At 38.9% G+C, this 57,671-nt stretch carries 60 protein-coding genes and 2 tRNA genes (2 of these 62 running past the window's edge); 58 read left to right on the forward strand and 4 right to left on the reverse strand.

The window, feature by feature from the left end:
* From IGL15_RS04430 to IGL15_RS04550, 25 genes are all read left to right on the forward strand, one after another.
* Positions 1–679 carry the 3' portion of an alpha/beta hydrolase gene (locus tag IGL15_RS04430; RefSeq protein WP_002289477.1) on the forward strand. 290 nt of this gene lie to the left of the window's left edge, so 679 of the gene's 969 nt are visible here — the last part of the coding sequence; its start codon lies beyond the left edge, outside the window; it ends in the stop codon at positions 677–679.
* A gap of 112 nt (positions 680–791) precedes the next feature.
* Positions 792–1,070, forward strand: a complete 279-nt coding sequence (locus IGL15_RS04435) for a GNAT family N-acetyltransferase (RefSeq protein ID WP_002296443.1) — start codon at positions 792–794, stop codon at positions 1,068–1,070.
* A 117-nt stretch (positions 1,071–1,187) separates the two neighbouring features.
* Positions 1,188–1,424, forward strand: a complete 237-nt coding sequence (gene secG / locus IGL15_RS04440) for a preprotein translocase subunit SecG (RefSeq protein ID WP_002289017.1) — start codon at positions 1,188–1,190, stop codon at positions 1,422–1,424.
* A gap of 102 nt (positions 1,425–1,526) precedes the next feature.
* Positions 1,527–2,282, forward strand: coding sequence for an alpha/beta hydrolase (locus IGL15_RS04445; protein WP_002304573.1), 756 nt, complete (start codon positions 1,527–1,529; stop codon positions 2,280–2,282).
* A gap of 2 nt (positions 2,283–2,284) precedes the next feature.
* Positions 2,285–4,642: a ribonuclease R gene (gene rnr, locus IGL15_RS04450; RefSeq protein WP_104765423.1), complete on the forward strand. Its 2,358-nt coding sequence runs from the start codon at positions 2,285–2,287 to the stop codon at positions 4,640–4,642.
* Between the two features lie 21 nt (positions 4,643–4,663).
* Positions 4,664–5,128: an SsrA-binding protein SmpB gene (gene smpB / locus IGL15_RS04455; protein WP_002289013.1), complete on the forward strand. Its 465-nt coding sequence runs from the start codon at positions 4,664–4,666 to the stop codon at positions 5,126–5,128.
* Positions 5,129–5,429: 301 nt separating this feature from the next.
* Entirely contained in the window at positions 5,430–6,149 is a 720-nt protein-coding gene (gene atpB / locus IGL15_RS04460) for a F0F1 ATP synthase subunit A (protein WP_002289012.1), read from the forward strand.
* Positions 6,150–6,201: 52 nt separating this feature from the next.
* On the forward strand, positions 6,202–6,417 hold the full coding sequence (gene atpE / locus IGL15_RS04465) for an ATP synthase F0 subunit C (RefSeq protein ID WP_002289011.1): 216 nt from the start codon (positions 6,202–6,204) through the stop codon (positions 6,415–6,417).
* A 90-nt stretch (positions 6,418–6,507) separates the two neighbouring features.
* Positions 6,508–7,032, forward strand: coding sequence for a F0F1 ATP synthase subunit B (gene atpF, locus IGL15_RS04470; protein ID WP_002289010.1), 525 nt, complete (start codon positions 6,508–6,510; stop codon positions 7,030–7,032).
* Positions 7,019–7,561 (forward strand): F0F1 ATP synthase subunit delta, encoded by a 543-nt coding sequence (locus IGL15_RS04475; protein ID WP_002289009.1) that lies wholly within the window; start codon positions 7,019–7,021, stop codon positions 7,559–7,561. Before atpF ends, IGL15_RS04475 begins: the two co-directional genes overlap by 14 nt.
* A gap of 22 nt (positions 7,562–7,583) precedes the next feature.
* The gene (gene atpA / locus IGL15_RS04480) at positions 7,584–9,140 is read left to right on the forward strand and encodes a F0F1 ATP synthase subunit alpha (protein WP_002289008.1); all 1,557 of its coding nucleotides are present in this window, start codon (positions 7,584–7,586) and stop codon (positions 9,138–9,140) included.
* Between the two features lie 13 nt (positions 9,141–9,153).
* On the forward strand, positions 9,154–10,056 hold the full coding sequence (locus IGL15_RS04485) for a F0F1 ATP synthase subunit gamma (protein ID WP_002292792.1): 903 nt from the start codon (positions 9,154–9,156) through the stop codon (positions 10,054–10,056).
* Positions 10,057–10,078: 22 nt separating this feature from the next.
* Positions 10,079–11,485: a F0F1 ATP synthase subunit beta gene (atpD, locus tag IGL15_RS04490; protein ID WP_002289006.1), complete on the forward strand. Its 1,407-nt coding sequence runs from the start codon at positions 10,079–10,081 to the stop codon at positions 11,483–11,485.
* 13 nt (positions 11,486–11,498) lie between these two features.
* Entirely contained in the window at positions 11,499–11,921 is a 423-nt protein-coding gene (locus tag IGL15_RS04495; RefSeq protein ID WP_002289005.1) for a F0F1 ATP synthase subunit epsilon, read from the forward strand.
* A 468-nt stretch (positions 11,922–12,389) separates the two neighbouring features.
* Entirely contained in the window at positions 12,390–12,620 is a 231-nt protein-coding gene (locus IGL15_RS04500) for a DUF1146 family protein (RefSeq protein ID WP_002289004.1), read from the forward strand.
* A 96-nt stretch (positions 12,621–12,716) separates the two neighbouring features.
* Complete coding sequence (murA, locus tag IGL15_RS04505) at positions 12,717–14,018, forward strand: UDP-N-acetylglucosamine 1-carboxyvinyltransferase (protein ID WP_002289003.1); 1,302 nt, start codon at positions 12,717–12,719, stop codon at positions 14,016–14,018.
* Between the two features lie 12 nt (positions 14,019–14,030).
* Positions 14,031–14,207: a DNA-directed RNA polymerase subunit beta gene (locus tag IGL15_RS04510; RefSeq protein ID WP_002292789.1), complete on the forward strand. Its 177-nt coding sequence runs from the start codon at positions 14,031–14,033 to the stop codon at positions 14,205–14,207.
* 134 nt (positions 14,208–14,341) lie between these two features.
* A complete protein-coding gene (gene yidD, locus IGL15_RS04515; RefSeq protein ID WP_002289000.1) occupies positions 14,342–14,638 on the forward strand; it encodes a membrane protein insertion efficiency factor YidD in 297 nt (98 codons plus the stop codon).
* Between the two features lie 63 nt (positions 14,639–14,701).
* Complete coding sequence (locus tag IGL15_RS04520; protein ID WP_104765252.1) at positions 14,702–15,169, forward strand: GNAT family N-acetyltransferase; 468 nt, start codon at positions 14,702–14,704, stop codon at positions 15,167–15,169.
* 84 nt (positions 15,170–15,253) lie between these two features.
* On the forward strand, positions 15,254–16,138 hold the full coding sequence (locus tag IGL15_RS04525) for an ROK family protein (protein WP_002296582.1): 885 nt from the start codon (positions 15,254–15,256) through the stop codon (positions 16,136–16,138).
* A 113-nt stretch (positions 16,139–16,251) separates the two neighbouring features.
* Entirely contained in the window at positions 16,252–16,488 is a 237-nt protein-coding gene (locus IGL15_RS04530; RefSeq protein ID WP_002316425.1) for a DUF2969 domain-containing protein, read from the forward strand.
* Positions 16,489–16,575: 87 nt separating this feature from the next.
* A tRNA-Tyr gene (locus tag IGL15_RS04535) sits at positions 16,576–16,656 on the forward strand.
* Positions 16,657–16,662: 6 nt separating this feature from the next.
* Positions 16,663–16,734, forward strand: a tRNA-Gln gene (locus IGL15_RS04540).
* A gap of 124 nt (positions 16,735–16,858) precedes the next feature.
* On the forward strand, positions 16,859–17,029 hold the full coding sequence (locus IGL15_RS04545) for a hypothetical protein (protein WP_002294990.1): 171 nt from the start codon (positions 16,859–16,861) through the stop codon (positions 17,027–17,029).
* A 219-nt stretch (positions 17,030–17,248) separates the two neighbouring features.
* A complete protein-coding gene (locus IGL15_RS04550; protein ID WP_002292782.1) occupies positions 17,249–17,956 on the forward strand; it encodes a GntR family transcriptional regulator in 708 nt (235 codons plus the stop codon).
* 58 nt (positions 17,957–18,014) lie between these two features.
* Here the strand turns inward: IGL15_RS04550 and IGL15_RS04555 are convergent, their stop codons facing one another.
* Positions 18,015–18,659, reverse strand: coding sequence for a YigZ family protein (locus tag IGL15_RS04555; RefSeq protein WP_010728215.1), 645 nt, complete (start codon positions 18,657–18,659; stop codon positions 18,015–18,017).
* A 126-nt stretch (positions 18,660–18,785) separates the two neighbouring features.
* Between IGL15_RS04555 and IGL15_RS04560 the strand changes: the two genes are divergently transcribed.
* From IGL15_RS04560 to IGL15_RS04690, 27 genes are all read left to right on the forward strand, one after another.
* Complete coding sequence (locus IGL15_RS04560; RefSeq protein WP_104765251.1) at positions 18,786–19,073, forward strand: DUF7662 domain-containing protein; 288 nt, start codon at positions 18,786–18,788, stop codon at positions 19,071–19,073.
* Positions 19,074–19,180: 107 nt separating this feature from the next.
* On the forward strand, positions 19,181–19,501 hold the full coding sequence (locus IGL15_RS04565; RefSeq protein WP_002292778.1) for a PTS sugar transporter subunit IIB: 321 nt from the start codon (positions 19,181–19,183) through the stop codon (positions 19,499–19,501).
* Between the two features lie 80 nt (positions 19,502–19,581).
* Positions 19,582–20,895, forward strand: coding sequence for a DEAD/DEAH box helicase family protein (locus tag IGL15_RS04570; RefSeq protein WP_002337437.1), 1,314 nt, complete (start codon positions 19,582–19,584; stop codon positions 20,893–20,895).
* A complete protein-coding gene (locus tag IGL15_RS04575) occupies positions 20,892–21,611 on the forward strand; it encodes a ComF family protein (protein ID WP_002299428.1) in 720 nt (239 codons plus the stop codon). The genes IGL15_RS04570 and IGL15_RS04575 overlap by 4 nt, the downstream gene beginning before the upstream one ends.
* Positions 21,612–21,738: 127 nt before the next feature.
* Complete coding sequence (gene hpf / locus IGL15_RS04580) at positions 21,739–22,290, forward strand: ribosome hibernation-promoting factor, HPF/YfiA family (protein WP_002294985.1); 552 nt, start codon at positions 21,739–21,741, stop codon at positions 22,288–22,290.
* Positions 22,291–22,512: 222 nt separating this feature from the next.
* Positions 22,513–25,047, forward strand: coding sequence for a preprotein translocase subunit SecA (gene secA / locus IGL15_RS04585; RefSeq protein ID WP_002289770.1), 2,535 nt, complete (start codon positions 22,513–22,515; stop codon positions 25,045–25,047).
* 125 nt (positions 25,048–25,172) lie between these two features.
* A protein-coding gene (prfB, locus tag IGL15_RS04590) for a peptide chain release factor 2 (RefSeq protein WP_096948712.1) occupies positions 25,173–26,274 on the forward strand; the annotation gives its coding sequence in 2 pieces (ribosomal slippage) (positions 25,173–25,244 and positions 25,246–26,274; 1,101 coding nt in all).
* 104 nt (positions 26,275–26,378) lie between these two features.
* Entirely contained in the window at positions 26,379–27,065 is a 687-nt protein-coding gene (ftsE, locus tag IGL15_RS04595; RefSeq protein ID WP_002292768.1) for a cell division ATP-binding protein FtsE, read from the forward strand.
* Positions 27,058–27,942, forward strand: a complete 885-nt coding sequence (gene ftsX, locus IGL15_RS04600; protein ID WP_002294981.1) for a permease-like cell division protein FtsX — start codon at positions 27,058–27,060, stop codon at positions 27,940–27,942. Before ftsE ends, ftsX begins: the two co-directional genes overlap by 8 nt.
* 151 nt (positions 27,943–28,093) lie before the next feature.
* Positions 28,094–29,542 carry a cardiolipin synthase gene (gene cls / locus IGL15_RS04605; protein WP_104765250.1) on the forward strand — a complete coding sequence of 483 codons (1,449 nt, stop codon included), beginning with the start codon at positions 28,094–28,096 and terminating at the stop codon, positions 29,540–29,542.
* 336 nt (positions 29,543–29,878) lie between these two features.
* Positions 29,879–30,736 (forward strand): phosphate ABC transporter substrate-binding protein PstS, encoded by an 858-nt coding sequence (locus IGL15_RS04610; RefSeq protein ID WP_002292763.1) that lies wholly within the window; start codon positions 29,879–29,881, stop codon positions 30,734–30,736.
* A gap of 114 nt (positions 30,737–30,850) precedes the next feature.
* On the forward strand, positions 30,851–31,771 hold the full coding sequence (pstC, locus tag IGL15_RS04615; RefSeq protein WP_104765249.1) for a phosphate ABC transporter permease subunit PstC: 921 nt from the start codon (positions 30,851–30,853) through the stop codon (positions 31,769–31,771).
* Complete coding sequence (gene pstA, locus IGL15_RS04620) at positions 31,771–32,655, forward strand: phosphate ABC transporter permease PstA (RefSeq protein ID WP_002296590.1); 885 nt, start codon at positions 31,771–31,773, stop codon at positions 32,653–32,655. Before pstC ends, pstA begins: the two co-directional genes overlap by 1 nt.
* 14 nt (positions 32,656–32,669) lie before the next feature.
* Complete coding sequence (gene pstB, locus IGL15_RS04625) at positions 32,670–33,476, forward strand: phosphate ABC transporter ATP-binding protein PstB (RefSeq protein ID WP_002289486.1); 807 nt, start codon at positions 32,670–32,672, stop codon at positions 33,474–33,476.
* Between the two features lie 15 nt (positions 33,477–33,491).
* Positions 33,492–34,250: a phosphate ABC transporter ATP-binding protein PstB gene (gene pstB, locus IGL15_RS04630; protein ID WP_086318944.1), complete on the forward strand. Its 759-nt coding sequence runs from the start codon at positions 33,492–33,494 to the stop codon at positions 34,248–34,250.
* A gap of 12 nt (positions 34,251–34,262) precedes the next feature.
* Positions 34,263–34,940, forward strand: coding sequence for a phosphate signaling complex protein PhoU (gene phoU / locus IGL15_RS04635; RefSeq protein ID WP_002289490.1), 678 nt, complete (start codon positions 34,263–34,265; stop codon positions 34,938–34,940).
* A 236-nt stretch (positions 34,941–35,176) separates the two neighbouring features.
* Complete coding sequence (locus tag IGL15_RS04640; protein ID WP_002317876.1) at positions 35,177–36,208, forward strand: YibE/F family protein; 1,032 nt, start codon at positions 35,177–35,179, stop codon at positions 36,206–36,208.
* Positions 36,205–36,972 carry a YibE/F family protein gene (locus IGL15_RS04645; RefSeq protein ID WP_002294975.1) on the forward strand — a complete coding sequence of 256 codons (768 nt, stop codon included), beginning with the start codon at positions 36,205–36,207 and terminating at the stop codon, positions 36,970–36,972. The genes IGL15_RS04640 and IGL15_RS04645 overlap by 4 nt, the downstream gene beginning before the upstream one ends.
* Before the next feature lie 99 nt (positions 36,973–37,071).
* A complete protein-coding gene (liaX, locus tag IGL15_RS04650; RefSeq protein WP_002289495.1) occupies positions 37,072–38,640 on the forward strand; it encodes a daptomycin-sensing surface protein LiaX in 1,569 nt (522 codons plus the stop codon).
* A 296-nt stretch (positions 38,641–38,936) separates the two neighbouring features.
* Positions 38,937–39,257: a PspC domain-containing protein gene (locus IGL15_RS04655; protein ID WP_002294972.1), complete on the forward strand. Its 321-nt coding sequence runs from the start codon at positions 38,937–38,939 to the stop codon at positions 39,255–39,257.
* The gene (locus IGL15_RS04660) at positions 39,257–39,607 is read left to right on the forward strand and encodes a phage holin family protein (protein ID WP_002289566.1); all 351 of its coding nucleotides are present in this window, start codon (positions 39,257–39,259) and stop codon (positions 39,605–39,607) included. Before IGL15_RS04655 ends, IGL15_RS04660 begins: the two co-directional genes overlap by 1 nt.
* 166 nt (positions 39,608–39,773) lie before the next feature.
* On the forward strand, positions 39,774–40,712 hold the full coding sequence (hprK, locus tag IGL15_RS04665; protein WP_002289568.1) for an HPr(Ser) kinase/phosphatase: 939 nt from the start codon (positions 39,774–39,776) through the stop codon (positions 40,710–40,712).
* Between the two features lie 14 nt (positions 40,713–40,726).
* On the forward strand, positions 40,727–41,557 hold the full coding sequence (lgt, locus tag IGL15_RS04670; protein WP_002289570.1) for a prolipoprotein diacylglyceryl transferase: 831 nt from the start codon (positions 40,727–40,729) through the stop codon (positions 41,555–41,557).
* A 43-nt stretch (positions 41,558–41,600) separates the two neighbouring features.
* Positions 41,601–42,626 carry an NAD(P)H-dependent glycerol-3-phosphate dehydrogenase gene (locus IGL15_RS04675; RefSeq protein ID WP_104765248.1) on the forward strand — a complete coding sequence of 342 codons (1,026 nt, stop codon included), beginning with the start codon at positions 41,601–41,603 and terminating at the stop codon, positions 42,624–42,626.
* A gap of 14 nt (positions 42,627–42,640) precedes the next feature.
* Positions 42,641–43,579 carry a UTP--glucose-1-phosphate uridylyltransferase GalU gene (gene galU / locus IGL15_RS04680; protein WP_002289574.1) on the forward strand — a complete coding sequence of 313 codons (939 nt, stop codon included), beginning with the start codon at positions 42,641–42,643 and terminating at the stop codon, positions 43,577–43,579.
* A 124-nt stretch (positions 43,580–43,703) separates the two neighbouring features.
* A complete protein-coding gene (locus IGL15_RS04685; RefSeq protein ID WP_002289575.1) occupies positions 43,704–44,144 on the forward strand; it encodes a DUF948 domain-containing protein in 441 nt (146 codons plus the stop codon).
* 2 nt (positions 44,145–44,146) lie between these two features.
* Positions 44,147–44,749 carry a YtxH domain-containing protein gene (locus IGL15_RS04690; RefSeq protein WP_002294968.1) on the forward strand — a complete coding sequence of 201 codons (603 nt, stop codon included), beginning with the start codon at positions 44,147–44,149 and terminating at the stop codon, positions 44,747–44,749.
* Positions 44,750–44,807: 58 nt separating this feature from the next.
* On the opposite strand, the gene IGL15_RS04695 is transcribed toward IGL15_RS04690, so the two are convergent.
* A complete protein-coding gene (locus IGL15_RS04695) occupies positions 44,808–45,914 on the reverse strand; it encodes an aminopeptidase P family protein (RefSeq protein WP_104765247.1) in 1,107 nt (368 codons plus the stop codon).
* Between the two features lie 209 nt (positions 45,915–46,123).
* Between IGL15_RS04695 and ccpA the strand changes: the two genes are divergently transcribed.
* Entirely contained in the window at positions 46,124–47,125 is a 1,002-nt protein-coding gene (gene ccpA / locus IGL15_RS04700; RefSeq protein ID WP_002299439.1) for a catabolite control protein A, read from the forward strand.
* A gap of 336 nt (positions 47,126–47,461) precedes the next feature.
* Here ccpA and IGL15_RS04705 read toward each other — a convergent pair whose 3' ends face one another.
* Positions 47,462–49,807: a transglycosylase domain-containing protein gene (locus IGL15_RS04705; RefSeq protein ID WP_002296135.1), complete on the reverse strand. Its 2,346-nt coding sequence runs from the start codon at positions 49,805–49,807 to the stop codon at positions 47,462–47,464.
* Between the two features lie 278 nt (positions 49,808–50,085).
* On the opposite strand from IGL15_RS04705, the gene IGL15_RS04710 reads away from it, so the two are divergent.
* The gene (locus IGL15_RS04710) at positions 50,086–50,988 is read left to right on the forward strand and encodes a deoxyribonuclease IV (protein ID WP_002300683.1); all 903 of its coding nucleotides are present in this window, start codon (positions 50,086–50,088) and stop codon (positions 50,986–50,988) included.
* Positions 50,989–51,200: 212 nt separating this feature from the next.
* Entirely contained in the window at positions 51,201–52,976 is a 1,776-nt protein-coding gene (locus IGL15_RS04715; protein ID WP_104765246.1) for a glucosyltransferase, read from the forward strand.
* Positions 52,977–53,041: 65 nt separating this feature from the next.
* Here the strand turns inward: IGL15_RS04715 and IGL15_RS04720 are convergent, their stop codons facing one another.
* Positions 53,042–54,628, reverse strand: a complete 1,587-nt coding sequence (locus IGL15_RS04720) for an Nramp family divalent metal transporter (RefSeq protein ID WP_002338976.1) — start codon at positions 54,626–54,628, stop codon at positions 53,042–53,044.
* Between the two features lie 250 nt (positions 54,629–54,878).
* Here IGL15_RS04720 and IGL15_RS04725 point away from each other — a divergent pair, with 250 nt between their 5' ends.
* The 3 genes from IGL15_RS04725 to IGL15_RS04735 form a co-directional block, all read left to right on the forward strand.
* Entirely contained in the window at positions 54,879–55,103 is a 225-nt protein-coding gene (locus IGL15_RS04725; protein ID WP_104765245.1) for a YneF family protein, read from the forward strand.
* Between the two features lie 141 nt (positions 55,104–55,244).
* Positions 55,245–56,996, forward strand: coding sequence for an ABC transporter ATP-binding protein (locus IGL15_RS04730; protein ID WP_104765244.1), 1,752 nt, complete (start codon positions 55,245–55,247; stop codon positions 56,994–56,996).
* Positions 56,996–57,671, forward strand: partial view of an ABC transporter ATP-binding protein gene (locus IGL15_RS04735; protein WP_002377427.1) — the start only. It continues 1,109 nt past the right edge of the window; only the first 676 of its 1,785 coding nucleotides appear in the window; the start codon lies at positions 56,996–56,998; its stop codon lies beyond the right edge, outside the window. The genes IGL15_RS04730 and IGL15_RS04735 overlap by 1 nt, the downstream gene beginning before the upstream one ends.

The raw sequence follows: 57,671 nt of genomic DNA on the forward strand, positions 1-57,671 counted from the left end.
GCAGAATAAATGGGTCATTTGCGTACATGATTACCGAAGCACAGGGAAAAGAGACATGTCTCATATAGGTAAAAGATATGCAGAGAAAGGATTCAACGTTCTTGTACCTGATTTACGTGCGCACGGAGAAAGTGAAGGAGAAATCATCGGAATGGGATGGCTAGATCGGCTAGATTTAATTGCCTGGATCCAACTCATCTTAGATGAACAGCCGAATGCGTCCATTATTTTACACGGCGGATCAATGGGAGCTTCTACGATCATGATGGCAAGTGGTGAAAAACTTCCATCAGCGGTCAAAGGATTTATTTTAGACAGCGGATATGTTTCTGTTTATGCAGAATTCCGATATATGTTAAGTAAAATTACTGTCTTTCCTAAAAAAATGGTCATGAGATATGCGAATCATTATGCCCAGAAATACGCCGGTTACTCCTTAAAGCAAGCATCAGCTACGAGACAGCTTGGCAGCAATCATCTGCCTTTATTAGTCATCCATGGTGAAAGAGATCATTTTGTCCCTACAGAAGCAGCGTACACGATTCAAAATGCTACGGCAGGGGATAAAGCACTGCTGCTTGTTCCAGAAGCAGAACACTTGGAAGCATCGATGAAAGATCCGAAAACCTATTGGACAGTGATTTTTTCATTTATTGAACAAAGAATAACGATGAATTAATTTTCTCTTCTTTTTTGTAAGTAATTCGAGGATAAATAATTGTTTATAGATCAGGAGACTGCTAAAATAAGGTAGGAATAAAAAAATATCAGTTATTTGAGGAGTGCGGCATATGGAAATCAAAGAAGAAAAAAATCGTCTTGCTTTATTCAATGATGAACAACAAGAGATCGGAGAAATGACATGGTCAGATGCGGGCCCAGACATCATGATCATTGACCATACATTTGTAGATCCAGCATATCGTGGTCAAAAGTTAGCTGAAAAGCTAGTGTATACTGGAGTAGAATTAGCAAGACGAGACGGGAAAAAGATCATTCCTTTATGCCCTTATGCAAAAAAAGAGTTTGAAAAGAAACCAGAATATCAAGACGTCTTACGTCAGTCATAAGAATAACAGCTGAAAGTTTTGAACTTTCAGCTGTTATTCCATTTATATAGAGTTGTCACGGACTTTTATCTATGATAAAGTTAAAGAGACGATATCTTTTGGGAAGGAGGCTGCGATATGTATAATTTAATTTTGGGAATCGTGATCGTTTTATCGATTGTTATGGTCATTGCGATTATGATGCAGCCAAGCAAGCAAAATAGTGCAGCGAGTGCATTTACCGGCGGTGCGGATCAACTATTCGGCAAACAAAAAGCTCGCGGCTTTGAAGCTGTCATGCAGCGATCAACTGCAGTTATGGGAGCTATCTGGATGATCTTATTATTTGTCCTAGCATATTTATCTTCGAAGTAGTTGAATAAGCCTCTCGCAAAACGGCGGGCGGCTTTTTTTATTGCAAAGAGAACGCTTAAGAAGAAGTTATGAAAGAAACTATGGTAAAATGAGGCGAAAGAGGTGAGACGAGTGAGACAATTACCAAAACCCCTTTATGCAAAACATGGAAAGCGAGCGGTTTTGCTGCTTCACGCTTACTCAGGAAGTCCAAACGATGTTCGAATGCTCGCACGATTTTTGGAAAAAGCAGATTATACAGTTTATGCGCCGCTTTTTAAAGGACACGGAACAATGGAGCCATATGATATCTTGCAAGAAAAAGCAGAAAGCTGGTGGGCAGACACTAAAAAAGCCATCCATTTTTTACAGTCTGAGCAGTTTTCTGATATTGCCGTATTAGGATTATCGATGGGCGGCATCTTTGCTGTACGAGCACTAGAAGAAGAATCAGTGATTGGCGGCGGTTTTTTCTGTTCGCCTTTGTCTCCTGTAAAAACAAACGTGCCTGAAAACTTTGAAAAATACGTACGTCAAGTGCTGAAGACAGCAGGTAAATCAGAGAAAGAAATCAATGAAAAAGCAGTTGCTTACCGCTCGTTAGCTGAACAACAATTAATGGATATACAAGATCAGGCAGCAATCGTAGAAAGTAGGTTGTCAGATATCCAACAGCCGATATTTTTAGCTCAAGCTGGGAAAGATGAAATGATCGACCCTAATGGCGTATTTGAAACTGCACGCAAGTTGAGCCGTCAGCGAGTGACACTTCAATGGTATCCTGAAAGTGGTCATGTGATTACAGTTGGTACAGCAAGACGCGAATTAGAAAAAGACGTCTTGGAATTTTTAGAAAAATTACCTTGGAATGAGGAATAAATATGACAAAAGAAACGATAAAAGAGAAAATTCTCTTTTTCATGGAAAGCAGTCGCAAACGCAGTTTTTCTATGGAAGAAATCGCTGAAGGTTTAGGGTTCCAAAAAAGCGATGATTTTAAATTACTAGTACAAACGATTGCTCAAATGGAAAGAGAACAGAGTATAGTTTTCAATAAAAAAGGAAAAGTGAAACTTCCTTTAAAACCAATCTTGATCGAAGGAACATTTCGAGCAAATGAACGAGGATTTGGATTTGTAACGATTGATCCCGAAGAAGATGACATCTATATCCCAAAAGAAGCGACTGGTTTTGCAATGGATGGAGACACCGTAGCAATCGATATCATGAAGCGAGCAAATACAGATATGGATCGCGGAGCAGAGGGGAAAGTAGTCGAGATTCGAGACCGGGCGACTACTCAGTTAGCAGGGGAATTCGTTGCTTATTCAGAAGAAGAAATACAAGAAACGGATCTTTACGGCGTTGTTATCCCGAAAGATAGAAAGCTTAACCAATTTAAAGTATATGCAGCAGCAGAGGGAGTTCGTCCAGTTGACGGAAGTATTGTGCTGATCGAACTGACCCATTACCCTGAAAAAGGGTATGCGACTAGTTTAGAAGGGATAATCAAGCAAGTGATTGGTCATAAGAATGACCCTGGCATGGATATCCTCTCAATTGTCGTGGCTAATGGTATCCCTACGAAATTTCCTGATGATGTATTGTCTGAAGCAGATGAAGTTCCAGATCAAATCAGCGAAACGGATATAACTGGACGTAGAGATTTAAGAAATCAGCTCATTGTTACGATTGATGGAGAAGATGCAAAAGATCTAGATGATGCAGTTACGGTTAAAAAATTAGATAACGGTAATTATTTTCTTGGAGTACACATTGCAGATGTTTCTTACTATGTGACACAAGGCAGTCAATTGGACAGAGAAGCATATGAAAGAGGGACAAGTGTATATTTGACTGATCGAGTGATTCCGATGATCCCGCAACGTTTATCGAATGGTATCTGTTCACTGAATCCCCATGTTCCAAGGCTGACCATGAGTTGCGAAATGGAGATTGATCCAAATGGACAAGTAGTCTCTCATGATATTTTCCCAAGTGTGATCCAAACAACAGAACGGATGACCTACACAGCTGTCAATCAAATCTTAGAAGATCAAGACGAAGAAACGATGCAACGCTATGCTCAGCTCGTACCTATGTTCCAAGAAATGGGTGAATTGCATCGAATCCTTGAAACGATGCGAATCAAACGTGGCGCGATTTCTTTTGAGGATCGCGAAGCGAAAATCCTTGTTGATGCTGAAGGACACCCAAATGACATCCAGCTAAGAAGCAGAGGAATTGGTGAACGCTTGATCGAATCTTTCATGCTTGCGGCCAATGAAACGGTAGCTGAACATTATAATAAATTAAATCTGCCGTTTATTTACCGAATCCATGAACAGCCAAAAGAAGAAAAAATGCAGCGCTTCTTTGATTTTGCTTCAGCTTTGGGCATTCTGGTCCGAGGAACGAAAGGAACGATCACACCAAAAGATTTACAGCATGTGATCGAAGGAGTAGAAGACAAACCAGAAGCTGCAGTTATCAATACTATGTTGCTAAGAAGCATGCAACAAGCACGCTATTCAGAAGACAATTTTGGGCATTATGGCTTAGCGGCAGATTACTACACACACTTTACATCTCCTATTCGACGTTATCCCGATCTAATCGTCCATCGTCTGATCCGTTCTTACAGTGAAGATAAAAGTGAAAGCAATCAAAGTTCGTGGGCTGCGGAACTTCCTGAAATTGCAGATCATAGTTCTAAGATGGAACGTCGTGCAGTAGAAACAGAACGTGAAGTAGATTCCATGAAGAAAGCAGAATTCATGATGGACAAAGTGGGAGAAGAATTCGATGGGATCATCAGCTCTGTTGTGAAATTCGGCCTGTTTATCGAACTGCCGAATACAGTAGAAGGATTGATCCATATCAATGAATTGAAACAGGACTACTTCCATTTTGTTGAAAATCATTTAGCTCTTGTAGGTGAAAGAACTGGTCTGACTTTTAAAATCGGACAGAAAGTGCGAGTAAAAGTAGTCAAAGCTGATCCAGATGAACGGGCAGTAGATTTTGAACTTGTTTCCGCAGAAGAGGTTACAGCGTTGGAACGGCCAAAAACACGAAATGGAAAATCAGGAAAACGTGAAGGAAAACAAGCAGGAAAACGCCCAGAAAGAAATGGCAAGAAGAACAAACGATATAGCGATAGTAAGCAAACGTTCGGTAAGAAAAAAGGGAAGAAGCCATTTTACAAAGGTGTTAAAAAGAAGAAAAAGAAAAAATAAAATGAGTTGGAGGAAACAGCTATGCCAAAAGGCGAGGGAAAATTAATTGCACAAAACAAGAAAGCTCGCCATGATTATTCGATCATCGACACGATGGAAGCAGGGATGGTCTTGCAAGGAACCGAGATCAAGTCGATACGAAACAGCCGGATCAATCTAAAAGATGGATTTATTCGCGTCCGCAACGGAGAAGCTTTCTTGCATAATGTTCATATCAGTCCTTATGAACAAGGAAATATTTTTAATCATGATCCGTTGCGCACGAGAAAGTTATTATTACACAAAAAACAAATCATCCGTCTTGAAAATGAATTGAAAAATACTGGGATCACTGTTGTTCCTTTAAAAGTCTATATTCGTAACGGCTATGCCAAGGTATTGATTGGTCTGGCAAAAGGGAAAAAATCGTATGATAAACGGGAAGATTTGAAACGAAAAGATATCGATCGACAAATTGATCGAACATTAAAAAATTTCTCTAGATAATTTCATTATCCTTTTTCGCATATTCGGTGCTTTTGCTTTTACTTAATGATAAAATTTGTTAGCATTTAATCTGATAAAACATGATTATCATAGGTTTTTTCTTAGATCAGGAGCACCGTGTATAAAGAAAAATTCGCTTCGTTTTTGACTGAAATAAAAAAGTGTCTAATTTTCATGAAAATGTTTTGAATTTTCTGTTTCATGGTGGTATGATACCGTGTGGTTAGAAACCGATTGGAAAAAACCAGATACGCACATGAATTGATTTTATGTGAATTTCGGGGAAAAGAGGTGAAATGGATTGGATGAACGCTCGCTAACGTTCCACATTGGACCAATTTGGTTTGATGGTACAGTTTGTATAATGGTGTTACTGACCTGTTTGATTGTTTTCTTCTTAGCTTACTTTTTTACAAGAAATCTTAAGTTGAAACCAACAGGCAAACAAAATGCGATAGAATGGGTCATTGATTTTAGTCGAGGAATCGTAACAGATAATCTGCCTAGAAAAGAATTGAGCAATTTCCATTTGTTGGCATTTACATTGTTTTTATTTGTTTTTGTTGCAAACAACATCGGTTTAGTAACAAAAATCGTTTTACCTAACGAAACAACACTTTGGAAAAGCCCGACAGCAGACCCGTTTGTTACTTTAACTTTGGCATTTATAATGATCTTACTTACTCACTTATTTGGGGTGAAAAAGTTAGGCTTCAAAGGATATTTCGTAAATTCGTTCTTGAAACCATATAGTTTTATGTTTCCGATGAAACTGATTGAAGAATTTACAAACTTATTAACACTTGCTTTACGTCTTTATGGGAATATTTATGCGGGGGAAGTTTTGCTAACCTTGATTGCAAAAATGGTAATAAGCTTAGGCTGGTTCTCATTGCCGTTAGCAATTCCATTAGAGATGGTCTGGATCGCATTCTCCTTGTTTATCGGAAGCATCCAAGCATTTGTCTTCGTTACTTTATCTATGGTTTATATGAGCCATAAGATTGAAGTGGAAGAATAATATTCGTTTTAAAAACAAACTACTATTTATCTAATTTAGGAGGAAAACAATTATGAATTATATCGCAGCAGCAATCGCAATCATGGGAGCAGCAATCGGAGCCGGTTATGGTAACGGTCAAGTTATCTCTAAAACAATCGAATCAATGGCTCGCCAACCTGAAATGTCTGGTCAATTCCGTACAACAATGTTTATCGGGGTAGCTCTAGTCGAAGCTGTTCCTATCTTAGGGGTAGTTGTCGCCTTGATTCTAGTTTTTGGTGTTTAATTGAATCAGTATTAAGGCAGAAACAATTTGGTTTGTTACTGCTTTTTTACATGAAAACTAGAAGTACTTCAAAGAAAGGAAGGCTCGCCTATGCTGAATCAATTGGCAATTGCAGAAGTTGGCAATGCGATGTTAGGAAATGTCATCGTTGTCAGCGGCTCATTTTTGATACTACTGGCTCTCTTGAAGCATTTTGCTTGGGGACCAATCAGCGATATTTTGAAAAAACGTGAAGACAAGATCGCCAATGATTTGGATTCTGCAGAACAATCTCGCATCAACTCAGCGAAAATGGAACAAGAACGCGAACAACAATTGTTAGCCTCTCGTTCTGATGCAGCTGATATCATCAAAAATGCGAAAGAAAGTGGAGAATTAAGCCGCCAAAATATTTTGAAGGATGCTCAAGAAGAAGCAGCTCGTCTAAAAAGTAAAGCCCAAGCTGATATCACTGTAGAACGTGATTCAGCGCTGAACTCTGTAAAAGACGATGTTGCAGAACTATCTCTTCAAATCGCGGAAAAAATCTTGAACAAAGAATTATCTCCAGAAATGCACGAATCATTAATCAATCAATATATCGAAGGTCTAGGTTCTTCAAATGAAACTAGATAAATATACAGTAGGAAGACGTTACGGGAAAGCTTTATTTGAACTGGCGATCGATTCAAATCAAGCAGAAGAAATCTATCAAGATCTCGTAAGCTTACGTCAAATCTATGAACAAGTACCTGGATTAGGTAATATGTTAAGTGATGTTCGTCTAGAACCTCATGAAAAACGAGAAATCATGGACAAGCTTGTTAGTGGCTATGATGGAATCGTTAAAAACTTTTTAGAAGTTGTTTATGCGTATAACCGAATGGATGATCTTTTGTTCATGATCGAAGAATATGAACGTCGATATGATGAACATCAAGGTTTGCTGTTGGGAAGTGTCACAACAGCAGTTCCACTTTCAGACGAACAACGAATACAATTAGAAAAGAATGTTGCAAAAACAATGAACTATCAATCAGTCGAATTAAAACAAATCGTTGATTCTTCTATTATTGGTGGCGCGATTGTTGAAGCTAACCATCGAGTAATCGACGGAAGCATTCGCACGCAATTAGAAAATATGCGTAATCAATTAAATAGATAGTACAAAGAGGTAGGTGAATCGAATGGCCATCAAAGCAGAAGAAATTAGTGCCTTGATTAAAGAACAAATTGAAAATTATCAAAACGTGCTTTCAGTCGAAGAAATCGGTACCGTAACTTATGTAGGTGACGGGATCGCTCGTGCACATGGTTTAGAAAACGCGATGAGTGGTGAGTTGCTTGAATTTTCAAATGGCTCATACGGAATGGCGCAAAACTTAGAATCAAATGATGTAGGTATCATTATCCTTGGCGATTTCGAGTCCATTCGTGAAGGAGATAAAGTAAAACGAACAGGAAAGATCATGGAAGTTCCAGTTGGAGAGGCCTTGATCGGACGGGTAGTTAATCCGCTAGGTCAGCCAATCGACGGACTAGGTGAAATCGTTACTGACAAAGCTCGTCCAGTAGAAGCAATGGCACCAGGCGTTATGCAACGTAAATCTGTTAACGAACCAATGCAAACAGGTCTAAAAGCAATCGACGCTCTTGTACCAATCGGACGCGGCCAACGTGAATTAGTTATCGGTGACCGTAAAACAGGGAAAACTTCCATTGCGATCGATACGATCATCAACCAAAAAGGTCAAGATATGATCTGTATCTATGTAGCAATCGGACAAAAAGATTCTACAGTTCGTACACAAGTTGAAACATTGAAAAAATATGGCGCAATGGATTACACAATCGTTGTGAATGCCGGTGCGTCTCAACCAGCGCCGTTGCTTTATATCGCACCATATGCTGGTACTGCAATGGGTGAAGAGTTCATGTACAACGGGAAACATGTCTTGATTATTTTTGATGATCTTTCAAAACAAGCTGTTGCTTATCGTGAACTTTCCTTGCTACTTCGCCGTCCACCAGGTCGTGAAGCTTATCCAGGGGATGTTTTCTACTTACACTCACGCTTATTGGAACGGGCAGCAAAATTAAGTGATGATTTAGGTGGCGGTTCAATGACTGCCTTACCATTTGTTGAAACACAAGCTGGAGATATCTCTGCTTATATCCCAACAAACGTTATTTCGATCACTGATGGACAAATCTTCTTAGAAAGCGACTTGTTCTACGCAGGTACTCGTCCAGCGGTTGATGCCGGACTATCTGTATCTCGTGTAGGGGGTTCTGCGCAAATCAAAGCAATGAAAAAAGTTGCTGGGACTTTACGTCTAGACTTAGCAAGTTACCGTGAATTAGAAGCATTTACACAATTCGGTTCTGACTTGGATGCAGCAACACAAGCAAAACTAAATCGTGGACGCCGTACAGTAGAAATCTTGAAACAAAAATTGCATGCACCGCTAGCTGTTGAAAAACAAGTAGTGATTTTGTATGCTTTGACACATGGATTCTTAGATAGTATCCCTGTAGACAGTATTTTAGACTTCGAACATGAATTATTCGAATATCTGGATACCAATCATTCAGATATCTTTGAAACAATCCGTACAACAAAAGATCTTCCAGAAGAAGAAGCGTTGAACAGTGCGATTCAGGAATATAAAGACATGTTCTTAGCTACAAAAGGAAATAATTCCTCTACAGAAGATAAATTGAAATCCATTCAAAATGCATAGTGAGGTGAGATGAATGGGTGCTTCATTAAATGAAATCAAGACACGTATCGCTTCAACGAAAAAAACGAGCCAAATCACGCGGGCAATGCAGATGGTGTCTGCTTCTAAGTTGACAAAATCTGAAGCTTCTTCACAGAAGTTTCAGGTTTATGCAACAAAAGTAAGAGAAATCGTTACGCATTTGACTGCTACTCAGTTAAATGATATTGCCTCAGAAAATCCTAGAGGGGATATCAATTACAACAGCATGCTGCTCAGCCGTCCTGTTAAGAAAACTGGTTATATCGTCATCACTGCAGATGGCGGTTTAGTCGGTGGATATAACAGCTCGATATTGAAACAAACGATGTCTATTTTAGAAGAAGACCACCAATCACCCGATGATTACGTGATGATCGCAATTGGCGGAACTGGTGCAGACTTCTTTAAAGCACGCGGTATCAATCTAGCATATGAGCTGCGCAATCTATCTGATCAGCCAAGCTTTGATGAAGTCCGCAAAATCGTAAATATGGCAACAACTATGTACCAAAACGAAGTATTCGATGAATTATACGTATGTTATAACCATCATATCAATTCGCTAACTAGTCAGTTTCGTGTAGAAAAAATGCTGCCAATCTCAGACTTAGATCCAGAAGAAGCAACTACTTTCGAACAAGAATATATTTTTGAACCTTCAAAAGAAGAAATCTTGTCTCAGTTATTGCCTCAGTATGCTGAAAGTTTGATCTACGGTGCGATCGTTGACGCCAAAACAGCAGAACATGCTGCTGGTATGACAGCAATGAAAACAGCAACTGATAATGCTGCTAATATCATTGATGAGCTGACGGTTTCTTACAACCGTGCAAGACAAGGGGCTATTACCCAAGAAATTACCGAAATTGTTGCCGGAGCTTCGGCACTAGAATAGTATTGAGATTGGAGGAAAAAAGATGAGTTCAGGCAAGATTGTTCAAGTAATCGGTCCCGTTGTCGACGTGGAATTTTCTTTAGACCAATCCTTACCAGATATCAACAACGCATTAGTTGTTTATAAAAATGACGAAAATAAATCAAAAGTTGTTCTTGAAGCAGCGTTAGAATTAGGGGACGGAGTGATCCGGACCATTGCGATGGAATCAACAGATGGTTTACAAAGAGGAATGGAAGTCATTGATACAGGCAAAGCAATCTCTGTTCCTGTAGGTAAAGAAACATTAGGTCGCGTATTCAACGTACTAGGAGATACGATCGATTTAGAAACACCTTTCCCAGAAGATGCGGAAAGAAGCGAAATTCATAAAAAAGCACCAGCCTTTGACGAATTAAGTACAAGTACAGAAATTTTGGAAACAGGGATCAAAGTTATCGATTTGCTTGCCCCATATTTAAAAGGTGGGAAAGTCGGACTATTCGGTGGTGCCGGTGTTGGTAAAACCGTACTGATCCAAGAACTGATCCATAATATCGCCCAAGAACATGGTGGTATTTCTGTATTTACCGGTGTAGGTGAACGTACTCGTGAAGGTAATGACTTGTATTATGAAATGAAAGATTCAGGAGTTATCGAAAAAACAGCCATGGTGTTCGGACAAATGAACGAACCACCAGGTGCACGTATGCGTGTTGCTTTGACTGGTTTGACGATTGCGGAATATTTCCGTGATGTAGAAGGTCAAGATGTACTGTTGTTTATCGACAACATTTTCCGTTTCACTCAAGCTGGATCTGAAGTATCAGCCTTGTTAGGACGGATGCCTTCTGCGGTTGGTTATCAACCAACATTGGCAACAGAAATGGGTCAATTGCAAGAACGTATCACATCTACGAAAAAAGGTTCGATCACATCGATCCAAGCAATCTATGTGCCAGCCGATGACTACACTGACCCGGCGCCGGCAACAGCATTCGCCCATTTGGATGCGACAACCAACTTGGAACGTAAATTAACAGAACAAGGGATTTATCCAGCGGTAGATCCATTGGCTTCTTCTTCAAGTGCTTTAGCACCTGAAATCGTGGGAGAAGAACATTATAAAGTAGCAACAGAAGTCCAACACGTATTGCAACGATATCGTGAATTACAAGATATCATTGCTATCTTAGGTATGGATGAATTATCCGATCAAGAAAAAGTGTTAGTTTCTCGTGCCCGCAGAGTCCAATTCTTCTTGTCACAAAACTTTAACGTGGCTGAACAATTTACTGGTCTTCCAGGTTCATATGTCCCTGTAGAAGAAACAGTGAAAGGATTCCGCGAAATCTTGGAAGGCAAATACGATGATCTTCCTGAAGAAGCTTTCCGAAGTGTTGGCCGAATCGAAGACGTCGTAGAAAAAGCGAAAACACTAGGCTACTAGAAAGGGGTGCCCCATGGATCAATATTTAACAGTAAATGTGGTAACTCCTGCCGGTTTGGTCTATGATCACCATGCAGCTATCGTCGTTGCACGTACGACAGCTGGTGAGCTTGGGATTTTGCCTAAACATGCACCAATCATCGTTCCATTGACGATTGATGAAGTTCGTGTAAAACGAACAGATTCAGATACCCACGTCGATTGGATCGCTGTTAATGGCGGAATCATGGAAGTTCGTGATAATGTTGTTTCAATCGTTGCTGATAGTGCGGAACGTGAACGTGATATCGATGTATCTCGTGCGGAACGTGCAAAACAACGTGCAGAACGCCAAATCGAAGAAGCAAAAGCAAAACAAGATACGAACGAATTGAAACGGGCAACTGTTGCGTTGCACCGAGCAATCAATCGTATCAAAGTATCTAAGCACTCATAAAATGAGATGCGGATGTTTATCCGTGTTTAAGAACAGTAAAAAGAGGTTATGACAGAAGTGGTCAGCTTCAAGACATAAGAAGGAATTTACGAAAATTGCTTCTCAAATTTTTGTGAAATCTCAGCTTATTTTTCGAAGAAGCTACTTCTGGAACACCGTATATCAGAGGTTGTAAAATCAGCGTTTTGTCCTGAGTATTAGAGAAACAAATGGAAAATAGTTCCTCATATTTTGCCGTTTTTTGAGCTAATACCGAGGGTCAGATGATTGAACACCGTTTATTTGGAATAAGGGACTGCGACAAGACTTTTGTCTCAGTCCCTTTTTTTGCATATTTTTAGCATTTATTTCCTAAAAAATGTAAGGGGATTCCTATATTTTTAAGTATACTTGTTTTTCCTTTTATACATTTTATGGTATTATCATTTTATTAGTTATTATAAAACAATCGTTAGAAAGGACGTCATTATGCAAGTATACGGAATTGATGCGGTGCTTCGAATCGTGAGTCATTTGGCGTTTATCTACTTAGCCTTCTGGTCTTTACGTTCGTTACGCATTGAAACTTTTTTCAGACCAATGCATAATACGCAAATTAGAATGGCAATCGTACTTTTTTCAATTTTTTTAGGGTACACTGCAAGTAATTTTTTCTTAGAAGTTATCGCTTTATGCCGAAATCTTTTCGTTAGCCTGTAAATTTTAAAAAAAGGTACTATTTTAAAAGCAAGGATGTTATAATAGAAAAGATTTTGAGTAAGTGTATGCTCATTGGAATTTTTTGGAGGGAACAACATGGAAGAGATCATCGTAAGAGGTGGCAATCAATTAAATGGAACAGTAAGAATTGAAGGAGCTAAAAATGCTGTTTTGCCTATTTTAGCTGCTAGTTTGTTAGCAGAAGAAGGTATTACGACATTAGACAACGTTCCGATTCTTTCTGATGTCTTCACTATGAATCAAGTGATTCGTCACTTAAACGTAGATGTAGATTTTGATGAACAAAAGAATCAAGTAACAATCGACGCTTCAAGACAATTAGAAATCGAAGCGCCTTATGAGTATGTTAGTCAAATGCGTGCTTCAATCGTTGTGATGGGTCCGCTACTTGCCAGAAATGGACATGCAAAAGTAGCTATGCCTGGTGGATGTGCGATTGGTAAACGACCAATCGATTTGCATTTAAAAGGATTTCAAGCTTTAGGAGCAAAAATTATTCAAAAAAACGGCTATATCGAAGCAATTGCGGATGAATTGATCGGTAACACGATTTATTTAGATTTCCCTAGTGTAGGTGCTACTCAAAATATCATGATGGCTGCCGTAAAAGCAAAAGGAACAACCATCATTGAAAACGTAGCTCGCGAACCAGAAATCGTTGATTTAGCAAACATTTTGAATAAAATGGGCGCTCAAGTCTATGGAGCTGGTACTGAAACAATGCGTATTGAAGGCGTGGATCATTTACATGCAGTCAACCACTCAATCGTACAAGATCGTATCGAAGCAGGTACCTTTATGGTTGCTGCTGCAATGACACAAGGTAATGTGCTGATTGCAGATGCTATCTCTGAACATAACCGCCCATTGATTTCTAAATTGATCGAAATGGGTGCAGAAATCATTGAAGAAGAAGGCGGAGTCCGTGTCATCGGACCAAAACATATCTTACCTACAGATGTAAAAACGATGCCTCATCCTGGTTTCCCTACAGATATGCAAGCTCAAATGACAGCTATCCAATTAGTTGCAGAAGGTACAAGTGTAGTGACTGAAACAGTGTTTGAAAATCGTTTCCAACATTTAGAAGAGATGCGCCGTATGAACGCTCATGTCAAAATCGACGGAAATGTAGCAATCATGGATGGAAACCATGAATTGCAAGGTGCAGAAGTATATGCAACAGACTTGCGGGCAGCAGCAGCATTAGTTTTAGCTGGCTTGAAAGCAAATGGAATCACACGTGTGCGTAACTTGAATTATCTAGACCGTGGATATTATAATTTCCATATCAAACTACAGCAATTAGGTGCAGACGTTGAACGTGTAGACATGGATCAAACTTCTGCTGAAAAAACAGCACAAACGATTGCTTAAGGAAGTGGCTGAATGAGTAACCAACGATATATCTTATTAACTTTGATAAAGATTTTAGTGGTGATCTTATTGCTTATCCTTCTTTTTGTGGCCGGAACGATGATCGGATATGGTGTCATCGGTGGCGGCAATCCATTTAAAGTATTTCAGCCAAGTTTGTGGATTCATATTCGAGACTTTTTTCATTGATAAATAAGAATCACAGTGGTTCTAGTCGATATGAAGTGAGCCATGAAGCAGAACATGATAAAAGAAAACAGAAGGGAACGTTGACGTTAGTCGCGATCCCTTTTTTTAGTAAAAGAAAAGAAGGAATCTAATTGATGAAGAAGATATTGATTTATTTAGTTAGAGGATATCAGCGCTTTATTTCGCCTGCATTTCCACCTAGCTGCCGTTATTACCCAACCTGTTCCAATTATATGATAAAAGCAATTCAAACCCATGGTGCGCTAAAAGGGACGGTAATGGGGACTGCACGGATCTTACGCTGTCATCCTTTTGTCAAAGGCGGTATCGATTATGTACCATTGACATTCCGATTAACGCGAAATAAGAAAGATAAAAAAGAACCAGATTATAAAAAGGTTGTGAAAAATACGGGTAGCACTGAGCGATAAAGAAAAAGAGGAAAATTATTGTCAAAGTAACAACTCCGCAACTACTTATATGGGGGACAAAAAATGATCGAAGAACTAAACAAGAAAGATTTACCATGGTCCTTGTTATTAGATGCAGATCCTGATAAAGAAAAAGTTCAAGTATATGTTTCCAGAGGGAGTGGCTGGATATGGAAAGAAAAAGAAAAAACAATAGGTGTACTGATCTATGTGGCAAGGGAAAAAGAATACGAAATCGTCAATGTAGCAGTAGCCCCAACGTATCAAGGAAAGGGGATTGGCGGAAAATTACTTGAGACAGCTTTTCAGAAGCTTTTACAACTCGCTTCCAGTCAAACTCAGATCATCATACGAACCGGCAGTACTAGCAGTGCGGCGTTACATCTCTATCAAAAAATGGGCTATGTGGAGATTGGTCGAGTCAAAGACTATTTTATCCATCATTACTCTGAGCCCATTTTTGAAAATGGAGATCAATTAAGGGATCAAGTGATTTTAGTAATTCACTTACCTAAAAATAGCTTTAACTAATAAACTTTCAATTCAAGAAAATGCTTTCAAATGCTAAATAGATACATTACAATAGCTTTAGCAAACAAAAAGGAGAATATTTTTATGGGAATATTAGTTTTTGATTTTGGTGGATCGGCTGTCAAATATGGTTGTTGGGATGGCAAAGAGATTAAAGGTAAGGGACAATTTGCAACGCCTGAATCTTGGGAAGAAATGAAAGCGCAATTATTTCAAGTTTATAAAAAAATACTCGTTTCTTTTGAAGTCGAAGGAATTGGAATCAGCTCTCCTGGAGTAGTGAATAATGAGAAACAGGTGATTGAGGGAATCAGTGCGATTCCTTATATTCATGGATTTAATATTTTCCGAGATTTGGAAACTCTGTTTCAACTTCCAGTAACGATTGAAAATGACGCCAACTGTGCCGGAATGGCTGAATTTTATGAAGGTGCTGCCCGTGATTATCAAGATGTTGCTTTTGTTGTGGCAGGAACTGGGATTGGCGGGGCGTTGTTCACGAAAGGACAAATCAATAAAGGGGCACATCTTTACGGTGGAGAATTTGGGTTGATGTTCTTAAATGGCGATAAGACATTCAGTAAACTTGGTACAGCGGTACAGATGGCTTGGCGTTATTGTGAACGCAAAGGTCTCGATAAAAATTCTTATACCGGAAAAGATGTCTTTGAATTAGCAGAAACTGGAGATGCAATAGCAAAAGAAGAAGTTGAGAGTTTTTATACGTATCTTACAAAGGGATTATTCAGTATTCAATTTTCGTTTGATCCAGAAGTGATCGTATTAGGCGGCGGTGTTTCTGCAAAAGAAGGGCTCATTGATGAGATCAAAAGCCGAATGAAGAAGCTGACAGAACAATTCGATCTGCATGATTTCGAACCGCAGATTTTATTATGTGAATACAGAAACGATGCTAATCTTGTAGGTGCAGCCGCAAACTATCTCGCTGTACGTCAAGGAGAGAATTAAGAGCTTTAGAGAAGGTGCAGCTTGCATAAAAGAAGTGAATGAAATGAATAGGAGATTTTTACCTAAGGAATGTTTTATTTGCTGCAGTATGATAAAATATCTGAGAGGTGAAAATGATGTCAAAAAAAAATAAAGATATTGAAGTGCGTATAGAAGAAGTGAAAAAAGATATCAAAGGTAAGAATTATGAAGTCACTCAGTTATTTATAGGGAAAAAAATGATTGGTGAGATCTTAGCCTATGGGCCAAAAGAATATGAAATTTTCTTTGGTGAAGAAGATTTTGGAAAAGAAAAAAGTCTTGAAAATGCGATAGAAACAGTGATTCGACACTGGAATCTGCACGAATAAAAAAATATCAAAAAAACTTTCAATAAAGGGTTGCAAAAATCTGGAAAATTAGGTATTATAACTAAGTCAGGTTGATACAAACCTTTCGGAGGAGTAGCGAAGTGGCTAAACGCGACGGACTGTAAATCCGTTCCTTAGGGTTCAGTGGTTCGAATCCACTCTCCTCCATTTCATTGGGGTATAGCCAAGCGGTAAGGCAAGGGACTTTGACTCCCTCATGCGTTGGTTCGAATCCAGCTACCCCAGTATACCACAATCGTAAGCTCTCGTTAGTTCGAGAGCTCTTTTTTTTGCTTTGCTACCTTGTTCCTTGAAGATTCTGCTGATTTAAGATAGAGTTAAGTTAACTACAAGAATTGGAGGGATCCACATGAAATGGAAAGAAAAAGTAGACGAAGCAGCTGAAAAGTTATATGATTTGGTCAAATCAGAAAAATACAATATTGAAGTGAATATTCCGAAAAAAGGCGGAAAAGCGGTCCAGGTAAAATCAAAACGCCCAACGAATCATACAAAAAAATGGATGGCTAAAAACCGCTAATAATAACAAAAGATCCATAAGTCGGCATTTTCATCGATTTTAGGGTCTTTTGTTATTTTCTAGGTTGAACATATCTAAAAAATTGTTTCTGACAATAGGAGTAGGAAGAACGATGTGTGTCTAAATCCTCTGTTGATGGATAGAAACCTTTATCTTTTTCAGTTGTGAATCAGGTATATACCAGTTATAATAGAAGAAACGAAAGGACGGGTGTACGTTATGTCGAATCAATTACCTGTATATATACAGATTCATGACCAATTAAAAAATGAAATCGAACAAGGTATATGGAAAGTCGGAGACCGTCTTCCTTCAGAAAGAGAATTAGCAGTGAAATTCAATGTCAGCCGTATGACGTTGAGACAAGCAATTCAAAACTTGGCAGATGAAGGAATCTTAGAAAGAAAGATCGGTTCGGGTACATATGTTGCGCGAGAAAAAGTACAAGAAAAAATGTCTGGTGCAACAAGTTTTACAGAAATTATGGAATCGCAAAATCGAGTACCGTCTAGTCGGACAATCTCTTATTTCTTGACTTCGCCAAGCTCAAGTGAAATGGAAAAACTAAACTTGAGTAAAGATGACACGATCTTGCGAATGGAACGTATTCGTTTCGCAGATGATGTCCCTATTTGTTTTGAAGTTGCCAGTGTGCCACAAAAGCTGATCGATGGCTACAGCAAAGCAGAGATTACTGAATCGTTGTATCGCACGCTAGAAGAAAAAGGCGGGAAAAAGATCGGTCCAGCGAATCAAACGATTACTGCTGTGTTGGCTTCTGAGAAAATTGCTGACTATTTAGAGGTAAAACGAGGAGATGCAGTTCTTCGTTTGCGCCAGATTTCTTATTTTGAAGACGGTACGCCGTTTGAGTATGTGCGTACGCAATACGTAGGAAATCGTTTTGAGTTTTATTTGGAAAAATAAAAAACAGGTGATCCCTGATTCCTTATTAGAAATAAAAGAGAATCAGAATCACCTGTTTTTATATATGATCAGTTACCAGTTGCTCGTGATAAGAAACAGGACCCTCTTCAAATTGGACTTGTCCGTTCAGCAGCTCAATGATGGATTCTTTAAAGTGGTCAGCACTTTTTTCATCTACAGCACAGATGACGCTAACTTGATCAGTATATTGGATTTCTTTTATAAAAAAATGTTGGAGTTCAAGATAATTCTGTAATTTTCCTAGTTGCGGATACGTGATCATCACAGAGATCTCCTGTTGCAAGGTACCTTCTACGATTCCAATGTCAGACAATGCTTGAGAGACCGCATGAGTGTATGCTCGTATTAATCCGCCTGTGCCGAGTTTCGTTCCTCCAAAATATCGAGTGACTACTGCAGCTACATTGATCAGTTGATTTTTTTTGAGGACTTCCAACATCGGTACGCCCGCCGTTCCACTTGGTTCTCCATCATCGCTGCTTCGCTGGATTTCATTTTTTTCTCCAATGATGAAGGCGCTGCAGTTATGGTTCGCTTTCCAATGTTCTTTTTTTATTTCTTGAATGAAACTTTTTGCTTGGTCCCCTGATTCTATTCGTCTAAGAGAACAGATAAAGCGTGATTTTTTGATCTCAATCTCACTTTGTCCATTTTCTTTTATTGTACGATAGCGCTCGATCATCTTGTCACCTCTTTTTTTCATTTTCTTTATTCAGTATAAATAAAGTTCTAGGTTGTTTCAACACTGTAACGGTTGCGCAATTGCTGTAGTATGCGATAATAAAGACAAAGGCAGGTGGATCTGGGGATGCAGGAACGAATGAAAAAGTACGATGCAATTACGCATTATTTGAAGAACAATGGCGGCTCTCAAGTAACGTTGACCTTTACCCAATTTGACGAACTGCTGTTTCCCAGTAACGGACTTCCCAAAACAGCAAGGAAAAGTACAGATTGGTGGGCAAATGATTATAAACACCCTGAAAAAGGTGCCTATGGCTGGATAAATGCAGGCTATGAAGTAGTTGTCATCAATTTGGACAAAGAATATGTCGTGTTCAATAAATTAGTGAAATCTAGTTGGCTATTTGATTAAATAAACCGCGTTTAGAAAACGTTGACAAATTTCTTTCTTTTTATATAATAGAGTAACAGACGCGAAGAAAACGTTTGCGTAGTTTGTTTTAAAAAGGAGAGAAAAGTATGGCTAAAAAAACAATCATGCTTGTATGTTCGGCTGGTATGAGCACAAGTTTACTAGTAACAAAAATGCAAAAAGCTGCTGAAGCAAAAGGAATCGACTCTGATATTTTCGCTGTGTCCGCTTCTGACGCAGATAACAATCTTGCAAATAAAGACGTGGATGTGTTGTTATTAGGCCCACAAGTTCGCTTTATGAAAGCTGATTTTGAGAAACGTCTGGAACCAAAAGGCATTCCTTTAGATGTCATCAATATGGCTGATTATGGTATGATGAATGGCGAAAAAGTGTTAGATCAAGCAATCACGCTCATAGGTGAATAAATAGAACAGTATAACTATCGAACAAGCGATCCAAAAAATAGATCGCTTGTTTTTTCGTATATTTTTTTAGGGCGAATAATATGAATCATTTTTGGGGTAGAAGGCTTCTGACGAGAGATATTAAAGCAATAGACTGTGAGGAGGTAAATTTACCAAATTATGAGAAGATCGCAGCAGTGGAACGTTTGGGCAACTGGATTCTTTGTCATCGCTGTGGAATGAGGACGTCCGTCATTGATGGACAGCTTGCAGATTACGGTTATTTTTGTACACATTGTCTATATTTAGGGCGATGCGACACTCAACAAGATTTATATTTGTTTGATCAGCCTGAAGCAAAACCTCGAGAAGTCGTCTTTTTTTGGACAGGACAGCTTACTGAAAAACAAACGGAAATCTCAAAGAGAATACTTTGCCATTCAGAAAAAAGACATCATCTTATTTGGGCTGTAACAGGTGCAGGGAAAACAGAGATGCTTTATCCTATTTTAGTGGAAACTTTAAAAGCTGGAGGAAGAGTAGCGATTTGTACACCGCGAGTCGATGTTTGTAATGAATTGTTTTTACGCTATCGTTATGTTTTTCCAGAAGAAAAAATCACGTTGCTCCATGGGAATACAGCAACGGCTTATACCTTTACTTCTTTTGTTATCTGTACGATTCATCAGCTATACCGTTTTTATCGGTCCTTTGATTTAATAGTGATCGATGAGATCGATGCGTTTCCTTATAACGGGGATGCAGGATTAGCTCATGCTGTGCAAACAGCGATTAAACCAGACGGACGATTCATCTACTTAAGTGCCACACCTGATAAAAAGTTACTAAAGGAAATCAAGCAGACGTTTGACATCCACAAACTTGCTTTACGCTTTCATCGGCGTTTACTTCCTGAACCCGTCTTGGTTTTCATGAATAATTGGCGACAAAAATGCAAGAACAAGAAGAAGATAAAATCTTTGGTGCGGATCATTCATCAATTAATTAAAGAAAACCATATCCTTTTATTTTGTCCAAGTATCACGATGATGCATCGTTTGAAAGCCACACTTCAAGAGGCTCTTCCGAGATATGAGATCACAGATGTTTCTTCAAGAGACAATCAGCGGGCGGAAAAAGTCCAGAAAATGCGAGAAGCAAAATATGACATACTGTTAACCACGATGATCCTTGAACGTGGAGTCACATTTGAAAGAATATCCGTTATCGTTTTAGGAGCGGATCATCCGGTTTTTACTAAATCTTCTTTGGTACAAATCGCAGGAAGAGCCGATCGTAAAGGGCCTTATACGAACAGTCAAGTATACTTTTTCTATGAAGAAAAAACTGCAGCTATTCGAAAAGCTTGTCAGGAAATCAAAGAAATGAATGAAGAAGGGAAGAAGATGCTGTGAGGTGCAGTTGCTGCAGTAAAGATATCGTCCAAAATTTAACATTCAGCGAGATTATTGGTGTTTCGAAATACAGATTACCTCAGACTTGTTCAGTTTGTCGCGCACAATTTCATTTATTGGAAACAAGAGGCTGTTCTGGCTGTCAAAAACCAATCCATTTCAATCTAGAGAGTACGAAAAAGAAAGTAAAGTCTATTCCCGTTTACTGCAGTGACTGTCAAGAATGGAAGAAGAAATATCCGACCTATGATTTTCAGCACCGTGCCTTTTTTGTGTACGATGAAAATATGAAGGCCTGGCTCAATCAATACAAGTTTATGGGAGATATCCGACTAGCAGGCACCTTTGCATATAAATGGACGCAGATAAAAAAAGAATACCCGACATACATCTATTGTCCAATACCTTTATCTGAAAAAAGGCGAACAGAAAGAGGATTCAATCAAGTAAGCGAGATGTTGAAAGCAGCAAGAATTCCTTTTCAGATGCTACTCAAAAGAGAGAAGCATCTGCTGGCTCAAGCAAAAAACACGCGAAAGGAAAGATTGGAGATGCCTCAACCTTTTGAACTTGCAGTCACCTTTTCTAAGATACAAAATAAAAAAATATTGATTATTGATGATGTCTATACAACAGGACAGACTCTTTTCCACGCAGCAGATTGTTTGCAGGTCGCACAGCCGAAAATCATCCGAACTATTTCTTTGGCGAGATGAATTAGATGTGGAAATTTGATAGCGATTTAATTTGCAAATAACCTAGAGTTCGATATAATAGAATTAAGAAGAGGGAAAGAGTGGTCCTTCTCCTTCTTGATTGTGGTAGACGAAAGGGGTAATTTTTATGTTTAGATATAATGTACGCGGCGAAAATATCGAAGTAACTGAAGCGATTCGCGACTACGTTGAGAAAAAAGTAGGCAAACTAGAACGCTATTTCAGTGACGCACCCGATGCAACGGCGCATGTGAACTTAAAAGTTTATACAGAAAAAACAGCAAAAGTGGAAGTAACGATCCCATTACCTTATCTTGTATTACGTGCCGAAGAAACTTCTCCAGATTTATACGCAAGTATCGATTTGGTTGTTGACAAATTGGAACGCCAAATCCGCAAATTCAAAACAAAAATTAATCGTAAATCCCGTGAAACGGGCATGAATACTGCAGATGCTGCTGCTTTATTCAATGAAGAGGACGAAAACGAAAATGATTCTGAATTAGATATCGTACGTACGAAACGCCTTTCATTGAAACCAATGGATAGTGAAGAAGCAGTCTTACAAATGAACATGCTGGGACATAACTTCTTTATTTTTGAAGATGCAGAAACAAATGGTACAAGTATCGTTTACCGCCGTAAAGATGGAAAATACGGACTGATTGAAACAGACTGATCAGCCTTACTTAAATAACAACGAAAACTTGCAGCAGCTACTGACAGCTGCCGCAAGTTTTTTTGAGTTTCCCTCCTCTTTTAGATGAAATATGAATAAATTATGAAGTTCTTACTTTAATACGCTTAAGATATTTCAATTATCTATAACTAATGATAAAATGAAAAGTAAAGTCTACATAGTCTGGATAATAAACAGAAGGAAAAGGAGATTACACAACGCATGGCCAATTTGATTCGTTCACTTATCGAAAACGATAAGAAAGAACTAAAACGTTTAGATAGCATTGCAAAAAAAGTTGAAGCATACGCTGACCAAATGGCAGCATTAACTGATGAACAATTACAGGCAAAAACTGCTGAATTCAAGGGCAGATACCAAAAAGGAGAAACATTAGATCAATTACTTCCGGAAGCTTTTGCAGTCGTCCGAGAAGCAGCAAAACGTGTATTGGGGTTATATCCATACCACGTACAATTGATGGGTGGAATCGTGCTTCACGATGGAAATATCCCTGAAATGCGTACTGGTGAAGGTAAAACCTTGACTGCGACGATGCCAGTATATCTAAATGCTCTGACTGGCGAAGGGGTCCACGTAGTTACCGTCAATGAATATTTAGCAACCCGTGACTCAACGGAAATGGGCGAACTTTATAATTTCTTAGGATTAACAGTGGGGTTGAATATCAACTCAAAATCTTCGGATGAAAAACGCGAGGCTTATAATTGTGATATCACTTATAGTACGAATAATGAATTAGGATTTGACTACTTGAGAGACAATATGGTCGTTTACCGCCATCAAATGGTACAACGTCCGCTGAATTATGCCATTGTCGATGAAGTTGACTCAATCTTGATTGATGAAGCGAGAACGCCGCTGATCATTTCAGGGCAAGCAGAAAAATCCACAGCTTTATATACAAGAGCAGACAACTTCGTGAAACGTTTGAAAGAAGAAGAAGATTATAAAATCGATGTACAATCAAAAACAATCAGTTTAACCGAAGCAGGGATCGAAAAAGCAGAAGAAACATTCGGCTTGGATAACTTATACGACATTGAAAATACTGCATTGACCCATCACTTGGATCAAGCATTGAGAGCCAACTATATCATGCTTTTAGATATCGATTATGTTGTCCAAGACGGAAAAGTACTGATTGTTGACCAGTTCACTGGTCGGATCATGGATGGACGCCGTTATTCAGATGGACTTCACCAAGCAATCGAAGCTAAAGAAGGCGTAGAGATCGAAGACGAAACGAAAACCATGGCGACGATCACTTTCCAGAACTATTTCCGTATGTATAAGAAACTTGCGGGAATGACTGGTACAGCTAAAACAGAAGAAGAAGAATTCAGAGAAATTTATAACATCCAAGTATACCAGATTCCGACAAATCGTCCGGTTATCCGTGATGATCGTCCAGATTTACTTTACCCAACATTACAAAGCAAGTTCCACGCTGTCGTGCAAGATATCAAAGATCGCTACCGCAAAGGTCAACCTGTGTTAGTCGGAACTGTTGCGGTTGAAACATCTGAGTTATTATCAGATATGCTGAATCAAGAACGTATTCCTCATGAAGTGCTGAATGCGAAAAATCACTTTAAAGAAGCAGAGATCATCATGAATGCTGGTCAAAAAGGTGCTGTGACGATTGCTACCAACATGGCTGGTCGGGGAACAGATATCAAGTTAGGACTTGGGGTAAGAGAACTTGGTGGTCTAGCAGTTATCGGGACAGAACGACATGAATCTCGTCGTATCGATAACCAGCTTCGAGGACGTGCAGGACGTCAAGGAGACCCAGGTATGTCACAGTTCTACTTGTCATTGGAAGATGATTTGATGAAACGATTCGGTTCAGAACGAATCAAAGCTTTCTTAGATCGGATGAAGATCGGTGAGGAAGATGCTGTTATCCAAAGCAAGATGCTGACGAAACAAGTAGAATCTGCACAAAAACGTGTAGAAGGAAATAACTATGACACACGTAAAAACGTCTTACAATACGATGATGTGATGCGTGAACAACGTGAAGTAATCTATAAACAGCGACAAGAAGTAATCATGGAAGAAAAAAGCTTATCCAAGCCACTAATGAACATGGTCAAACGGACAATCAGTCGTGTAGTAGATGCGCATACACAATTAGAGAAAGAAAATTGGAATTTGGAAAGTATCATCGATTTTGCCGGCAGTACTCTTGTCCATGAAGATAGCATTACTCTTGCAGATATCGAAGGAAAAACAGCTCAGGAGATCAAAGAGTATCTAAACGAACGAGCACAAGAAGTATTTAATACCAAAGCGGCTCAACTAAATGGTCCAGAGCAACTGTTGGAATTTGAAAAAGTCGTGATCTTGCGTGTTGTGGACTCTAAATGGACAGACCATATTGATGCAATGGATCAATTACGTCAGTCAATCGGCTTACGTGCTTATGGACAGAACAATCCATTAGTCGAATATCAAACAGAAGGCTATAAGATGTTTGAAGATATGGTAGGCGCCATCGAGTATGAAGTCACTCGAATCTTTATGAAAGCTGAGATCCGTCAAAACGTACAGCGTGAACAGGTTTCTCAAGGAACAGCTTCTCACTCAGAAGACGGAGATGCCAAAGAAAATAGTAATACTAGCGCGAAAAAACAGCCAATCCATGTGAACAAGGTCGGAAGAAATGATCCTTGTCCTTGTGGAAGCGGGAAAAAATATAAGAACTGTCATGGAAAAAATGCAAACTAATTTCTGACAGCAGGATTGGTGAGACAAATTCTTTTTTTAAGAATTCGTCTCACCTTCTTTCTGTTATTTGCTGATTCTGTTAGACTAGATATAATGAAAAAAGTATAGTGAAAGAAGGAAAAAACATGGAAATATCCGAAATTCGAAATCTCCTGACAGAAATGCAGGAAAAGGTCACAAGTTTCAGGAGGTCTCTTTGACTTAGATCAGCTGGAAGAAGACATCGCGGAAGCAGAAGCAAAAATGGCTGAACCTGGTTTTTGGGATGACAGCGAAGCCGCACAAAAAGTGATCAGCGAAAATAACGCTAATAAAGAAACCTATGACCAATTCCATTCTCTTGCCGAAGAACTAGAAGAAATCGAATTGATGGTGGAGATGCTGCAAGAAGAACCTGATGCAGCAATGCAAGAAGAAGCAGAAACACGTATCAATGCATTAGATGAAAAAATGAAGACGTATGAATTATCTATGCTGTTAGACGGACCTTATGATCGAAACAATGCGATCGTCGAATTGCATCCAGGGGCTGGCGGAACGGAGTCCCAAGACTGGGGCAGCATGCTTTTACGTATGTATACACGTTGGGCAGAGCAGCATGGCTATCAAGTAGAAACACTAGATTATCAAGCAGGTGATGAAGCAGGGATCAAGAGTGTGACCCTGCTGATTAAAGGACATAACGCTTTTGGTTATCTAAAATCAGAAAAAGGTGTTCATCGCCTTGTACGGATTTCGCCTTTTGACTCAGCGAAACGACGTCATACTTCTTTTTGTTCGGTAGATGTGATGCCAGAGCTTGATGAAACGATCGATATAGAAATCAATCCAGATGATTTGAAAATCGATACGTACCGAGCAAGTGGTGCAGGTGGTCAGCACATCAATAAAACAGAATCTGCTGTACGGATCACTCACTTGCCTACAGGAACAGTAGTAGCTAGTCAGGCACAACGTTCACAATTGAAAAACCGTGAGCAAGCGATGGGGATGTTAAAAGCTAAGCTTTATCAATTAGAAGTGGAAAAGAAAGAACAAGAAGCAGCTGCACTTCGAGGAGAACAAAAAGAAATCGGCTGGGGTTCACAGATCCGTTCTTATGTTTTCCATCCATATTCTATGGTAAAAGACCATCGGACAAACGTAGAGACAGGAAATGTCCAAGCAGTTATGGACGGTGACCTTGATTTATTTATTGACGGCTATTTAAAAATGCATCTACAATAAGAACCCATTGTTAAATTGAAATAAAATTGTAAGATTTTGCAAGCATGTTGAAACATTGCCATGCTATAATAGCTAAAGACTGAAAAAGATATGGAGAGAACGCCATGATTGAAATGAAGGATGTAATGAAGAAGTACTCAAATGGTACGACCGCTATCCGCAATCTCTCGATTGTCATCGAACAAGGAGAGTTTGTCTATGTGGTTGGTCCGTCTGGAGCCGGTAAATCTACATTCATCAAATTGATGTATCGAGAAGAAAAAGCTTCAAAAGGAACTTTGAACGTCGCAGGTCATGATCTAATAGCAATCAAAAACCGCGAAGTTCCTTATCTACGCAGAGAAATCGGCGTGGTGTTCCAAGACTATAAATTATTACCAAGAAAAACAGTATATGAAAATGTTGCGTACGCTATGCAAGTTATCGGCAGAAAACCTCGGGATATCAAAAAACGAGTAATGGAAGTGCTGGACCTTGTTGGTTTGAAACACAAAGTTCGAGTCTTTCCTAGCGAATTATCCGGTGGGGAACAGCAACGTGTCTCTATTGCTCGGGCAATCGTGAATACGCCTAAAGTACTTATCGCGGATGAACCGACAGGAAATCTGGATCCAGAAAACTCATGGGAAATCATGAAATTATTAGATCGGATCAATGCCCAAGGAACTACTGTCGTGATGGCTACACATAACAGTACGATCGTAAATACGATTCGGCACCGAGTAATTGCTATCGAAAACGGCCGCATTATTCGAGATCAAGCGGAAGGGGAATATGGATACGATGATTAGAACCTTTTTCCGCCATTTATTAGAAAGTATCAAGAGTTTGAAACGTAACGGCTGGATGACAGTTGCTTCAGTCAGTGCGGTAACGATCACGTTGACTTTAGTCGGTGTATTCATGGCAGTTATCATGAATGCAACTAAATTAGCTCAGGATATAGAAGGAAACGTTGATGTCTCTGTATTCGTAGATATCGGTACAAAAGACGAAGAGATGAAAAAGCTAGAAAAAGAATTGAATGACTTAGATCATGTTAAAAAAGTTGAATTTTCAAGTAAAGAACAGGAATTGAAAAAAATCCAAAACGAAATGGGTGATTCCTGGAAATTGTTTGAAGGTGACAATAACCCGTTATATGATGTGTATGTAGTAAGTGCTACTGATCCTTCTTATACAAAACAAGTAGCAGAAGAAGCAGCAGATTTGAAGAATGTTTCTCGTTCTGATTACGGTGGAGCTTCCTCAGATCGGATTTTCCAAATCGCTGGTGCAGTTCGGACATGGGGATTAGTTGCAGCGGCATTGCTGCTGTTCGTAGCGATGTTTCTCATTTCGAACACGATTCGGATCACGATTTTGTCTAGACAGCGTGAAATTCAAATCATGCGTTTAGTCGGTGCAAAAAATGGATATATTCGCTGGCCGTTTTTCCTTGAAGGTGGCTGGATCGGTCTGATCGGTGCGATTCTTCCGATTTTGATCATCACATTTGGTTATGCATGGTTTTTCCAATTGATCAATCCATCATTATTACGTTCCCATTATTCATTGATTCATCCACAAAATATCGTTTGGAAAATCAATCTTTTAATGGTCGGCATTGGTGTGATCATTGGTTCACTTGGCTCGATCATTTCTATGAGACGTTTCTTGAAATTCTAATACCACAATATAAATAAAATGAGAAAGTTGGACAGTTTCGTTCCAGCTTTCTTTTTTTATTGGCTAGGAGAATAGAAGGAAGCGGCTTTTTTCCCTTTACTTTAAAAAACAACTTGGGTATTCTTAAGTTGGTAGAAGAAGAGGTGAAGCCGTGAAAATTATCGTTGACAATTTTTTTACGATCCTTTTGATTATGAATATTTTGCTTTCCTTTATCATCGTTTTTCGAGAAAGAAAGGAAACTGCTCAAACATGGGCATGGCTGCTCGTTTTGATGTTCATTCCAGTTGTAGGATTTATTTTATATATTTTTTTAGGAAGAGGGATTTCCAAAGAGAAAATCTTTGATTTGAAGATCCAAGGGAAAATCGGTAAGAACCTGGAAATTGAAGAAGACAAACAGGCATTGATGCGAGGGCTTTATCCTCATCCGCCTACTGGACAAGTAGATGTGAAACAATTGATCTATATGCTCACGGTATTTGAAAGTGCGCTCTATACGACTAAAAATGAAATCACTTTATTTACAGATGGTCGTGAAAAATTCGATGCGCTGATTGAAGATATCAAGCAGGCAGAAGACCATATCCACTTCCAGTATTATATTTATCGCAGTGATGCATTAGGTGAAGAAGTTCGAGATGCATTGACAGAGGCGGCAAGACGAGGGGTAAAAGTCAGAGTCCTTCTTGATGCATGGGGTTCCACACAAGTTTCTTCCAGCTTTTTTCAGAATTTGAAAAAAGCAGGCGGAGAAGTCGCATTTTTCTTTCCTCTATTTGTTCCGTATATTAATCCTCGGATCAATTATCGCAATCATCGTAAAATCGTAGTTATTGATGGGAAAATCGGATATACAGGTGGGTTCAATGTTGGAAATGAATATCTAGGATTGGTAAAGAAATTTGGTTATTGGCGAGACAATCATTTGCGTATTTACGGAGAAGCGGTGTATACCTTGCAAAACCGTTTTTTGATGGACTGGAATTCTCAGCATACAAAAGAAGTAGGCTATTCTCCCAAATTTTTTCCGTCCATTCACACTACTGGTGATATAGCTGTTCAAATCGTGACAAGCGGACCAGATACCGAACATGAACAAATCAAAATGACTTATTTGAAAATGATTTCGTTAGCCAAACGGGAGATATTGATCCAAACGCCTTATTACATACCGGATGGATCGATTCATGAAGCACTGAAGTTGGCTCTTCTTTCAGGCGTAAAAGTTCATATCCAAATACCTAACAAACCAGATCATCTTCTCGTTTACTGGGCAACGTATTCTTTCGCTGCAGAGCTAATCGAGTATGGAGCAAGGATCGAAACATATGAGAATGGATTTATTCATGCAAAGACGATGATTATCGATGGTGGCATTGTTTCAGTTGGCTCAGCAAATATCGATGTTCGTTCATTTCGCTTGGACTTTGAGGTCAATACACTGGTTTATGATGAACGAATGGCTTCACGTGTAAGAAAAGCTTTTTTTGAAGACTCGAAAATTTCTACGCATCTCACAAAAGAAATGTATGAAAACCGAGGAATAATCATCAAGATGAAAGAAGGATTAGCAAGATTGATTTCGCCGCTCCTTTAAAACATAAAAAGGACATGAGAACCATCAACAGATGGAGATCTCGTGTCCTTTTATAACGGGGCCATTTCTGAGAGTACGTCAGAAATGGAGAAAGCGTCTCGCATGAGCGAAATTAACTTTGGGGTATCTCTTGTTTTTTGGGGAAAGCAAGAAATAAGCTAATATATGCTATTAAAAGAGACACATTTCAAAGCCAGTATAGCATAGAAACTTTTAATGAGATAGTTTTTTTTACAATTATGAGAATTTATTTTGTTATTTAATGATTTTGATTCGTTTTCATCAAGTAATAAAAATGATAAAATAAACATACTTTAGGATTAAAGGAGATTTCTAATGAAAAAACTTAAATTATTCTTACCAATAATAGGATTAGCTATTCTTTTATCAGGCTGTTCAAAGTGGATTGATCGAGGAGAATCCATTACGGCTGTTGGCTCTTCTGCTTTACAGCCTTTAGTAGAAACAGTTGCTGAAACTTACCAGACAGAAAATCCTGGAAAATTCATCAATGTACAAGGGGGCGGAAGCGGAACTGGTTTGTCTCAAGTACAGTCAGGAGCAGTCGACATCGGAAACTCTGATTTGTTTGCGGAAGAAAAATCGGGGATCGATGCCTCAGCATTAGTCGATCATCGAGTAGCAGTTGTTGGGATCACTCCTATTGTGAACAAGGATATTGGCGTAAAAGACATCAGTATGGAAAACCTGAAAAAACTATTTACAGGCGAGATCAAAAACTGGAGTGAAGTCGGTGGAAAAGATCAGCCTGTAGTTATATTGAACCGCGCTTCAGGAAGCGGAACCCGTAGCACGTTTGAAAAATGGGTATTGGACGGAGAAACAGCTGTTCAGGCACAAGAACAAGATTCAAGCGGAATGGTGCGCCAGATCGTTGCCGACACACCCGGTGCAATCAGCTATGTTGCTTTTTCTTATGTTTCCGATGATGTAGATACGTTGAATGTTAACGGTGTAGAACCGACAGATGAAAATGTGACAACGAACAAATGGACGATTTGGGCATATGAGCATATGTACACAAGAGATCATCCAAAAAAACTGACAAAAGAATTTTTAGACTATATCTTATCTGATGAAGTACAAGATAACATCGTTGGAGAACTAGGTTATATCCCTGTTTCTCATATGAAAGTCGAACGTGATTGGCAAGGAAATATCGTTAAAGAGTAATCTTTACACAAAATTTACAAACTTAGCTAAACTTTTACATGTTATTAAAACCAAATTGATGTTCAATTTGTACACTGAGTGAGTATGTTAAACCTGATTAAGGGGGAGTCATCTGTGGAAGATGTGAAAAAAGTATTATTAACAAAATCAAAACGTTCAAAAATGGAACAGCGTGGAAAATTCCTCAGTTTTTTATGTATCGCGCTGATCGTGTTGGTTGTATTATCTATTTTTTATTTTGTAGCTAGTAAAGGGTTGGCTACCTTTTTTACTGATAAGATCAATGTATTTGATTTTCTGTTTGGTACAGATTGGAATCCAAGCCAAATCGGAGCAAATGGGAAACCAATGGTAGGGGCATTGCCTATGATCACAGGTTCGTTTATTGTGACCTTTTTATCTGCTATCGTTGCCACGCCATTTGCCATTGGTGCAGCAGTATTCATGACGGAGATCTCTCCTAAAAACGGAACGAAGATCTTACAGCCGGTCATCGAGCTGCTTGTAGGTATTCCTTCTGTCGTTTATGGTTTTATCGGTTTATCAGTTATCGTGCCTTTTGTCAGAAGTATTTTTGGCGGGACAGGGTTTGGTATCTTAGCTGGTACATTTGTGTTGTTCGTTATGATCTTGCCGACTGTCACAACGATGACTGTTGATGCATTAAAGGCAGTGCCACGGCACTATCGGGAAGCTTCATTAGCGCTTGGTGCCACAAGATGGCAAACAATCTACAAAGTCGTGCTACGAGCAGCCGTGCCCGGGATTTTAACAGCAGTCGTTTTTGGTATGGCTCGTGCGTTTGGTGAAGCCTTAGCTATCCAAATGGTCATCGGTAATGCAGCATTGATGCCAACAGGACTTACTACTCCTGCTTCTACATTGACGTCCATCTTAACAATGGGAATCGGAAATACAATCATGGGAACAGTTGAAAATAATGTGTTATGGTCATTAGCGCTGATCTTGCTATTGATGTCATTATTCTTTAATATCGTGATCCGTATGATTGGGAAGAAAGGAGAGCTGAAATAATGAACGCAAAACGCTCAGATAAAATTGCTACAGGTGTTTTATATATAGTTTCGGGGATCATCGTATTGATTTTAGCAGCTTTACTACTTTATATCTTAGTTCGGGGAATACCGCATATTTCATGGTCCTTCTTGACCGAACCTTCCAAAGCCTACCAAGAAGGCGGTGGAATCGGGATCCAGCTATTTAACTCGATTTATTTGCTTTTGATCACGATGATCATCAGTTTTCCTATTTCTTTAGGTGCGGGTATCTATCTTTCAGAATATGCTGGAAAAAACTGGCTAACAGATGTGATTCGCACGTCGATTGAAATCTTGAGCTCGTTGCCTTCTGTCGTTGTCGGTTTATTCGGTTTCTTGGTTTTCGTTATTCAATTCCAGTATGGTTTCTCGATTATTTCTGGTGCATTGGCTTTGACTGTATTCAACTTGCCTCTTTTGACTAGAACAGTTGAGGAGTCTTTACAAGCGGTCCATTACACACAACGAGAAGCAGGATTGGCCTTAGGTTTGTCACGCTGGGAAACAGTGATAAAAGTGGTGGTTCCAGAAGCGACACCAGGGATTTTGACTGGTGTGATCCTAAGTTCTGGAAGAATTTTTGGTGAAGCAGCTGCATTGATCTATACGGCTGGACAAAGTGCACCTGCGTTAGATTTTACGAACTGGAATCCATTAAGTGTTTCAAGCCCGATCAGCATTTTCCGTCAAGCTGAAACATTAGCTGTCCATATTTGGAAGATCAATACAGAAGGCACGATGCCTGATGGTGTTTCTGTTTCGGCTGGCGCTTCTGCCGTGTTGATCATTGCTGTTTTACTGTTCAACTTCGGCGCTCGTGCGATTGGCAAACGATTATACCGAAAAATGACTTCAGCCTAAGGAGAAGAAGCAAAATGAAAAAATATAACTGGAATGAAACAAATGTCATCACCATGCCAAAAGAGAAAGAAGTAGCACTATATACGGATGATCTACATGTCTGGTATGGCGACAATGAAGCAATCAAAGGAGTGGATCTGGAATTTGAAAAAAATAAGATCACTGCACTGATTGGTCCTTCCGGCTGCGGAAAATCTACGTATCTTCGTTCGTTGAATCGAATGAATGATGGGATCGCTAATACGAAAATCACTGGGAAAATCATGTATCAAGGCGTAGATATTAATGCGCCTCAAGTGGATGTTTATGAGATGCGCAAACGGATTGGCATGGTTTTTCAACGTCCTAATCCGTTCAGCAAGTCGATTTATGACAATATTACATTTGCTTTGAAACAGCACGGCGAAAAAAACAAAAAGAAATTAGATGAAATCGTTGAAACAAGCTTGAAACAAGCTGCCTTGTGGGACCAAGTAAAAGACAGCTTGGACAAAAGTGCCTTGGCTTTATCTGGCGGGCAACAGCAACGTTTATGTATTGCTCGTGCGATCGCGATGAAACCTGATATCTTGCTGCTAGACGAGCCGGCAAGTGCTTTGGACCCTATTTCGACAGGAACGGTTGAAGAAACACTTGTAAACTTGAAAGAAGACTATACGATCATCATCGTGACGCATAACATGCAACAAGCAGCTCGTATCAGCGACTATACTGCCTTTTTCTATCTAGGAAAAGTAATGGAATATGACAAAACTAACAAGATATTTACCAGACCAAAAATTCAGGCAACCGAAGATTATGTGTCCGGTCATTTTGGTTAAGACGGAGGCCTCAACATGACAAAAGAAATTATTTCATCTAAAGATCTTCATCTGTATTATGGAAAGAAAGAAGCACTAAAAGGGATCGATCTAAGTTTCAATCAAGGGGAAATCACTGCGATGATCGGTCCTTCTGGTTGCGGAAAATCCACTTATCTGCGTTCTTTGAACCGGATGAATGACCTGATTCCGAATGTAACGATCACCGGAAGTGTTTTATATAAAGACAAAGACATCTATGGTCCAAAAACAGATGTTGTTGAACTAAGAAAAGAAATCGGCATGGTATTCCAGCAGCCAAACCCATTTCCTTTTTCTATCTATGAAAATGTCATCTATGGATTGAAATTAAAAGGGGAAAAAGATAAAAAAGTCCTTGATCAAGTAGTTGAAGAAAGCCTGAAGGCAGCGTCTGTTTGGGATGATGTGAAAGACAAATTGCATAAAAGTGCTTTATCTTTATCCGGCGGGCAGCAGCAGCGTGTATGTATCGCACGTGTTTTGGCAGTTAATCCGGAAATCATCTTATTGGATGAACCAACAAGTGCGCTTGATCCTGTTTCTACTGGGAAAATCGAAAGTATGCTGTTAGAATTAAGAGAGCGGTATACGATGATCATCGTGACCCATAATATGTCTCAAGCTTCACGTATTTCAGATAAGACGGCATTCTTTTTAGATGGTCACTTGATCGAATACAATGAAACGAAGAAGATATTCATGAATCCAGAAAAACAAGAGACAGAAGATTATATTTCAGGTCGATTTGGATAAGGAGGAAACGGAATGCTACGTACACAATTTGAAGAAGAATTGCTGAATCTCCATAATCAGTTCTACGAAATGGGGATGATGGTGAGCAGCGCCGTGCACAAGTCAGTTCGTGCATACATCAAACACGATAAAATCTTAGCCCAAGAAGTTATCGAAAACGATATAAATATCAATAACATGGAAACACGCTTGGAGAAGAAAAGTTTTGAAATGATCGCATTGCAACAGCCAGTTACAACTGATTTGCGTATGATCATTACGGTCATGAAAGCTAGCTCGGATTTAGAACGTATGGCCGATCATGCGGTGTCTGTTGCTAAATCCACGATTCGCGTAAAAGGGCAGACGAGAATACCGGAAATCGAAAAAGAGATCTCCGATATGTCCGATTATGTGAAAAAAATGGTGGACAACGTCCTAGTTGCTTATGTCAAAACAGACGAAAAAGACGCGCGTACGATCGCCAATATGGATCAAAGAGTCAATGACTATTTCAATCGAATCTATAATGCAACAATCAAAAATATGCAGGAAAATCCTGAGACAGTCATCAGTGGAACAGACTACTTGAATGTTGCCAGTTATCTAGAACGGATCGGAGACTATGTGACAAACATCTGTGAATGGATCGTCTACTTGGCTACAGGGAAAATCACTGAGTTAAATACGAACCACAATGAGATTTTCTAAACTGAAGCTGTGATTATGCCGTTTGTTTATGAAAAGAGGTTGTGAAATCAGCGGTTGTGAAAAAGCTGTTCTACATCAAGTAATAAGAACAGTCAAACAAAAATAGCTCCTCCTATTTTTCGTTTGGCTGGACTTATTACCGCAGATGCAAGCTTTTGAACACCGTTTATTCGGGAAAGGGTTTGTGACAAAATATGTCACAAACCCTTTTAATCATTTCATAGAAAGGATAAAGAATGCAAAAAAAAATTAGCATCATCACTATATTTTTTATTTGTGTGCTTACTTCATGGGTTATTCAGCATCAAGCTGCTTTATATGAAGTACCTGTCATCGAGATCGAAAAAGTACGAATAAAAGAGGATCATCAATTGATTACAGGAAGACTGATGAACACGGATCAAAAAGGAGAATCGATTTATTTATCGGTTCCTTATCAAAAAAATCAAATAGAAACAGCAAATATAAAAGCGAGACAAATGTATCTAGTCCAAATGCATGGAGATGAATGGCAGCTAGTAGCAAAAAAAAATGATGGCTGGCTTTTCTTCTTCACAAGTATCTTCATTGGCGCCATGTTGCTTATTGGCGGAAAACAGGGTCTATTTGCTTTAGGAAGTCTCATCATCAATATCGTTTTACTTTTACTTTTGTTGCTCATCTTTACTAAAACAGAAGGGATTTCTCTATTAAATATATCTATCCTGTTCGTCGTTATAGGGATGATTATTAGCATATTGGCTTTAGATGGATGGAATAGAAGCAGTATAATCAAAATTTCAGCTGCAGTTACGAGTGTTTTTTTAGCATTTTTTATTTGTCTTTTGACAATGAATCATTGGAAAGACCAAGGACTGCGCTATGAGGAACTGAATTATCTGACACGACCGTATCGTTCTGTTTTTCTTTCTAGCGTACTGATTGGAACAGCTGGAGGAACACTCGATACCGTTATCACAGTCATTGCGACATTAGAAGAATTGACTAAGCGACAACCAGAAATAACAGCGAAACAGTTATGGCTTTCAGGAAGGCAAGTGGGTCGAGATGTGATTGGCTCGATGACCAATATCCTTTTGTTCGTCTATATCAGTGGGTCAGTTCCATCGCTTCTTTTATATTTAGGAAATCAATGGTCGTTCAAAGAAACGATAGAACAGCATTTATCATTGGAATTTTTACGCGTCATTGCTGGCAGCTTAGGAATAGTATTATCGATCCCTATCTCGGTCCTCTTTTTTCTGACTGTAAGGAGGCTGAAACGATGAATGTACTTATTATACTTGTTGGGATTTTAGCAATCAGCGTGCTACTTATTGGCGGTACGCAAGGTATGTATATTCTTTTAGGCTTATTCATCAATTTAGGGATCTTTTTCCTGTTGTTATTCGGTTATCATCAGAAGTGGCCGATACTGGCATTGTCGGTCATAGGATTTTTATTGATTGCTGTGGTTATCTTATTTTTTATCAACGGTTATAATCTAAAAATGCGTGCAGCTTTTGTGAGTATACTGATCTTTTTATTTTGTTTCCTACTATTGCTTCCTATCACTGATTTTTTAGCGATCCAAGGTTTTACATCGGTAGAACTAGAAGAATTATCTGGCTTAGATAAGACTTTAGCGATTGATTTTAGATTACTTACGAGATCGTTGCTTCTGATTAGTCTTAGTGGTGCTGTTTTAGATGCGAGTGTAGCAATTTCTAGTGGGACATTCGAAGTATATCAGGCAAATCCGCAATTATCTTTTTACCAATTGCGCCATTCTAGTTTCGCTATTGCTAAAAAAATATTGGCGTCAACAGTAATGACACTTCTTTTTGCATTCATGGGAAGTTCTTTAGCGTTGATCCTCTGGTTTATTGATTTAGACATTCCTTTTCAGCAAGTGATCAATGAAAAATCATTTGTTCTAGAATATACGATGGCTATTCTTACCACATTGTCCGCACTACTTGTTCTTCCTTTAACCTGCGTGACTACAGCATATCTCTTTACAAAAAAGAAAGAACAACTCAAGATGGAGTAAAAGTTACAACTTAAGTCCTATGACATTTTTACTGAATCAGTGCATAATATGGATGTAAGGAAAAGCTTGCAAACAATTTTGCTTAAGGAGGCAATTTCCATGAAAGAAAGAGAACGTATTTTAGATTTAGTGAAAAAAGGAATCCTTTCGACTGAAGAAGGCTTAGATTTATTAGAAAGCATGGCAACTGAAAAAGACGAAAAGCAAATAAAAAAAGAAGCAGACAAGGTAACTGCTAGTCATAAAGAAAAAGATCAGGCAAGTCAATTGATCGATAAACTTGAAAACGGCGAAGAAGAAATTTCTGAGCCAGTTGATCCAAAGGAAAGAGAAAGACAAGATCAAGAAAACTTAGAAAAGATCTTAGATGAACTAGCAACTGAAGCGAATAAAACTTCGGCGCGTCTAGATGAAGTAAATGCTCAATTCGCTGACAATAAGGCAGCACGCAATGAGAAACAGGAAGCATTGATGCAGCTGAATACAAAAGAAGAATTAGGCGAGTTGACAGAAGAAGAATTAGCACAGCGTCAGACGTTAGAAGCAGAAATCAAAGAATTAGAAGCTAGTGGCGATACACTGTTAGAAGAACAATTGAAATTAGAAGCAGAATTAAAAGATATCCGTAAGAATCAATGGTCTGAGAAAAAAGAAACGTTTACTGATAAGTTTGAATTGCCAGATGATTGGAAAGATCAAGCAACAGATACACTGAATCAAGTAGGCGAAAAAATGTCAGAAGCTGGATCACAGTTAGGCAAATTCTTGAAGAAAACATTCCAAACTGTTTCAGAAACAGTGAATGACAACATGGAATGGAAAGATGTCAGCTTACGTGTCCCTGGGATTGCGACAACGAAATTTGAGCATGAATTTTACTATGAAGCTCCTGCAGCAAGTATCCTTGATATCAAGGCAGCAAACGGAAACGTGACGTTAAAAACGTGGGACAGCAACGATGTGAAAGTTGAAGCTAAGATCAAACTTTACGGAAAAATGGGTGCTGAACCATTTGAAGCATTCTCTGAACGGAGCCAGATTGAGGTTAATGAAGATCATATCTCCTTCCAAATTCCAAATAAACGTGTGCGTGCAGACCTTGTTTTCTACTTACCTAAACGAGTATACGACCACGCAGCTATTAAACTTCTAAATGGCAACATCATGATTGAAACATTGGAAGCTAAAGATATTTATACAAAATCTACGAATGGTAACATCATCGTGGACCAATTAACTGCAACGATGCTGGAAGTAGAAGGTGTAAACGGCAATATCGATATTCGAAACGGGAACATCTTAGATTCTATTATCGAAACAGTAAATGGTACAGTGACATTTGGTGCGACAGCAGAAAACCTTTCTGTGTCTTTAGTAAATGGTGATGTACGTCTTACGATTAAAGAAGATAATTTGAAAAAAGTAGAAGCAAGTTCAGTGAACGGAAATGTCAAAGTCGCTTTACCAGATGGCATCGGTTTGGAAGGACATGCTAAAACAAGTCTTGGAAGTATCAATAGCCGTCTGTCCAATTACGAAGTAGTTCGTGAGAAAAAAGAACGGACAAACCAAATGTTGCAATTCCGTCGTGTTTCAGATGGTGAAATCGCGCAAGTGCAACTTTCAACGACAACAGGAAGTATCTATTTAAAAGATACAGATAAATAAAGAGGTTGTGAAAGAGATGTTCAGCCTTGAGCAATAAGAAGCGATTTTGTAAAATAGCTTCCCCTATTTTACAAAATTGTGCCTTATTGCCGATAGGCTATCTCTTGAACACCGTTTACCAAGAGATTATGAACCTGCCAATTATCGCCGAGTCACAAGGAATAATTTCAGAAAAAGCTCGTCACGTTTTATGAATATGGTAATTTGTGACCGAGAATTTTGCAGAAAGACACCGATTAAGAAGAAGGTTGTCACAACGATTTTCTTCATTTAAAATAGTAGAACAGAGGTGAGACATGATGAAAAAAAAGTTGACAAAATCCAATAAAAATGTTGTTTTGACAGGGACTTTAGCAGGAATAGGAGAATATATCGGGATTGATCCGACTGTTATCCGTGTGCTTTATGTATTCCTGAGCTTAGTTGCTTTTGGAAGTCCAATCATTTTATACATTTTATTAGCTTTGATTATCCCATCTGCGCGTTCTGCACGAACAAACTATGGACATAACAATGCATATTATGAAAAAAACAATTATCGTGAACAAACTCGTGAACAAACAAAAAAACGCAAAGAAGCGGAAAAAATCGATGATGACGAATGGAGTGACTTTTAATGTCGTACTTTCAACGTATTTTAGTTAATACGTTAACATTCATATCATTGGCTGTTCTTTTTCCTGCGATGGTCCATGTGAGCAGTATTTGGACGGCCGTTCTTGCCAGCTTCGTATTGTCTGTGTTGAATATGTTTGTCAAACCGATTTTGACGATACTGTCCCTGCCCTTTACATTAGTCACATTGGGATTGTTTACGTTTGTTATCAATGCAGCGATTCTTAAAATGACCTCCTTTTTTGTGGGAGCAGAACATTTTAGTTTTTCTTCATTCGGTGCAGCGTTGTTAGTAGCTATCTTGATGTCGCTTGTCAATGTAATTGTCAGCGAACATAACAGTAGAAAATAAAAGAAAGCTGTGCCGAACTATCGGCGCAGTTTTTTTATTTAGAATCAGGAATGCGTTTTCTATTACATTGGTAATTAAATAAAAACGTTTTTTTTAATTGGTAGTACTTTTGGCTAGACAATGATAAAATGATAGAGAACACTCTAATAGAAATGAGGTAGCATGAATGTCAGAAGTTGTAAAAGTTAGCCAATTAGTGAAAAAATTATCTTTGGAAATCGTGACAGGCGACGAGAAAAGCTTAGACCGTGTCATCGTAACTGGGGACATCTCACGCCCAGGACTAGAGTTGACTGGTTATTTTAATTATTATTCCCATAATCGTTTACAGCTATTTGGCAGTAAAGAAATCAGTTTTGCGGAACGGATGATCCCAGAAGAGCGTTTGATCATCATGAGAAGATTATGTAGTGAAGATATGCCCGCATTTATTATTTCAAGAGGATTACCGGCTCCAGAAGAAATGATCCAGGCAGCAAATGAAAATGGGATAGCTGTACTGCGTTCTCCCATCTCAACTTCTCGTTTATTAGGAGAATTATCCAGTTATTTAGATGGTCGCCTTGCCCCTCGAACAAGTGTCCACGGTGTTTTAGTGGATGTTTACGGATTAGGTGTACTGATTCAAGGTGACAGTGGGATAGGAAAAAGTGAAACAGCGTTGGAGTTGATCAAACGCGGTCATCGATTGATCGCAGACGATCGAGTAGATGTTTATCAGCAAGATGAATTAACGGTGATCGGAGAACCGCCTAAAATCCTGGAACATCTGATTGAAATCCGAGGAATCGGGATCATTGATGTAATGAATCTTTTTGGTGCGAGTGCGGTACGTGGCTCTATGCAAGTCCAGTTGGCTGTTTATCTGGAAGCATGGGCAAAAGATAAGAAATACGACCGTCTGGGCTCTGAAGACACGACCGTTGAAATCGCGGAAGTGGGCATTCCACAAATAAAAATCCCTGTCAAAACAGGACGAAACGTTGCAATCATCATTGAAGTAGCCGCGATGAATTTCCGTGCACGTACAATGGGCTTTGACGCAACGAAAACATTTGAAGAAAGATTAAGTCGCTTGATTGAAGAAAACTCAGGCAACGACTAGCAAGGAGTGACAATATGTTAGCACAAATCAATCGAGTTGCTTTTGAGCTTGTAGGGATTCCTATCTACTGGTATGCATTGATCATCGTATCAGGTATCATTATCGCCATGTGGCTTAGCAGCAGAGAGGCTGTTCGGGTAGGATTAAAAGCAGATGATGTGACAGATTTTATGTTGTGGGGATTGCCTATCTCCATTATTGGCGCTCGCTTATATTATGTTTTATTTGATCTTCCCCAGTATATAGCTGATCCAATCCAAATATTCAATATCCGTTCAGGAGGCTTAGCTATTTATGGCGGACTGATTGCAGGCGCGATCACGCTGTATTTTTTTACTAAATATCATTTTATTTCTTTGTGGACTTTTTTAGATATCGCTGCACCAAGTGTATTATTAGCACAGGCAATCGGTCGTTGGGGAAATTTCATGAACCACGAAGCATATGGACCAGACACGACGCGAAGCTTCTTAGAAAGTCTGCATTTACCGCAATTCATCATTGATAATATGTATATCGAAGGGATCTATCGTCAACCAACATTTCTTTATGAATCACTTTGGAGTTTGATTGGATTTATTTTGCTTTTGTTTTTACGAAAGAAACCACACCTTTTGAAAAAAGGTGAAGTCCTTTTATGTTATCTAATGTGGTATAGTTTCGGGCGTTTCTTTATTGAAGGATTACGTACAGACAGTCTTTACTTTTTAGGTGTGATCCGTATTTCTCAATTATTATCTGCTGTGTTATTTGTCGGTACATTGATTCTATTTATTTGGCGCAGAAAAAAAGGAAATTTACCGGATTATGACCGCTCATTAGGAAAAAATCAACAAATTATCTGATTTTTAGAGCGTTAAAAATGAAAAAAATTTCAGGAGTGGTAAAATGAATTATAGAGTAGCGGTTTTAGGACCAGGCTCTTGGGGTACTGCTTTGGCACAAGTCCTCGCCGAAAATGGACATGACGTTCGGATTTGGGGACATCGTGCTTCACAAGTAGAAGAAATCAACACCCAACACACGAATCAACGTTATTTACCAGATCATTATCTACCCGATTCCATCCAAGCATTCACCAATATGGAAGATGCAGTAAAAGACGCAGATGCGGTGCTATTCGTCATTCCAACGAAAGCAATACGTTCTGTTGCAAAAGAACTAGTGCCTAAATTGAATACAAAGCCAGTGATCATCCATGCAAGTAAAGGATTAGAACAGGGAACACATAAAAGGATCTCTGACATCTTGTTAGAGGAAATCCCATCAGAAAAAAGAAAAGCTGTTGTTGTTCTTTCTGGACCAAGCCATGCAGAAGAAGTAGCGAAACATGACATCACTACGATCACAGCAGCAAGTACAGATGCAAAAGCAGCAAAATATGTACAAGAGCTGTTCATGAATAATTATTTTCGGATCTATACCAATCCTGATGTGATCGGTGTAGAGATGGGGGCAGCTTTGAAAAATATTATTGCTATTGGTGCTGGCGCTATTCATGGCTTAGGGTTTGGCGATAATGCAAAGGCAGCAATCATGACGCGCGGATTAGCTGAGATCAGCCGTTTAGGTGTAGCAATGGGTGCCAACCCGCTGACCTTTATCGGATTAAGCGGAGTAGGCGATCTAGTCGTTACTTGCACAAGTGTTCATTCTAGGAACTGGCGCGCAGGCAACTTGTTAGGACAAGGGCAGCCCCTAGAAGAGGTGCTAGCCAATATGGGAATGGTCGTTGAAGGTGTGAATACTACCCAAGCAGCGATGGAACTAGCCCAAATGATGGAAATCGAAATGCCCATCACTCAAACAATCTATGAAGTGCTGTATGAACAAAAAGAAATCAAAACAGCCGCAAAAGAAATCATGTTACGTGATGGGAAAAAAGAAAATGAATTCTCATTAACAATTTTTTGAAGGAGCGAATGTATATGAAAGTCAAAAAAGCAGTTATTCCAGCAGCAGGATTAGGAACAAGATTTTTACCAGCAACAAAAGCTATGGCAAAGGAAATGTTGCCAATTGTTGATAAACCAACAATCCAGTTCATCGTTGAAGAAGCGTTGAAATCAGGTATCGAAGACATCTTGATCGTTACAGGAAAAGCTAAACGACCAATCGAAGATCACTTTGATTCAAATATTGAATTAGAAACAAACCTAAGTGAAAAAGGAAAGACCGAATTATTGAAATTAGTAGAAGAAACGACAGATGTCAACTTGCATTTCATCCGTCAATCTCATCCAAAGGGTTTAGGACATGCCGTTCTTCAAGCAAGAGCCTTTATTGGAAATGAACCATTTGTCGTTATGCTAGGCGATGATATCATGGAAGATGAAGTACCATTGACACAGCAATTAATCGATGATTACGAACGTACTCATGCTTCTACGATCGCCGTTATGCAAGTTCCTCATGATGAAACTTCAAAATACGGAATTATCAATCCAGGAGAAGTATTGGAAGATGGGTTATACAATGTCAAAAACTTTGTTGAAAAACCAGATCCAAGCAAAGCACCAAGTGATTTAGCTATTATTGGACGTTACTTATTGACTCCAGAAATTTTTGATGTATTGTCCGAGCAACAACCAGGAGCCGGAAATGAAATCCAACTAACTGACGCAATCGATACATTGAATAAAACACAACGCGTATTTGCCCGTAAATTCACAGGTAAACGTTACGATGTCGGTGACAAATTTGGTTTTATGAAAACAAGCATTGAATATGGTCTAACACATCCAGAAGTAGGTGCACCTTTACGTGAGTACATCCTGTCTTTAGGTAAAACATTAGAAGCAGAAGGAAGCAAGATCGATCATAATCCAAAAGGAATAACAGAAATCAAAGAAGAAAAGAAAAAATAACCCTTTTTTCTAACGAGCTTCAGCTGCTAATTGAATAAAAAGTAGTTGAAGCTCGTTTTTATTTGTTTAAAAAACACGAAAATGCTATCCTTATAGAAAAGAGAGACAAGAAGGGAGTTTGATCATGTCAGGAGGAGAAATTGCAGGATTGATCGCAGCAATCGCCTTTGCGATACTTGTCGTTTTTATCGTTCGTGTGTTGTTGCAAGTTTCTAAAACTTTAGAAAAAGTAGATCAGACTGTAGCAGAAGCAAATACGACGATCGAAATCGTCACAAAAGACGTAGATCTTTTGTCTAGACAAGTAGAAGGCTTGCTGGTCAAAAGTAATGAACTGCTCTTGGATATCAATGGAAAAGTCGCAACGATCGATCCATTGTTCACAGCAGTTGCTGATTTAAGTGAAAGTGTATCAGAACTTAATCATTCTAGTAAAAACATCGCGACGAAAGTCGGCGGAATCGGTAAAACGACAGCTAAAGCGACGGTTGCCGGAAAAGTCGGTGGGACAGCGATGAAATTTTTTAAAAACAAAAAACATACTGAAACGACAGGAGGAAAATAAAAATGGCTAAAAAAGGTGGATTTTTATTAGGTGCAGTAGTCGGAGGAACAGCCGCAGCAATCGCCGCGTTATTGTTAGCACCAAAATCTGGTAAAGAACTTCGGGATGAATTAGCTGCCCAAGCGGATGATTTGATGGATATGGCTTCAGATTACACAGATATGGCGAAAGAAAAATCGACTGAGTTAACAGGTATTGCAAAAGAAAAAGCGCAAGATCTTTCTCAACAAGCAGGTGATCTAGCAGGTAGTGTCAAACAAAAAGTAAGTGAATCAGCAGATGAAGCAGGAAGTGAATCTGACGATATCTTGTTAAATCTTAAAGAACAATCAGCTGATTTATCTAATCGTTTCAAAAAAACGGCAGAAGATATGAAAAAACCTGCAGATGAATTAGGAAGTATTGCTAAAGATACTTCAGAAGATATCATGATTGATGTAAAAGACGCTGCTGGTAAAGCAGGAGATACTGTCAATGAAGGAATGTCAGAAGCAAAACCAGTTGCAGATGACACAAAAGAAATGATGAAAATGGCAAAAGAAGATGCGAAAGAAGCTAAAAAAGAAATAAAAGATACAATGACAGATTCATCTACAAATCACTAAAATCACAAATTTATAGAATAAAAAGGTGGGAGCGGACTAGCTCTCACCTTTTTTACTCTTATTTTTCTAAAACAAGTAATTCTTTTGGTGTAGTCGTGAATGGCACACAGCCATCGCTTGTCACATATACACAGTCTTCGATACGTACCCCTACTTTTTCAGGAATATAGATTCCTGGTTCAAGAGAGAAGCACATCCCTTCTTCGATTACTAAGTCATTTCCTTCTACAAGGGAAGGGAATTCGTGGACGGTTGTTCCGATCCCATGACCTAAACGGTGATTGAAATATTCGCCGTAGCCATAGCTGTTGATCACGTTTCGTGCGATTTGATCAAGTTCACCTGCTGTCACACCTGGACGGACGGCTTCTTGTGCGGCAAGCTGTGCTTCAAGAGTGATGTTGTAGATTTTTACTTGGAAGTCGGTTGGTTTTTGATAAGCAATTGTACGAGTAGCATCACTGCAATAGCCATTCCAAACAACGCCAAGATCGAATAACACAAGTTCATTCGGTGAAATCTTCGTGTTTCCTGGTGTACCATGAGGGCTTGCAGCATTTGCTCCTGCAAGGACTAATGTGTCGAAAGACATTTGTGAAACACCTTGTTTTTTCAATTGGTATTCAATTTCTGCAATGATCGCTTGTTCAGTCACGCCTTCTTTCACTGCTTTAAAGCCAATCTCAAATGCAACATCGGCCCATTTACCAGCTTCGATCAGTTTGTCTTTTTCCTCTAGAGTTTTGATCAGTTGTAGACGTTGGATGATGGAAGTTAGATCAGTGTAAGAATCCGTTCCCGTCAAGATATCAGAGATAGCATCGAAGCGCTCGACAGTCAAGGCGTTCTTTTCAATCCCTACATTGCCAGGCTGACCATAGCGAGCACGAAGTTCTTTTCCGATGATCTCCCAAGGGTTTTCGCTGTCTAAATAGCCACGGACATCATACGCCCAACTACTGTTTTGAGCATCTTCAACTTCCAAAGCAGGAGTGAAAAGGAAAGGATCTTGTTCAAGAGGGATAAAAAGAGCTAGTACACGCTCATGAGGATCACTTTCGTATCCGGAAAAGTAAGCGATGTGGCCAGGGTCGCTGATATAAGCCAATTCGACTTGGTGTTGTGCCATCCATTGACGTAGTTCATTGATTTTTACGTTATTCATTTGGCAACCTACTTTCTAAATTAATTTTGTATTCAATAATTGTACCACTGATTTATTAAAAGACCAACGTTCTAAAAACTGAAAAAAGTAAAAATTTTCATGAAAACAGAGATAAAACGGTTGCAATTCTTGAGATTATTTGATATTCTATTTTAGAAATGTAAGACGTATTTTCAGAAAACATATAAAATATGAATAGGAGAACACAAATGGAAAAGCAAACAATCACTATCTATGATGTAGCGAGAGAGGCAAATGTTTCGATGGCTACTGTTTCACGTGTCGTAAATGGCAATCCAAACGTTAAACCAGCAACAAGAAAAAAAGTCTTGGAAGTTATCGATCGCTTGGATTATCGTCCAAACGCAGTTGCGCGTGGCTTGGCAAGTAAGAAAACAACAACAGTTGGTGTAATCATCCCTGATGTCAGCAATATGTTCTTTGCTTCTTTAGCACGTGGTATCGATGATGTGGCAACAATGTACAAATATAATATTATCTTAGCAAATTCAGATGGTAACGACCAAAAAGAAGTCAATGTATTGAATAACTTACTGGCTAAGCAAGTGGACGGCGTGATCTTCATGGGTCACCATATCACAGACGAAATCCGTGGAGAATTTTCACGTTCAAAAACTCCTGTTGTATTAGCTGGCTCTATTGATCCAGATGAACAAGTAGGTAGCGTAAACATTGATTATGTATCAGCAACAAAAGATGCAGTAAACAAATTGGCAAAAAACGGCAATAAAAAAATCGCTTTTGTCAGTGGTGCGTTGATCGATCCTATCAATGGACAAAATCGTCTGAAAGGCTATAAAGAAGCATTAAGCGAAAATAACCTACCATATAGCGAAGGATTGATCTTTGAAGCACAATACAACTTCAAAGATGGTCTATCTCTAGTCGATCGGATCCATAATAGCGGTGCAACAGCTGTCTATGTTTCAGATGATGAATTAGCCATCGGTATTTTGGATGGTTTATTAGACCGTGGCGTGAAAGTACCGGAAGAATTCGAAATCATCACAAGTAACAATTCACTACTGACAGAAGTAGCTCGTCCTCGTTTAACAAGTATCACACAACCATTATACGATTTAGGGGCGGTATCTATGCGCCTATTGACGAAAATGATGAATAAAGAAGAAGTCGAAGAAAAAACGATTATCTTGCCTTATGGAATCGAAGAAAAAGGATCTACAAAATAATAAAAGGACAACCATTCAGAGGTTGTGAGCCTGCCGTTTAACTCTGCGTTACAAGGAGCAATTTCAAAAAACAGCATTTCATGTTTGATGAATATTGTGACTCGTGATTCGGAGTTGGCAGGAGAACACCGTTTATTCGGGAAAAGGGGTTATGACAAAATTTTGTTATAATCCTTTTTTTGTGTCTTAAAAAAGAGAGAAAGTGATTGAAATTACATTTATCGTATATAAAACAATCCGTGTATAGATGCTGCATTTTGTTCACCACCATCAAAAAAATAAGGGACTGTGACAATACTATTGTCACAATCCCTTATTACTGTGTATTCTATTAAATCAATCATCTTTCTCATCTGATTCTTTGGTTGCTTGATTCGCTCTTGCATAAGCTGAAGCGGTGTTCCAGTAATCTGTATAGTTTTCATCGGTACCACCAACGCCAAATTTAAAGGCGCTTTTCTTCGGTCCATTTTTCGCCCATAGCGATTCAACTGTTTTTCCAGGTGTTTGGATGGATTTTTTATTGACAGTAACTTTTCCAGGTGTTTGACCAGTAAATCCAGATACTTTTTTCTTCATCACATCAGATGATAATTCGAATTTCTCATCAGTGCCAAAAATGTCAGGTTTTGCTTGGTAAGCTTGATTGATCAGATTGGCAAGATAATTAGCCGAACGTATCCTTGCTTTGCTGTCCATTCCAGTATTGTCATCGTGCCCTGCCCAGCTACTGATGGTAATAGACGGAGTAGAGACAATTAGCCATGAATCTCGGTATTCATTGGTAGAACCAGTTTTTCCGACCCAATCTGCTTTTCCTAGATTTCCGTTTAAGCTTGATATGGCATCTTTGAATGGTGTAGTGATTTTTGCATTGATCACACTGCGCATCATGTCATTCATGATCGATGCCGTTGCTTCCGAATAGATCCGGACAGAGTTGCTTTCGTGTTTATAAATTACATTTCCTGCGTTATCTGTGATGGAATCGATGATATAGCCTTCTTCATAGACCCCGCCGTTTGCTAAAGCCTGAAATCCGTTGGTCTGTTGAAGCGTCGTGACATCTACTGTACCTAAAGGAGCAGATTCAACGCCCCAATTGTCATTTGCCGGGTAGTTCATCTTTGCCAAGTAGTGCTCGTAAGCATATTGTTTCGATCCACCGGAATTCAACACATCTTGATATAAGTGATAAGCCGGGATATTGTTGGACCATTCTAGTGACTCACGGACGGTTTGGAAGGTGTTCGATCCTTCGTTAGTAGCATTGACGATTTTCTCGCCAGCATTTTCTCCTTCTTGCCAAGTTGTTGCATAATCTGATACACGGGATTCTGATCCGATAAGCCCCATGTCGATTGCAGGTCCGTAAACAAGAACTGGTTTGATTGATGAGCCAGCTTGACGTTCTGTATCGAAGGCATGGTTATTTTGATTCTGACTGTAATTCCGTCCGCCAACGAATCCGTAGATGCGGCCAGTTCTGTTATCCATCAATACATTTCCGGTTTCTACTTGACTGCCAGCACCATCATCTAACATGTATCCATAATTTTCAACTCCATTTTGCAATGCAGCATAGACATCTTTATCGATTGTCGAATGGATTGTATATCCTTTATTTTGGATCGTTTGCTGTGCCTTTTGATAATAAGCGTCACTGACCGATGAATCAGACATATCAGCGTTGTCTTTTTCAGCCAATTGTTGTGCAATGATTCTTGTTGCTTCATTCATCACAGTATAATACAAGAATTCTCTGTCAGTCTGTTCTGCGATTTGTTGTGGTAGAAAGTCTTTTGTAAGGTCATAGGCTTTTGCTTCTTCGTATTGTTCTTTCGTAATTTGGCCTTCACGATACATACTGAATAAAACAAAATCTTTTCTGGCAAGGCCGGCAGAAAGATCTTCTTTTAGCGCGCCTGTGTTCGTGTATGGACTATACGTGATCGGGCTTTGGGGTAATCCAGCGATGTAAGCAGCTTGCGGCAGAGTAACATCTTTTGCATCTACACCAAAGATTCCTTTTGCAGCTTCCTGGACTCCAGCAATGTTTTGCCCCTTATTATTACGACCAAATGGTGAGACATTCAAATACGTAGCAATGATCTCATCTTTTGAAAAGTATTTTTCTACTTGTGCAGAAAGAATGATCTCGTTTGCTTTACGTTTGAATGTTGTTTCATCTGTAAGGATCTGCTGTTTGACTAATTGCTGTGTCAAAGTTGATCCACCAGAAGAGCCAATACCAGTAGCTTCAGATACTAATGCTCGTAAAACAGCTTTAGGAACGTAACCTTGGTGTTTATCGAAGTATTCATCCTCTGTGCTGATAATTGCAGTTTTCAATAAAGGAGAAATCTTATCAGATGAAATAGTCGTGCGCATCAGATCTGTCTGGATTTTTGATATCTCTGTATTATCTGCATAAACAATCTTTGACGTTTCTGTAATGTTTCCTAGTTCTGTCTGCAGTGCTTTTTTAGTCGGCAATTGTGTGTCTTCGACGAGATAGGCAAAATAGCCAGCGCCTATTCCAATACCTAGAGCTGCGAACATCAAGAGAAGAACAGTAATAAAAACAGTCAATGATTGAAAAACTCTAAAAATAATCTTAGGAACAAACCATTTTTCTTTTTTTCTTCTATTCTGTTTTTTTCGAGTATTTTTGCGTGGCAAAAGGGTCACCTCAACTAATGGTTTTATTTCGCTAATTATAGCAAATAATAGAACAAAAAAACAGACAAGGCTGTTTTTGGCAGGAATTTCTTTTTTAAAGGAGTTAAAACGTGAGAAAATGATCTTTTTTATAAAAGAGTTCTTAAGCTTTTCTTTAGAGAAAATTTCAGTTACTATGGAGAACAGGGCAAAGAAAAATCAATCATTTTCTTTGTATATCATTTTACCAATATATAGGAATTGTTAGTAACAATTGCCTTTCAAGGAGGAATCCATCCATGTTATTAGGCTCACACGTCAGCATGAGCGGAAAGAAAATGCTGTTAGGAGCAGCAGAAGAAGCAGCCAGTTATGGATCTTCGACTTTTATGATCTATACAGGCGCCCCTCAAAACACTAGAAGAAAAGCCATCGAAGAGATGAATATTGATGCCGGAAAAGCGTACATGGCAGAAAACGGTCTAACAAATATCGTCGTTCATGCCCCTTATATCATTAATTTGGGGAATACGATCAAACCAGAAATGTTTCCTTTTGCCGTCCAATTTCTGAGAGAAGAGATTGTTCGTGCGGAAGCTTTAGGCGCTACTCAAATTACACTTCACCCAGGTGCTCATGTAGGGGCAGGAACAGAAGCCGGAATTGCTAGAATTATTGAAGGCTTGAATGAAGTTTTGACAAAAGAACAGACGGCACAAATCGCTTTGGAGACAATGGCAGGTAAAGGTACGGAAATCGGTCGAACATTTGAGGAATTAGCGCAAATCATCGATGGAGTAAAATTGAATGAAAAATTATCCGTTACTTTTGACACCTGTCATACGAATGATGCCGGTTATAATATTAAAGAAGACTTTTCAGGTGTAATGGAAGAGTTTGATAAGATCATCGGGTTAGATCGGCTTAAAGTACTCCATATCAATGATTCTAAAAATCCGCAAGGTTCGCATAAAGACCGGCACGCCAATATTGGTTTTGGAACAATCGGATTCGACACGCTGAATAAGATCGTCCATGATCCAATGTTTGACAATATTTCGAAAATCTTGGAAACTCCCTATGTCGGCAAAGATAAAAAGAAAGCTTACGCACCATATGGAAAAGAAATCGCCATGTTCAAAGCGCAAACATTCGATCCAGAAGTGTTTCCTGAGTTATTAGCAGAAGAAGTGATACTCTAAGATTTTCTATCTGACAGCAGCAAAAAAGGACCAGGCACATTGCCTTGTCCTTTTTTGTTTAAGAAACAAAGGAGTACTTTTTGCAGTCTTTTTCATCATGCATCTTCTCCCCCCTCTTTTTAAATTTAGACAAACAGGGTATACTGGTAGAAAAGTAAAAAAACGAAAAGTTTCACAAGCAAGTGGCAAAACGTGATTGGAAGGACGAAAAGATGCTGAACACTTTAAAACCCTTGATCAACCAACTAAAAAAGAAACATACATACTTTATTCTTGGCATAGCCCTATTATTTACAATTATTCGTTTGTATTTATATAGTAAAGCAATCTATGGAACAGACATGTCGGCAACCTATGATGACCAGCTGCTGATTCGCTATGCTCAAAATATTTTGGACGGTAAATGGCTAGGGGAGTATACGACTACAACACTTTCCAAAGGAATCTCCTACAGCTTATTTTTAGTACTTGCACATAAACTGCATCTTTCTTATGCAGTTTTGTTCGGCATGTTCAGTATTTTTGCCAGTATATTGGTTGCACTCGCGTTTAAACCGATCGTGAAGAACAAGTATCTTCTTTTAAGTATCTATTTTTATTTTTTGTTTTCTCCGATTAGTTTTACACATGAATATTCCACTCGAACGTATCGTAATGCCCTCGTGATTCCGACTGTTGAGATCATTATCGCTTGTTTATTAGCTATTTATTACCGCAAATACGGTTCTAGCAGAAAATTGCTGCCATGGTTTTTAGGGCTTTCTGTCACTTTTCCTTTCTTTTGGTTCATTCGCGAAGATTCTATCTGGCTTCTTCCTTTTACTGTAGTAGCTTTGGGTATCAGTTTCGTCCAGATCTTGCTAGGGCAAGACTTTTCTTTCAAAGAAGTAAAGAAGTTAAAAAAACGACTCTTTCTTCTCTCGAAACGGGAATGGCTGAAACTTTCATTGTTTTTACTTCCTATAGTTGGCTTTTCCATCGTCTATCAGTGGATCGAATATAAAAATGAGACAACATACGGTATTGCAACCATCAATGACCGTTCCAGTGGAGAATTTGGACGTTTGATGAAACAACTGATCCGAATAGATGATGAAACGAACTTGAATAAAGAAAACAGTGAGATATGGGTCTCACATGCTGCACTAAATAAAGCATTAGCCGCATCTCCTACATTCCATACTGTTTCTACCCGTATTGACGAATTATATACGACTCACGCGTGGACCCAAGGTGGAAAAGTAAAAGAATTACCCGGAGATATCATCTTTTGGGCATTGCGAGATGTGGTAAGCGAATCTGGTTATTACCAAAACAATGCAAAAGAAACCAATGATTTTTGGAAAAAAGTCAACCAAGAATTAGAAGAAGCCTATCACAAGGGAACCATCAAAAAGAAAAAAGAGTTCTATCTGATGGGATCAGGAGATGGAAAGACGATGAGTGATCTGCCAATCGTATTCGATTTCCTTCAATCAGGATACGCTTATGCATGGCGATATAAAGATTTCCATCAAGGAGGAAATTATAGTTTCGGAACGCAAGAACAAGTCAAACAGGCTCAAGAATTATTAAACCTTCCGCTAATGGAGAATTGGATCGATAGTAATGAACCGAGAACACCTAATTTCCAATTAACAAAATCAGCAAAAGTCGCGAATGTCATCATAAAAATTTACCAAGTTCTGGCTATTCCCGTGCTGATTGCTTCAATAGCAGGGATATTACTTATGATACTAGGAACCGTATTTGCAAAAGCTGATCGTGCCTATTATAGTTCCTCTTTGATTGTGGTCACCGGATTAATACTGACACAATTGGTTTTTCTTTTCGGTGTCTCGTGGTTTTGTTCTTATGCGCCAGAAAAAAAGGATTATTTTTTAAGTGTCTACACTGGCGCAGGCGTGCCATTAACGCAATTCATCGTAGTAACAAGCATGCTAGTTTTCAGTAAATTAAATCTGAAAAAAGCTTTATCTTCTAAATAAAAAGACCCTTGGTAGCTAGATTTTTAACCTAACTATCAAGGGTCTTTGTGTGGAAAAATCAGTTTCTATTCGATTTCTTCTACCGTTTCCTGCAAACGTTGTTCATATTTTTTGTTTCCTTTATATAAATCACCAATCGTCCATGCCAACAGGAGAAGGACAAGAACAATGATTATATAAGCAATGTGATCAGCCAATGCTAGTTGAGCTGAGGTGGCTTGCTCGCCGAAGAAACTTTCGATCTGTCCTGGTAATCCTCGTAAGTTCAAGTAAGTTAGACTAATCACAGAGAACCAGCCAAGAAGTTTTACGATGAATGAATTTTTAAATCGGCTACCCATCTCCGCTTGGCTGTTGGTCATCATCAGTAAAGGAATCATCGAAAACGGCAACGCAAAAGCCAAGAACACCTGGGATTCATTCATTAAGTTATTCAAAGCGGTATGTTCTTCGATCGTTCCTTTTGTACTTGTAAACAAAACACAAATCAATACAGGAATCACAGAAAGCAACCGTGTGACCAGTCTTCTTAGCCAAATCGGGATACGCATATGGATGAATCCTTCCATGATGACTTGACCGGTCAACGTACCAGTAATAGTAGAGTTCTGGCCAGAAGCAAGAAGTGCTACAGCAAATAAAGTGGACAAGATACCAGATTTTGCTACAGCAATCAAGATACCATTGCTCATAGCTGATGGATCAGATAAAGCTTCATACAGACCAAAAAAGGAAGGATCTTGGACAGAACCGGTTTTGAAGACAGCGACACCCATGATCAATAGCAGTGCATTGACTAGAAAAGCCATCGACAATTGGATATTAGAGTCCCAAGTAGAAAAACGTACAGCTTGTGCTACATCTTCTTCGTCTTGGTGATCGATCTTCCGAGTTTGTGAAACTGCTGAATGTAGATATAAGTTATGTGGCATGACTGTTGCGCCAATAATCCCTAATGCTCCAGTTAGCGGAGTTTCGCCACCAATGACAGGTGAGTCGGAGAATGTATGGCTGTTAGGGATAAAGCCAGCAAATAAACTGTGCCAATCTGGGTTAGACAAGCCAACTTGATAGACAAAAACGAATAAAATGACGAAAATTAAGCAGACAACCAGTGCTTCGATCTTACGAAACCCGACTTTTGTCAGTAGTAAGAGAACGAAAACATCTAATACAGTAATAAAGACGGCAATCACCAATGGAATATCAAAAAGTAAGTAGAGGGCGATTGCTGCACCAATTACTTCTGCAATATCTGTTGCCATAATAGCTAATTCAGTCAATATCCATAAAATGACACCTAATGTCTTACTTGTGCGTGCTCGGATTGCTTGGGCCAAATCCATTTGGGTCACGATTCCTAATTTTGCTGCCATATACTGTAAAAGCATAGCAATCAGACTAGACATCAAAATAACTGACATCAATAAATATTGGAAATTTTGTCCACCAGTGATCGAAGTGGACCAGTTACCCGGGTCCATATAACCAACTGCTACTAATGCACCTGGTCCAGAGTAAGCAAGAAGTGTTTTAAAAAAACTTTTCCCCTTTGGTACATCAACTGTTCCATTTACTTCAGCTAAAGATAAACCATTTGTATGTTCAATAAGTCGATGCTTATGAAATTGTTTGTTGGATTGATTATTCAAGAAAAAACCACCTTTCCTATTTATCTACGATTACATTCTACACCTCAAAAAGAAAAAATTAAAGAAAAAGATTCGGTATGCCTAATTTATTTTCGTGGCGCGTCTTGCTGAATGACGAAAGAAATTTTGTTCTCCTCTAAAAAAACCACTATTTTTTGCATGAAACTAAAGAATACGCCTTTCTTTTTTCAATAAACTTTAGTAAAATAAGTCATTGAGAGCAATTCGGAAATAGAAAGGAGAGATTTATATGTTATCAACAGGTATTGTCGTACTTATTGCTATTATTGCTTTGCTAATCGGCGCAGTAGGTGGCTTTTTCCTAGCGCGTAAATATATGAAAGACTATTTAGAAAAAAATCCTCCCGTTAATGAGGACGTGTTGCGATCAATGATGATGTCAATGGGGCAAAAACCATCTGAGAAGAAAATTCGCCAGATGATGCAGCAAATGAAGAACCAAGGGAAAAAATAGGTTCTGACCCAACGACTTTTTACGGGCTGATTTTTTCAGTCCGTTTTTTATTTCGTAATTTGTTAGACTATTCAGATTATTCAGCAAAAAAGACAAGCACAGACAATCCTAGGCTCTTGATAAAGACAAAGGAGGAGTAAAATGTCGATTTTTAGAAAGTTAGGCTGGTTTTTTCATCAGGAAAAGAAACATTATTTAATTGGGGTTTTCTCGCTATTCGCAGTGGCCTTGGTACAGTTAGTTCCTCCAAAAGTGATTGGGATCATCATTGATGAGATTGCCGATAAAAATTTATCAGTAAAGATCATTTTCGGGTGGATCTTCCTATTGATTATCGCTGCTTTTTTACAATATCTTTTTCGTTATATCTGGCGGACGAATATTTGGGGAAGTGCAGCTCGGTTGGAGAAAGAACTTCGGCAGCAGTTATTCAAACATTTTACAGAAATGGACAATCTCTTTTACCAAAAATATCGGACTGGGGATTTGATGGCTCATGCAACGAATGATTTGAATGCGATCCAGAATGTAGCAGGAGCTGGTATCTTGACCTTTGCAGATTCAGTGATTACGGGCGGAACAACGATCATTGCGATGATTTTGTTTATTGATTGGCGCTTAACACTGATTGCGCTGATTCCTCTGCCTTTGCTGGCCGTCACTTCACGAGTGCTGGGGTCGAAACTCCATGATGCTTTTCGTGATTCGCAAGAAGCTTTTTCTAGTATCAATGATAAGACACAAGAAAGTATCACTGGGATCAAAGTCATTAAAACATTTGGACAAGAAAAAGAAGATCTAGCGGATTTTGAAGAAAAGATTGAAGATGCAATTATTAAAAACAAACGAGTCAATTTTTTAGACTCCTTATTTGATCCATTCATTACCTTGATTATCGGTCTGTCTTATGTTGCAACAATTATTTTAGGTGGAAAGTATGTCTTGGAAGGCACGATCTCGATCGGGCAGATGGTCTCATTTATTAGTTATATCGGTATGCTTGTTTGGCCGATGTTTGCGATTGGTCGATTGTTCAACGTATTGGAAAGAGGAAATGCTTCTTATGATCGCGTCAATGAACTTTTGCATGAAAAAACGCATATCGTGGAACAACTGGGTGCAGTGCAGACCCCGGCAAAAGGCGAGCTGAATGTAGCTATTTCCTCTTTTAATTATCCGAAAGAAGAATCACCAGCATTAGAACAAATCAAGTTTGCAATCCAAGAAGGAGAAACATTAGGTATTGTTGGGAAAACTGGTGCGGGAAAAACGACGATCATCAAATTACTGATGCGTGAATACGATGATTATCAAGGGAAAATCCAATTTGGCGGACGTTCGATCAAAGAATATTCATTGAATGCTTTATTAGGATCAATCGGCTATGTGCCTCAGGATCACTTCTTGTTTTCGATGACCATTCGAGATAATATCCGTTTTTCTAATCCAAAACTTTCAGAAGAAGAAGTAGAGCATGCGGCTTCTTTAGCATTTATCAACAATGAAATTAAGGAATTACCAAAAGGTTATGATACCTTAGTTGGAGAACGTGGAGTCTCTTTATCTGGCGGACAGAAACAAAGGATTTCGATTGCTCGAGCATTGATCAAAAATCCTGAATTATTAATATTAGATGATGCACTTTCTGCAGTAGATGCCAAAACAGAAGAAGCTATCTTGCATAATTTAAAAGAAATAAGAAAAGAGAAAACAACTATCATTTCAGCTCACCGTTTAAGTAGCGTGATGCATGCAAAAGAAATCATTGTTGTCGATCAAGGGAAAATCATTGAACGAGGAACCCATCATGAGCTGCTTGCACTAGGCGGCTGGTATGAACAAATGTGGGAGAAACAGCAATTAGAAGCGAAGATAGAAGGAGGCGAGGCCTGATGGATGAAAATTATCAATCGGAATGGACAAAATCGATTCCACTTAAAGAACAGAAAAAGATCATCACACGACTGATGAAGTTCGCCAAACCTTTTAGAAGAACGTTCATCGTTGCTATCTTATTTGCGTTTGCTCTGTCTGTGATCAATGTCCTATTGCCAAGGATCATCCAAACTTTTATGGATGATCATCTGGCTAAACAGTCGGCTACGACACAAGTTATTTTGTTTTTTGCTGGTATGTACTTATTTGGAGTCATAGTAAAAAGTATCATTTGGTTTTTCCAATGGTATTTGTATTCCATGGCTTCATTGAAGACCTATCAGTATATTAGGGTAAAATTATTTGAAAAGCTGCATACACTAGGTATGCGTTATTTTGATCAGACACCGGCAGGATCAACCGTTTCTCGAGTGACGAATGACACAGAAACGCTATTTGAATTTTGGTACGTCTTTTTGATGGTATTGACTGGGATCTTTGCAGTCGTTTCTTCATTCATTGCCATGTTTCAAATCAATGGAGAAATTGCCTTGTGGACTTTGGTGTTCTTGCCAATTTTAGGAATCGTCATCTGGTATTACCAGAAATTTAGTTCTCGTATTTACCGGAATATGCGAGAAAAATTAAGTCAGCTGAATACGAAATTGAATGAATCGATTTCCGGCATGCGTA

This window comes from Enterococcus sp. DIV0436a, from assembly GCF_051711605.1.
Lineage (GTDB): Bacteria > Bacillota > Bacilli > Lactobacillales > Enterococcaceae > Enterococcus_B > Enterococcus_B faecium.

What these genes read in the sequence shown, in the direction of transcription:
- IGL15_RS04435 (WP_002296443.1), top strand. Translation starts at nt 792, where the DNA reads ATGGAAATCAAAGAAGAAAAAAATCGTCTTGCTTTATTCAATGATGAA.
- secG (WP_002289017.1), top strand. Translation starts at nt 1,188, where the DNA reads ATGTATAATTTAATTTTGGGAATCGTGATCGTTTTATCGATTGTTATG.
- rnr (WP_104765423.1), top strand. Translation starts at nt 2,285, where the DNA reads ATGACAAAAGAAACGATAAAAGAGAAAATTCTCTTTTTCATGGAAAGC.
- smpB (WP_002289013.1), top strand. Translation starts at nt 4,664, where the DNA reads ATGCCAAAAGGCGAGGGAAAATTAATTGCACAAAACAAGAAAGCTCGC.
- atpE (WP_002289011.1), top strand. Translation starts at nt 6,202, where the DNA reads ATGAATTATATCGCAGCAGCAATCGCAATCATGGGAGCAGCAATCGGA.
- atpF (WP_002289010.1), top strand. Translation starts at nt 6,508, where the DNA reads ATGCTGAATCAATTGGCAATTGCAGAAGTTGGCAATGCGATGTTAGGA.
- IGL15_RS04475 (WP_002289009.1), top strand. Translation starts at nt 7,019, where the DNA reads ATGAAACTAGATAAATATACAGTAGGAAGACGTTACGGGAAAGCTTTA.
- atpA (WP_002289008.1), top strand. Translation starts at nt 7,584, where the DNA reads ATGGCCATCAAAGCAGAAGAAATTAGTGCCTTGATTAAAGAACAAATT.
- IGL15_RS04485 (WP_002292792.1), top strand. Translation starts at nt 9,154, where the DNA reads ATGGGTGCTTCATTAAATGAAATCAAGACACGTATCGCTTCAACGAAA.
- atpD (WP_002289006.1), top strand. Translation starts at nt 10,079, where the DNA reads ATGAGTTCAGGCAAGATTGTTCAAGTAATCGGTCCCGTTGTCGACGTG.
- IGL15_RS04495 (WP_002289005.1), top strand. Translation starts at nt 11,499, where the DNA reads ATGGATCAATATTTAACAGTAAATGTGGTAACTCCTGCCGGTTTGGTC.
- IGL15_RS04500 (WP_002289004.1), top strand. Translation starts at nt 12,390, where the DNA reads ATGCAAGTATACGGAATTGATGCGGTGCTTCGAATCGTGAGTCATTTG.
- murA (WP_002289003.1), top strand. Translation starts at nt 12,717, where the DNA reads ATGGAAGAGATCATCGTAAGAGGTGGCAATCAATTAAATGGAACAGTA.
- IGL15_RS04510 (WP_002292789.1), top strand. Translation starts at nt 14,031, where the DNA reads ATGAGTAACCAACGATATATCTTATTAACTTTGATAAAGATTTTAGTG.
- yidD (WP_002289000.1), top strand. Translation starts at nt 14,342, where the DNA reads ATGAAGAAGATATTGATTTATTTAGTTAGAGGATATCAGCGCTTTATT.
- IGL15_RS04520 (WP_104765252.1), top strand. Translation starts at nt 14,702, where the DNA reads ATGATCGAAGAACTAAACAAGAAAGATTTACCATGGTCCTTGTTATTA.
- IGL15_RS04525 (WP_002296582.1), top strand. Translation starts at nt 15,254, where the DNA reads ATGGGAATATTAGTTTTTGATTTTGGTGGATCGGCTGTCAAATATGGT.
- IGL15_RS04530 (WP_002316425.1), top strand. Translation starts at nt 16,252, where the DNA reads ATGATGTCAAAAAAAAATAAAGATATTGAAGTGCGTATAGAAGAAGTG.
- IGL15_RS04545 (WP_002294990.1), top strand. Translation starts at nt 16,859, where the DNA reads ATGAAATGGAAAGAAAAAGTAGACGAAGCAGCTGAAAAGTTATATGAT.
- IGL15_RS04550 (WP_002292782.1), top strand. Translation starts at nt 17,249, where the DNA reads ATGTCGAATCAATTACCTGTATATATACAGATTCATGACCAATTAAAA.
- IGL15_RS04555 (WP_010728215.1), bottom strand. Translation starts at nt 18,659, where the DNA reads ATGATCGAGCGCTATCGTACAATAAAAGAAAATGGACAAAGTGAGATT.
- IGL15_RS04560 (WP_104765251.1), top strand. Translation starts at nt 18,786, where the DNA reads ATGCAGGAACGAATGAAAAAGTACGATGCAATTACGCATTATTTGAAG.
- IGL15_RS04565 (WP_002292778.1), top strand. Translation starts at nt 19,181, where the DNA reads ATGGCTAAAAAAACAATCATGCTTGTATGTTCGGCTGGTATGAGCACA.
- IGL15_RS04570 (WP_002337437.1), top strand. Translation starts at nt 19,582, where the DNA reads ATGAATCATTTTTGGGGTAGAAGGCTTCTGACGAGAGATATTAAAGCA.
- hpf (WP_002294985.1), top strand. Translation starts at nt 21,739, where the DNA reads ATGTTTAGATATAATGTACGCGGCGAAAATATCGAAGTAACTGAAGCG.
- secA (WP_002289770.1), top strand. Translation starts at nt 22,513, where the DNA reads ATGGCCAATTTGATTCGTTCACTTATCGAAAACGATAAGAAAGAACTA.
- ftsE (WP_002292768.1), top strand. Translation starts at nt 26,379, where the DNA reads ATGATTGAAATGAAGGATGTAATGAAGAAGTACTCAAATGGTACGACC.
- ftsX (WP_002294981.1), top strand. Translation starts at nt 27,058, where the DNA reads ATGATTAGAACCTTTTTCCGCCATTTATTAGAAAGTATCAAGAGTTTG.
- IGL15_RS04610 (WP_002292763.1), top strand. Translation starts at nt 29,879, where the DNA reads ATGAAAAAACTTAAATTATTCTTACCAATAATAGGATTAGCTATTCTT.
- pstA (WP_002296590.1), top strand. Translation starts at nt 31,771, where the DNA reads ATGAACGCAAAACGCTCAGATAAAATTGCTACAGGTGTTTTATATATA.
- pstB (WP_002289486.1), top strand. Translation starts at nt 32,670, where the DNA reads ATGAAAAAATATAACTGGAATGAAACAAATGTCATCACCATGCCAAAA.
- pstB (WP_086318944.1), top strand. Translation starts at nt 33,492, where the DNA reads ATGACAAAAGAAATTATTTCATCTAAAGATCTTCATCTGTATTATGGA.
- phoU (WP_002289490.1), top strand. Translation starts at nt 34,263, where the DNA reads ATGCTACGTACACAATTTGAAGAAGAATTGCTGAATCTCCATAATCAG.
- IGL15_RS04640 (WP_002317876.1), top strand. Translation starts at nt 35,177, where the DNA reads ATGCAAAAAAAAATTAGCATCATCACTATATTTTTTATTTGTGTGCTT.
- IGL15_RS04645 (WP_002294975.1), top strand. Translation starts at nt 36,205, where the DNA reads ATGAATGTACTTATTATACTTGTTGGGATTTTAGCAATCAGCGTGCTA.
- liaX (WP_002289495.1), top strand. Translation starts at nt 37,072, where the DNA reads ATGAAAGAAAGAGAACGTATTTTAGATTTAGTGAAAAAAGGAATCCTT.
- IGL15_RS04655 (WP_002294972.1), top strand. Translation starts at nt 38,937, where the DNA reads ATGATGAAAAAAAAGTTGACAAAATCCAATAAAAATGTTGTTTTGACA.
- IGL15_RS04660 (WP_002289566.1), top strand. Translation starts at nt 39,257, where the DNA reads ATGTCGTACTTTCAACGTATTTTAGTTAATACGTTAACATTCATATCA.
- hprK (WP_002289568.1), top strand. Translation starts at nt 39,774, where the DNA reads ATGTCAGAAGTTGTAAAAGTTAGCCAATTAGTGAAAAAATTATCTTTG.
- lgt (WP_002289570.1), top strand. Translation starts at nt 40,727, where the DNA reads ATGTTAGCACAAATCAATCGAGTTGCTTTTGAGCTTGTAGGGATTCCT.
- IGL15_RS04675 (WP_104765248.1), top strand. Translation starts at nt 41,601, where the DNA reads ATGAATTATAGAGTAGCGGTTTTAGGACCAGGCTCTTGGGGTACTGCT.
- galU (WP_002289574.1), top strand. Translation starts at nt 42,641, where the DNA reads ATGAAAGTCAAAAAAGCAGTTATTCCAGCAGCAGGATTAGGAACAAGA.
- IGL15_RS04685 (WP_002289575.1), top strand. Translation starts at nt 43,704, where the DNA reads ATGTCAGGAGGAGAAATTGCAGGATTGATCGCAGCAATCGCCTTTGCG.
- IGL15_RS04690 (WP_002294968.1), top strand. Translation starts at nt 44,147, where the DNA reads ATGGCTAAAAAAGGTGGATTTTTATTAGGTGCAGTAGTCGGAGGAACA.
- IGL15_RS04695 (WP_104765247.1), bottom strand. Translation starts at nt 45,914, where the DNA reads ATGAATAACGTAAAAATCAATGAACTACGTCAATGGATGGCACAACAC.
- ccpA (WP_002299439.1), top strand. Translation starts at nt 46,124, where the DNA reads ATGGAAAAGCAAACAATCACTATCTATGATGTAGCGAGAGAGGCAAAT.
- IGL15_RS04710 (WP_002300683.1), top strand. Translation starts at nt 50,086, where the DNA reads ATGTTATTAGGCTCACACGTCAGCATGAGCGGAAAGAAAATGCTGTTA.
- IGL15_RS04715 (WP_104765246.1), top strand. Translation starts at nt 51,201, where the DNA reads ATGCTGAACACTTTAAAACCCTTGATCAACCAACTAAAAAAGAAACAT.
- IGL15_RS04725 (WP_104765245.1), top strand. Translation starts at nt 54,879, where the DNA reads ATGTTATCAACAGGTATTGTCGTACTTATTGCTATTATTGCTTTGCTA.
- IGL15_RS04730 (WP_104765244.1), top strand. Translation starts at nt 55,245, where the DNA reads ATGTCGATTTTTAGAAAGTTAGGCTGGTTTTTTCATCAGGAAAAGAAA.